At 37.8% G+C, this 50491-nt stretch carries 49 protein-coding genes, 1 tRNA gene and 2 pseudogenes; 24 read left to right on the top strand and 28 right to left on the bottom strand.

The genetic code is table 11. From position 1 onward, the window contains the following. Together BHECKSOX2_RS10300 and BHECKSOX2_RS07010 are read left to right on the top strand one after the other, a co-directional pair. On the top strand, positions 1-302 hold a 302-nt coding region (locus BHECKSOX2_RS10300; RefSeq protein ID WP_245391348.1), incomplete at its 5' end, for a transposase. Between the two features lie 218 nt (positions 303-520). Next, complete coding sequence (locus BHECKSOX2_RS07010; protein WP_139683018.1) at positions 521-829, top strand: hypothetical protein; 309 nt, start codon at positions 521-523, stop codon at positions 827-829. A gap of 25 nt (positions 830-854) precedes the next feature. On the opposite strand, the gene chrA is transcribed toward BHECKSOX2_RS07010, so the two are convergent. The 6 genes from chrA to dnaA all read right to left on the bottom strand — a co-directional run bounded on the left by chrA (position 855) and on the right by dnaA (position 9373). Then, positions 855-2165 carry a chromate efflux transporter gene (gene chrA, locus BHECKSOX2_RS07005; RefSeq protein WP_139683017.1) on the bottom strand — a complete coding sequence of 437 codons (1311 nt, stop codon included), beginning with the start codon at positions 2163-2165 and terminating at the stop codon, positions 855-857. A 69-nt stretch (positions 2166-2234) separates the two neighbouring features. Beyond that, on the bottom strand, positions 2235-3122 hold the full coding sequence (locus tag BHECKSOX2_RS07000) for a phosphoribulokinase (RefSeq protein ID WP_139683016.1): 888 nt from the start codon (positions 3120-3122) through the stop codon (positions 2235-2237). A gap of 12 nt (positions 3123-3134) precedes the next feature. Then, positions 3135-5543 carry a DNA topoisomerase (ATP-hydrolyzing) subunit B gene (gyrB, locus tag BHECKSOX2_RS06995; RefSeq protein ID WP_139683015.1) on the bottom strand — a complete coding sequence of 803 codons (2409 nt, stop codon included), beginning with the start codon at positions 5541-5543 and terminating at the stop codon, positions 3135-3137. A gap of 109 nt (positions 5544-5652) precedes the next feature. Next, on the bottom strand, positions 5653-6741 hold the full coding sequence (gene recF / locus BHECKSOX2_RS06990) for a DNA replication/repair protein RecF (RefSeq protein ID WP_139683014.1): 1089 nt from the start codon (positions 6739-6741) through the stop codon (positions 5653-5655). Positions 6742-6763: 22 nt separating this feature from the next. Further along, a complete protein-coding gene (gene dnaN, locus BHECKSOX2_RS06985; protein ID WP_139683013.1) occupies positions 6764-7867 on the bottom strand; it encodes a DNA polymerase III subunit beta in 1104 nt (367 codons plus the stop codon). 213 nt (positions 7868-8080) lie between these two features. After that, entirely contained in the window at positions 8081-9373 is a 1293-nt protein-coding gene (gene dnaA / locus BHECKSOX2_RS06980) for a chromosomal replication initiator protein DnaA (protein WP_090717412.1), read from the bottom strand. A 108-nt stretch (positions 9374-9481) separates the two neighbouring features. Here dnaA and BHECKSOX2_RS06975 point away from each other — a divergent pair, with 108 nt between their 5' ends. The 3 genes from BHECKSOX2_RS06975 to BHECKSOX2_RS06965 are packed head-to-tail and all read left to right on the top strand — an operon-like array spanning position 9482 to position 15951. Continuing rightward, positions 9482-9997 carry a YqhA family protein gene (locus tag BHECKSOX2_RS06975; RefSeq protein ID WP_180323706.1) on the top strand — a complete coding sequence of 172 codons (516 nt, stop codon included), beginning with the start codon at positions 9482-9484 and terminating at the stop codon, positions 9995-9997. Between the two features lie 57 nt (positions 9998-10054). Next, positions 10055-10591: a hypothetical protein gene (locus tag BHECKSOX2_RS06970; protein WP_180323705.1), complete on the top strand. Its 537-nt coding sequence runs from the start codon at positions 10055-10057 to the stop codon at positions 10589-10591. 20 nt (positions 10592-10611) lie between these two features. Further along, positions 10612-15951, top strand: coding sequence for a cadherin-like domain-containing protein (locus BHECKSOX2_RS06965; RefSeq protein WP_139683012.1), 5340 nt, complete (start codon positions 10612-10614; stop codon positions 15949-15951). Positions 15952-15958: 7 nt separating this feature from the next. On the opposite strand, the gene BHECKSOX2_RS10485 is transcribed toward BHECKSOX2_RS06965, so the two are convergent. Genes BHECKSOX2_RS10485 through lptB form a run of 4 tightly spaced genes read right to left on the bottom strand, consistent with a single transcriptional unit; the run spans position 15959 to position 19206 of the window. Then, positions 15959-16036 (bottom strand): hypothetical protein, encoded by a 78-nt coding sequence (locus BHECKSOX2_RS10485; protein ID WP_342589274.1) that lies wholly within the window; start codon positions 16034-16036, stop codon positions 15959-15961. Further along, complete coding sequence (locus tag BHECKSOX2_RS06960; protein ID WP_342589273.1) at positions 16024-17472, bottom strand: YifB family Mg chelatase-like AAA ATPase; 1449 nt, start codon at positions 17470-17472, stop codon at positions 16024-16026. The genes BHECKSOX2_RS10485 and BHECKSOX2_RS06960 overlap by 13 nt, the downstream gene beginning before the upstream one ends. Beyond that, entirely contained in the window at positions 17469-18485 is a 1017-nt protein-coding gene (gene tsaD, locus BHECKSOX2_RS06955) for a tRNA (adenosine(37)-N6)-threonylcarbamoyltransferase complex transferase subunit TsaD (protein ID WP_139683011.1), read from the bottom strand. The genes BHECKSOX2_RS06960 and tsaD overlap by 4 nt, the downstream gene beginning before the upstream one ends. Further along, on the bottom strand, positions 18478-19206 hold the full coding sequence (lptB, locus tag BHECKSOX2_RS06950) for an LPS export ABC transporter ATP-binding protein (protein WP_139683010.1): 729 nt from the start codon (positions 19204-19206) through the stop codon (positions 18478-18480). The genes tsaD and lptB overlap by 8 nt, the downstream gene beginning before the upstream one ends. A gap of 51 nt (positions 19207-19257) precedes the next feature. On the opposite strand from lptB, the gene BHECKSOX2_RS06945 reads away from it, so the two are divergent. Further along, the gene (locus BHECKSOX2_RS06945) at positions 19258-19755 is read left to right on the top strand and encodes a bactofilin family protein (RefSeq protein WP_139683009.1); all 498 of its coding nucleotides are present in this window, start codon (positions 19258-19260) and stop codon (positions 19753-19755) included. On the opposite strand, the gene BHECKSOX2_RS06940 is transcribed toward BHECKSOX2_RS06945, so the two are convergent. Beyond that, positions 19715-20464, bottom strand: a complete 750-nt coding sequence (locus BHECKSOX2_RS06940; protein WP_139683008.1) for a biotin--[acetyl-CoA-carboxylase] ligase — start codon at positions 20462-20464, stop codon at positions 19715-19717. The genes BHECKSOX2_RS06945 and BHECKSOX2_RS06940 overlap by 41 nt on opposite strands. Further along, positions 20443-20799: a diacylglycerol kinase gene (locus tag BHECKSOX2_RS06935; RefSeq protein WP_139683007.1), complete on the bottom strand. Its 357-nt coding sequence runs from the start codon at positions 20797-20799 to the stop codon at positions 20443-20445. The genes BHECKSOX2_RS06940 and BHECKSOX2_RS06935 overlap by 22 nt, the downstream gene beginning before the upstream one ends. Before the next feature lie 103 nt (positions 20800-20902). Between BHECKSOX2_RS06935 and truA the strand changes: the two genes are divergently transcribed. Next, on the top strand, positions 20903-21646 hold the full coding sequence (gene truA / locus BHECKSOX2_RS06930; protein ID WP_139683006.1) for a tRNA pseudouridine(38-40) synthase TruA: 744 nt from the start codon (positions 20903-20905) through the stop codon (positions 21644-21646). A 1-nt stretch (position 21647) separates the two neighbouring features. Here the strand turns inward: truA and BHECKSOX2_RS06925 are convergent. Continuing rightward, positions 21648-21854: pseudogene (locus BHECKSOX2_RS06925) on the bottom strand (hypothetical protein); the annotation flags it as partial. A gap of 250 nt (positions 21855-22104) precedes the next feature. On the opposite strand from BHECKSOX2_RS06925, the gene BHECKSOX2_RS06920 reads away from it, so the two are divergent. Both BHECKSOX2_RS06920 and BHECKSOX2_RS06915 read left to right on the top strand, forming a co-directional pair. Then, positions 22105-24048 (top strand): SLC13 family permease, encoded by a 1944-nt coding sequence (locus BHECKSOX2_RS06920; protein ID WP_139683005.1) that lies wholly within the window; start codon positions 22105-22107, stop codon positions 24046-24048. A gap of 3 nt (positions 24049-24051) precedes the next feature. Continuing rightward, positions 24052-24669 carry a carbonic anhydrase gene (locus BHECKSOX2_RS06915; RefSeq protein WP_090715045.1) on the top strand — a complete coding sequence of 206 codons (618 nt, stop codon included), beginning with the start codon at positions 24052-24054 and terminating at the stop codon, positions 24667-24669. Between the two features lie 22 nt (positions 24670-24691). Here BHECKSOX2_RS06915 and BHECKSOX2_RS06910 read toward each other — a convergent pair whose 3' ends face one another. From BHECKSOX2_RS06910 to purB, 4 genes and pseudogenes are all read right to left on the bottom strand, one after another. Further along, positions 24692-24976, bottom strand: a complete 285-nt coding sequence (locus BHECKSOX2_RS06910) for a hypothetical protein (RefSeq protein WP_090715048.1) — start codon at positions 24974-24976, stop codon at positions 24692-24694. A 136-nt stretch (positions 24977-25112) separates the two neighbouring features. After that, on the bottom strand, positions 25113-25595 hold the full coding sequence (gene rimM, locus BHECKSOX2_RS06905) for a ribosome maturation factor RimM (protein ID WP_280953241.1): 483 nt from the start codon (positions 25593-25595) through the stop codon (positions 25113-25115). Positions 25596-25839: 244 nt separating this feature from the next. After that, positions 25840-26076 (bottom strand): annotated as a pseudogene (rpsP, locus tag BHECKSOX2_RS10295) (30S ribosomal protein S16); the annotation flags it as partial. 59 nt (positions 26077-26135) lie between these two features. Then, complete coding sequence (gene purB, locus BHECKSOX2_RS06895; protein WP_139683002.1) at positions 26136-27512, bottom strand: adenylosuccinate lyase; 1377 nt, start codon at positions 27510-27512, stop codon at positions 26136-26138. A gap of 66 nt (positions 27513-27578) precedes the next feature. Here purB and BHECKSOX2_RS06890 point away from each other — a divergent pair, with 66 nt between their 5' ends. Then, positions 27579-30137 (top strand): bifunctional aconitate hydratase 2/2-methylisocitrate dehydratase, encoded by a 2559-nt coding sequence (locus tag BHECKSOX2_RS06890; protein WP_139683001.1) that lies wholly within the window; start codon positions 27579-27581, stop codon positions 30135-30137. A 66-nt stretch (positions 30138-30203) separates the two neighbouring features. On the opposite strand, the gene BHECKSOX2_RS06885 is transcribed toward BHECKSOX2_RS06890, so the two are convergent. From BHECKSOX2_RS06885 to rpmB, 4 genes are read right to left on the bottom strand one after another with little or no spacing between them, the layout of a single operon-like run. Beyond that, on the bottom strand, positions 30204-30374 hold the full coding sequence (locus tag BHECKSOX2_RS06885; RefSeq protein ID WP_180323704.1) for a hypothetical protein: 171 nt from the start codon (positions 30372-30374) through the stop codon (positions 30204-30206). An 11-nt stretch (positions 30375-30385) separates the two neighbouring features. After that, positions 30386-30820 carry a hypothetical protein gene (locus tag BHECKSOX2_RS06880; RefSeq protein WP_139683000.1) on the bottom strand — a complete coding sequence of 145 codons (435 nt, stop codon included), beginning with the start codon at positions 30818-30820 and terminating at the stop codon, positions 30386-30388. Further along, on the bottom strand, positions 30817-30972 hold the full coding sequence (rpmG, locus tag BHECKSOX2_RS06875) for a 50S ribosomal protein L33 (RefSeq protein ID WP_066045648.1): 156 nt from the start codon (positions 30970-30972) through the stop codon (positions 30817-30819). Before rpmG ends, BHECKSOX2_RS06880 begins: the two co-directional genes overlap by 4 nt. Before the next feature lie 22 nt (positions 30973-30994). Then, positions 30995-31231 (bottom strand): 50S ribosomal protein L28, encoded by a 237-nt coding sequence (rpmB, locus tag BHECKSOX2_RS06870; RefSeq protein WP_090714570.1) that lies wholly within the window; start codon positions 31229-31231, stop codon positions 30995-30997. 122 nt (positions 31232-31353) lie between these two features. On the opposite strand from rpmB, the gene BHECKSOX2_RS06865 reads away from it, so the two are divergent. After that, positions 31354-31443 (top strand) — tRNA-Ser (locus BHECKSOX2_RS06865). Positions 31444-31695: 252 nt separating this feature from the next. Here BHECKSOX2_RS06865 and pyrE read toward each other — a convergent pair. Beyond that, complete coding sequence (pyrE, locus tag BHECKSOX2_RS06860; RefSeq protein WP_139682999.1) at positions 31696-32334, bottom strand: orotate phosphoribosyltransferase; 639 nt, start codon at positions 32332-32334, stop codon at positions 31696-31698. A 23-nt stretch (positions 32335-32357) separates the two neighbouring features. On the opposite strand from pyrE, the gene BHECKSOX2_RS06855 reads away from it, so the two are divergent. From BHECKSOX2_RS06855 to fabB, 10 genes are read left to right on the top strand one after another with little or no spacing between them, the layout of a single operon-like run. Next, a complete protein-coding gene (locus tag BHECKSOX2_RS06855; protein WP_090716917.1) occupies positions 32358-33128 on the top strand; it encodes an exodeoxyribonuclease III in 771 nt (256 codons plus the stop codon). Continuing rightward, positions 33125-34381 (top strand): tetratricopeptide repeat protein, encoded by a 1257-nt coding sequence (locus BHECKSOX2_RS06850; protein ID WP_139682998.1) that lies wholly within the window; start codon positions 33125-33127, stop codon positions 34379-34381. The genes BHECKSOX2_RS06855 and BHECKSOX2_RS06850 overlap by 4 nt, the downstream gene beginning before the upstream one ends. Before the next feature lie 5 nt (positions 34382-34386). Further along, positions 34387-35052 carry a tRNA (guanosine(46)-N7)-methyltransferase TrmB gene (gene trmB, locus BHECKSOX2_RS06845; RefSeq protein ID WP_139682997.1) on the top strand — a complete coding sequence of 222 codons (666 nt, stop codon included), beginning with the start codon at positions 34387-34389 and terminating at the stop codon, positions 35050-35052. Positions 35053-35057: 5 nt separating this feature from the next. Beyond that, positions 35058-35498: an FxsA family protein gene (locus BHECKSOX2_RS06840; protein ID WP_090716912.1), complete on the top strand. Its 441-nt coding sequence runs from the start codon at positions 35058-35060 to the stop codon at positions 35496-35498. Next, a complete protein-coding gene (locus tag BHECKSOX2_RS06835) occupies positions 35486-36688 on the top strand; it encodes a bifunctional folylpolyglutamate synthase/dihydrofolate synthase (protein ID WP_139682996.1) in 1203 nt (400 codons plus the stop codon). The genes BHECKSOX2_RS06840 and BHECKSOX2_RS06835 overlap by 13 nt, the downstream gene beginning before the upstream one ends. A 50-nt stretch (positions 36689-36738) precedes the next feature. Next, complete coding sequence (locus BHECKSOX2_RS06830; protein WP_139682995.1) at positions 36739-37587, top strand: CvpA family protein; 849 nt, start codon at positions 36739-36741, stop codon at positions 37585-37587. 10 nt (positions 37588-37597) lie between these two features. Continuing rightward, positions 37598-39115, top strand: coding sequence for an amidophosphoribosyltransferase (gene purF, locus BHECKSOX2_RS06825; protein ID WP_139682994.1), 1518 nt, complete (start codon positions 37598-37600; stop codon positions 39113-39115). Positions 39116-39142: 27 nt separating this feature from the next. Next, entirely contained in the window at positions 39143-40300 is a 1158-nt protein-coding gene (locus tag BHECKSOX2_RS06820; RefSeq protein WP_090716902.1) for an O-succinylhomoserine sulfhydrylase, read from the top strand. 46 nt (positions 40301-40346) lie between these two features. Next, positions 40347-40856, top strand: coding sequence for a bifunctional 3-hydroxydecanoyl-ACP dehydratase/trans-2-decenoyl-ACP isomerase (gene fabA / locus BHECKSOX2_RS06815; RefSeq protein WP_139682993.1), 510 nt, complete (start codon positions 40347-40349; stop codon positions 40854-40856). Further along, positions 40856-42073, top strand: a complete 1218-nt coding sequence (fabB, locus tag BHECKSOX2_RS06810) for a beta-ketoacyl-ACP synthase I (protein ID WP_139682992.1) — start codon at positions 40856-40858, stop codon at positions 42071-42073. The genes fabA and fabB overlap by 1 nt, the downstream gene beginning before the upstream one ends. A gap of 4 nt (positions 42074-42077) precedes the next feature. On the opposite strand, the gene BHECKSOX2_RS06805 is transcribed toward fabB, so the two are convergent. The 5 genes from BHECKSOX2_RS06805 to serS are packed head-to-tail and all read right to left on the bottom strand — an operon-like array spanning position 42078 to position 47176. Continuing rightward, entirely contained in the window at positions 42078-42707 is a 630-nt protein-coding gene (locus tag BHECKSOX2_RS06805) for a DUF4389 domain-containing protein (protein ID WP_139682991.1), read from the bottom strand. 44 nt (positions 42708-42751) lie between these two features. Next, a complete protein-coding gene (gene secF / locus BHECKSOX2_RS06800; RefSeq protein WP_139682990.1) occupies positions 42752-43672 on the bottom strand; it encodes a protein translocase subunit SecF in 921 nt (306 codons plus the stop codon). Beyond that, complete coding sequence (gene secD, locus BHECKSOX2_RS06795) at positions 43669-45519, bottom strand: protein translocase subunit SecD (RefSeq protein ID WP_139682989.1); 1851 nt, start codon at positions 45517-45519, stop codon at positions 43669-43671. The genes secF and secD overlap by 4 nt, the downstream gene beginning before the upstream one ends. Positions 45520-45533: 14 nt before the next feature. After that, positions 45534-45869 (bottom strand): preprotein translocase subunit YajC, encoded by a 336-nt coding sequence (yajC, locus tag BHECKSOX2_RS06790; RefSeq protein ID WP_090717589.1) that lies wholly within the window; start codon positions 45867-45869, stop codon positions 45534-45536. A gap of 17 nt (positions 45870-45886) precedes the next feature. Next, positions 45887-47176, bottom strand: a complete 1290-nt coding sequence (serS, locus tag BHECKSOX2_RS06785; RefSeq protein ID WP_139682988.1) for a serine--tRNA ligase — start codon at positions 47174-47176, stop codon at positions 45887-45889. 80 nt (positions 47177-47256) lie between these two features. Between serS and BHECKSOX2_RS06780 the strand changes: the two genes are divergently transcribed. Both BHECKSOX2_RS06780 and BHECKSOX2_RS06775 read left to right on the top strand, forming a co-directional pair. Beyond that, on the top strand, positions 47257-47544 hold the full coding sequence (locus tag BHECKSOX2_RS06780; protein WP_090717581.1) for a rhodanese-like domain-containing protein: 288 nt from the start codon (positions 47257-47259) through the stop codon (positions 47542-47544). Between the two features lie 57 nt (positions 47545-47601). After that, the gene (locus BHECKSOX2_RS06775) at positions 47602-48267 is read left to right on the top strand and encodes a hypothetical protein (protein WP_090717578.1); all 666 of its coding nucleotides are present in this window, start codon (positions 47602-47604) and stop codon (positions 48265-48267) included. A 22-nt stretch (positions 48268-48289) separates the two neighbouring features. Here BHECKSOX2_RS06775 and BHECKSOX2_RS06770 read toward each other — a convergent pair whose 3' ends face one another. Further along, a complete protein-coding gene (locus BHECKSOX2_RS06770) occupies positions 48290-49516 on the bottom strand; it encodes an ISL3 family transposase (RefSeq protein WP_139682987.1) in 1227 nt (408 codons plus the stop codon). Between the two features lie 257 nt (positions 49517-49773). Between BHECKSOX2_RS06770 and BHECKSOX2_RS06765 the strand changes: the two genes are divergently transcribed. Then, positions 49774-50322, top strand: a complete 549-nt coding sequence (locus BHECKSOX2_RS06765) for a restriction endonuclease subunit S domain-containing protein (protein ID WP_139682608.1) — start codon at positions 49774-49776, stop codon at positions 50320-50322. Positions 50323-50491: the final 169 nt, after the last annotated feature.

The raw sequence follows: 50491 nt of genomic DNA, 5'->3' as shown, positions 1-50491 counted from the left end.
TGCCTAAAAAAGCCCTTAAGCGAGACAATCGTTATCAACGAGACAAAAAGCGCAAACTGTGTAAAAGACGCGCAGCGATTGAGCCGATTATCGGACATCTTAAATCAGATTTTAGACTCTCTAGAAACCTACTCAAAGGGCAAGTTGGTGATGAGATTAATGTTTTAATGGCTGCCTGTGCTTGGAATTTGAGAAAATGGCTGGTGATAGCCACTATTTTTTTGTTTTGGCAAAAACTGGGCTTATTTTTTGTAAAATACCTAAGGTTTTTTGTGGTGCTGGATAAAAAGCAGTTTTGTTGATTTAGATGGTTGGGAAAATGGGTGGTTTTGGTTTGGTTTGGGGTGGTTTTTAAGGGGCGACTAATTACCCTCATGCTATGGTCGTTGGGTTTAATCTCTCAGCCACATTTTTATATGAGCGCCTATTTGGAATAAAATAAAGACTTGTATGTTGATATTATGAGGGGGATTCTAAAAATAACGATTGAGATTCTTGGTGTGTTTTCTTTTTTACTGCGGTGGAACAACAAGTTCTCAGAAATCTAGATACTGCTGAAAAAATTACAGGGCTTTATGAGCAAATGAAGACTCCATTTACAGAAGTTTTATCCTCTAAATGGAGCGTCAAAGTGTTAGATTTTGTCTTTGCCAACCCTATTCTTAAGAATAACGGTTTGTCAAAAAAATGTGGATTTTCTACACAAAATGCTGCGCGTTTTAGTAAAGGTTTGTTAAGTGCAGGTCTAATAAAAGTCTCTATGGAGCTCTCTGGTAGACGGGGTGCAATGTATTCTTTTGAGCCATTGTTAGAATTAGTTCGAGTGTAGCACGCTAACAATCAGTTAATTTTGTTTAACCAAAATAAACAATACCCAACCCTATGACGCCACTCAGGAAAATCACACTCATAATTCCAACTTTAAAGCGAAATAATGCAATGAATGCAATGATAGTGATAGCGATGGCTATCCAGTCAATTTGGTTATTTTGATAGAGTGTAGCAAGGGCAAAAAATAGCGCTAAATTCACAATCACACCCACCACAGTCGCTGTTACTGCGGATAACGGTGCGCTGAATTTCAAATCTCCACGCGTGGCTTCAACCCCTGGTCCGCCTAAGAAAATAAACAAAAATGAGGGCAAGAAAGTAAAGAAAGTAGCCACCGATGCACCTGCAAAACCTGCCATTAGCATCGAATCTGCGCCAAAAACTTCTTTTACAGTTGCACCCACAAAGCCCACAAATGCCACTACCATAATCAGAGGACCTGGGGTGGTTTCCCCCAAAGCCAAGCCATCCATCATCTGTGTGCTACTCAGCCAACCATACTGCTCAACACCGCCTTGGTAGATATAAGGCAACACTGCGTAAGCACCGCCAAAAGTAACAAGTGCAGCTTTAGTAAAGAACTCACCCATATCATGCAAGACTTTATTATCCAAAAAACTCATCACTGCAATGCCAAGCACAACACCGACCACACAAAAACCAATTAAACGCGACAACTTAAATTTAGCATGTTCAGGAATAGGTGTATTGTCATCAATCAATGCTGGGCCGTAACTGTTTTTGCCGTTGCCGTGATGCTTGCCCGCCTTAAAAGTATCAGGTAAAAATTTTGCACCTATATAGCCAATTAAAGCAGCACTTAAAACAATATAAGGGAAAGGCACTTTCAATGCAAAAATCGCAACAAATGCAAGTACTGCAAGTACTTTTAGAATATTGTTTGATAAGGCTTTAGAGCCAATACGACAAGCAGCGAACAAAACAATAGCGGTCACCGCAGGCTTAATACCATACAAAACTCCTGCTACCGCACTCACATTACCATAACTCAGATATATCCATGTTAATGTGATCAAAATAAACAAAGAGGGTAAGACAAACAGTATGCCAGCTACAAGTCCGCCACGCACACCAAACATCAACCAGCCAATATAAGTGGCAAGTTGTTGTGCTTCTGGGCCTGGTAATATCATGGTGTAATTTAGCGCATGTAAAAAACGATGCTCAGAAATCCAGCGACGCTTCTCTACCAACTCTTGGTGCATCATTGAAATTTGCCCTGCAGGTCCGCCAAAACTGATAAAACCGAGCTTTAACCAATAGATGAAAAATTGAATAAAACTAGGTTTTAAAGGTGTTTGTGTTGTATTCATTTGTTACTTTCTTTTAAATAAAAAAAACCCCAGCTAAATGACTAGGGTCTTTAACCATTATGGATTTAATTACTTATTACCAATCAAATCATGAATAATTGGGTACAAAATAATTTCCATCGCTAAACCCATCTTATTACCTGGCACTACAATCGTATTGCGTCTAGACATAAATGAACCTTCAATCATACTTTTAACAGTAGGAAAATCAACCGGTGTTTTGTTTAAATCTTTAAAACGAATCACCACAAGAGACTCGTCTGGCGTAGGAATATCACGGGTAATAAAAGGATTGGAAGTATCTACAGTGGCAATGCGTTGAAAGTTGATATCTGTTTGAGAAAATTGCGGTGTGATGTAATTGATATAATCAGGCATTCTACGCAAAATTGTATCAACAGTGTCTTCTGCTGAATAGCCACGCTCAGCATTATCACGGCTAATCTTTTGAATCCATTCAAGATTAACGCTTGGGACAACACCAATTTTTAGGTCTCCGTATTGTGCCATATCAATGCCATCAGTAACAACTGCACCATGTAGACCTTCATAGAATAATAAATCTGTACCAGCACCAACTTTTTCCCAAGGAGTGAATTCACCAGGATTAAGATTTGAATTTAGTCTTGCATTATGCTCAACAGCCTCTTCATCAGAGTGAATATAATAGCGACGATCACATTGACCTGTTGTGCCATAATCTTTAAAGGTTTTCTCAATCTTATCAAACTCATTTGCATCTGGACCGAAGTGCGATAAGTTCTTATTACCTTCTGCTTCTGCTACTGCTACTGCTTTTTTCATTGCAACGCGGTCATACTTATGGTAACTGTCGCCTTCAACGATTAATGGCGTAATACCTTCTTTGTTAAAAATGTGCTCAAATGCACGCTTTACAAAAGTTGTACCAGCACCTGATGAGCCAGTTACTACTATTACAGGATTTTTTTTTGACATATATTTCTCCGTTTAAAAATCTAAATTATCAACAGAAAGTGCATTGTCTTCAATGAAGTTTCTGCGTGGCTCTACCTCGTCACCCATTAAAGTAGAGAACACCTCATCTGCTACAATAGCATCTTCAATCTTAACCTTTAATAAAATTCTATTTTCTGGGTTCATTGTAGTTTCCCATAACTGCTCTGGATTCATCTCACCTAAACCCTTATAACGCTGAAAACTTTGACCTTTCTTAGCATCATTCATTAAAAAAGTAATCACTTCTGTGAAGTTTTTTACCTTGATGGTTTTTTCTTTTTTCTCAACGAAAGATTCGTCGGTAATTATACTTTCAATCTCTTGTGCAAACTTTTTAATACTTGTGTAATCTGTTGAAGCAAAGAATGATTCACCAAGATTATCAACATCCGTATCTACGCCATACGCTGATAAGGTATGTTCAATTTCATTAGTGGCTGAATTAAAAACAACCGTGTGTTTTTGTGCTGGAGATAAGTCTTGCGATAAAATTTGCTCTAATTGCTCGATCCAAGCACTTACTTTCTTCGTATCTTTTAAATCTTTTAATGGACTTATCTTAGCAATGGCTCGCAATAGTGCAGTATTAATTTTCTTTGATAGACGCTCAATAATGCTGTCTATTTCATAGTAATCTTTTACTGCAGTTTCTAAGGCAATACCAGAAATTGCTGGTGCTTGTGCATTGGTAAATAAGTTTGCATCATTCACCGCTTCTTGTAATAAATAACTATTGAGCTCTTGGTCATCTTTTAAATATTGTTCTTGTTTGCCTTTTTTTATTTTGTATAAAGGTGGTTGTGCAATATACAAATAGCCATTTTCAATCAATTCAGGTAAATAACGATAAAAGAAAGTTAACAGCAAAGTTCGAATATGCGCACCATCAACATCAGCATCTGTCATAATCACGATCTTGTGGTAGCGTAATTTTCCAATATCATATTCTTCTTTACCAATACCGCAACCAAGTGCGGTAATTAAAGTACCAACTTCAGCAGAGCCTAACATTTTTTCAAAACGCGCTTTTTCAACATTGAGGATTTTACCCTTGAGCGGTAAAATCGCCTGAGTGCGACGGTCACGACCTTGTTTGGCAGAACCACCCGCTGAATCACCTTCCACTAGAAAAATTTCACTCTCAGCTGGGTCTTTGGTTTGACAATCGCTCAATTTTCCCGGTAAACCGGCGATATCAAGTGCACCCTTACGACGAGTCATCTCTCTAGCTTTTCGCGCTGCATCACGAGCACGCGAAGCCTCTAAAATCTTACCAACAATGATTTTTGCTTCACTTGGATTTTCTAAAAGGTATTCACCCAATTTTTCGTTAAGTGCTGATTCAACGGGGGCACGCACTTCACTTGATACTAATTTATCTTTGGTTTGCGATGAGAATTTAGGGTCTGGTACTTTCACTGAAACAATGGCAGTTAAACCTTCTCGTGTATCTTCACCAGTAATTGCGGCTTTTTCTTTTTTTGCCATGCCTGAATTATCAATATAATTATTCAGTGTTCGTGTCAGTGCACCCCTAAAACCTGCTAAGTGAGCACCGCCATCACGCTGAGGAATATTATTGGTAAAACAGTAAATACTTTCTTGATAAGCATCACTCCACTGCAAGGCAACATCAATTTCAATATTGTCGCGTTCAGCTGAGATGGTGATAATATCATTATGAATTGGATTTTTAGCTTTGTTAAGATGTGCAACGAAAGCAGTAATACCGCCTTCATATTTAAATATATCTTTACGACCTGTTGCAATCTCTTCAATTTCAATATGAACACCTGAATTTAAAAACGATAACTCGCGCACACGATTGGCTAAAATGTCGTACTTAAATTCAGTAATCGCAAAAACTTCAGGACTTGGTTTAAAGTGAATAGTTGACCCAGTAGCGTCTGTTTTACCTGTGACTGCCATTGGCGCATTTGGCACACCTAAAGTATAATGTTGTTCGTGAATTTCACCTGCGCGATATACGGTTAAGTGTACAGTTTCAGATAGGGCGTTTACAACAGAAACACCCACACCATGTAAACCACCAGATACCTTATATGAATTATCATCAAACTTACCGCCTGCATGCAATATTGTCATAATAACCTCAGCTGCACTTATACCTTCTTCAGGGTGAATATCAGTTGGAATACCACGACCATTATCAGAGACTGATACCGATTGGTCTTCATGAATAATAATATTAATTTTTGAACAATGCCCAGCTAACGCCTCATCGATAGCATTATCAACTACCTCAAATACCATATGGTGCAAACCTGTCCCATCATCAGTATCACCAATGTACATTCCTGGACGCTTTCTAACCGCATCAAGACCTTTTAAAACTTTAATATTAGAGGCTTGATATTCTTGTGTTTGTTCTTCAGACATAGACGCTCGAAAAAAATAATTAATTATACCATGAGAAACCTAAAAATAAGGTTTTTGGCTGTGTTTTTATTTCAACCATTGTGTGGATTTAAAAGGAATATACTAAAAATCAATCGCTTTGTTTAATCTCACCATTTTTAATTTGAAATATCATAGGATTGATTTGATTAATTGTAGATAAATTATGACTAATATCGGTTATAAAAGTTTGCATTTTTAAGGATTTTAAATAATGCAAAATACTGTTAATTTTTTCTTCATCTAATTCAGATGATAAATCATCAATTAGGACGATAGGTTTTATCTTAAGGTTGGATAATAAAACAACTTGGGTTAGCCAAAAAATAATAGACAAAGTTTTTTGTTCGCCCCTTGAAAGAAAGCATTCACTTTTATCATTAAATGAAAAATCAATATTAGCTTTATGGGGGCCATAATTTAAATGCTTAACACGCAATAAAAAAGATTTGTTTTTATTTAAATATTGATAAATACTTTGTTCATCAGTTTCATTAACTTCTTTTGGCCAACCAGAAGAAAACTGATAATCAAATTCACCTAATGAATCCATTAACGACTCTAGTTCTTTAGTTTGGTTAGATAATGAAATTTGTTTAAGTTGTTGTAAATAATCCAAACGATTCTTACTGATAACAGCAGCAGTTTTTGCCAGTTCTAAAAACCAGAAATCCAACTCATTGATTTGATTGTTAGCCAATAAAATATTAATATTTTTTAGTATCTTATGATAGTTTTTAAAGACTTTAGAGATTTCTGGTTTCACGTGAAACACTCCCCAATCTAAATAAGAGCGCTTGTTTTTAGGCGTACCATTTACAATAAATCCTTTATCTGGAGTGATAATTTGAATGGGTAATATTTGACTTAATTGTGAAGTGTTAGTAATCCTTTGTTGATTAATACTAATGGTATTTTTGATTTTTGATTTTTCAAGTTTTATTCTATTGTCATCAATTTCTACATCCAATTGAAACTTATCAGTATTAAAACTAATAACCTCTTTAATGGTTTTTGTTTTAAAAGAACGATTGTGACCTAAATAATAGATTGCTTCTATTAGATTGGTTTTTCCTTGCGCATTACCCCCGATAAACAAATTAATATTTTCACAAGGTGTAATATATTGAGTAGTTAGATTACGAAATTGATGGATAGATAATTTATTGATAATAGCCACAATAAAGACTTAAATCAATAAATTAGATTTTCATTGGCATAACAACATATTGATAACTTTCATCATCAATACTGCTTAATAGGCAAGATTGAGAGTTTTCACTAGGTAAAACCATATTAATTTCGTCAGTGGTTAAAATTTCTAGAACACTCATTAAATAATTAATATTAAAAGCAATATCTGTTTCTTTGTTGAAATTTTTAACATCAACTTTGGCTTTAGCTTGACCTCGTTCTGAATGAGAAAATATATTAATTTGATTGTCTTTAAATGCTAATTTAACTCCTTTGGTTCGTTCCTCAACAAAAATTGAAGTTTGTTGTAGATTATCTAAAAATTCTTGACGATTAATAATCGCTGTATTTTCATGGTTGGTTGGAATTACTTGTGCATAATTAGGAAAATTACCATCAATTAAACGACTCACCACAGTTGCACCATCAGTTTTTAAATGGAAGTAATTTTCTGAAAGATGTATATCAATATTTTCATCGCCATCATGTTCTAAAATTTTGTTTAGTTCTGATACTGCTTTTCTTGGTAGGATAACGGTTTTTTGACTGGTTAGATTGTTATTTTGTTTAATTTCACCAATTGATAGACGATGGCCATCTGTTGCCACTACGATAATATTGTCTTTATTTACTTCAAAATATAAACCATTTAGATAAGCACGAATATCTTGGTTACCCATTGAGAAGGATGTCTTTTTAATAAGATCTTTTAAAACAGTACGATTGATATTAACTGTTTCACTATCAATGATTTTTGGTGATTCTGGAAAATCTTGTGTATTGAAAGTATTAAGTTCAAATGAATTACTATTGGTTTTCATGTAAATTTTAGATTTTTCAATAATAAATTCAATAACTGTGTCTTCTTTTAATTTACGAATAATATCAATCAAATCTTTTGCGTAAATTGTAAAACTAACTTCTTCTTGGGACTGAATTTTTTTTGATGCGTGGAGCTCAATTTCCATATCAGTGGTGGTTAAAGTTAGTTCGCCATTTTTTAATTGAATTAGCACATGTGAGAGAATAGGTAATGTTGGTTTATTTTCAACAACACCAATGACTGTTTGTAAAGGCTCTAGTAATTCGTCTACTGTAAGTTGTATATTCATGAGTAATTTTCTTAATTAAATAGTATTATTATTATTAGGGGTGTATTTCTTTGTTGAAAACATGGTAATTTCTTTTAAAAACAATAAATTAAGTTGTTGATAATTTAGTAGTTATTTTATGTAAAAACTCAGAGTTATGTTTACAATATGTAATATTTTATTAAGTTGTTAAAATTATCAACAGTTAGTTGGAAAAGTTATTGTGGATAATGTTTATAAGTTGGCTAATTTTAATTTAATTACTTCATAATTACTTTTTGTTTCAGTCTCTTCAGCCTTTAATTTAATTTTTTTAATAGCATGTAAAACTGTGGAATGGTCTCGATTTCCAAAATGTTTTCCAATGTTTGCTAATGATAAATTTGTAAGCTCGTGTGCTATAAAAATTGCCACTTGTCGCGCTAAAACAGTATGTTGTTTTCGACTTTTTGAGCTTAGATCTGATATAGTAATGCCGTAGTGTTTGGCAACCTCTTTTTGTATATCGTTAATATCAACATCCACAGCTTGTGGTTTAATTAAATCCCCTAGCGCGGTATCGATAATCTCTTTGGTAATGATAAGATTGGGTAGTTTAGAAAAATCAATGAATGCTTTAAGCTTTAATAATGCACCTTCTAAATCTCGTACATTTGAATCTATATTACCTGCAATATAAAGCGCCATATCTTCGGTAAGTTCAATATTGATTTTTTCGTTATGTGCCTTTTTGAGTAAAATAGCAGCACGCATTTCTAATTCTGGTGGTTTTAAAAGTAGGTTTAAACCTTGGGAAAACCTTGTTTTTAAGCGCTCCTCTAAAGACTTAATATTTTTTGGTGGCTGGTCACAAGTGAATATAATTTGTTTTTTTGTATTAAATAAAAAATTAAAAATATGAAAAAATTCTTCTTGAGATTTTTCCTTGCCAGCAATTAAGTGAATATCATCTACCAACAATAAGTCAGCAGATTGGTAATAAGACTTAATATCTTCAATGGTATTGTGGCGAAGACTGGTGGTAATGTTTCTAACAAAATCCATCAACGGCATATAAATAATTTTGGCTTTAGGTTTTTTTTCTTTTACTAGATGTCCTGCAGCTTGCATTAAATGTGTTTTTCCTAACCCTGAGCTACCATAAACAATACAAGGGTTGTAAGGAGAATTTTTAAGGTTTTCCGCGATTTGTTGAATGGCGCCGTAGGCTATTTGATTGGCATTACCTAAAACCAAATTTTCAAAAGTATAGTCATCTAGAAGGGGTGTTGTATGTTGCTTTTTTGCCTGTGGCTGAGCCACAACTCCAATCAAAATCTTCAGACTTTTATCGTGCTGCGCAATAGCAGTTTTAATTTTTTGTTTTAGGTTTTTTTTAAGATACATTACCGCTGAATCGTTAGGTGCCAATATTGTTAAAGTGCCGTTTTTTTCTTGTGTTTTTAATGGTTTAATCCAGACACTGAATTGCCCGACTGGCACAGTATCTTTTAAGGTTTCTAAACATTTTTTCCAAGTTTTTGACATAAGGCTTCTGAGTGAGCACAATTAAAAGATTATTTTAGCCGTGTTTTTGTTTTATTAAAACAAATAATGATATACTAAACTTTTGTCTTTTGAATTAAGGGTTGATAAATGAAATTGGTTGAAAAATATTTTGAAAAGTTTTTGTGGAATTCGCGTTTTATGGTGCTTGCAGCAGTGCTTTCCTCATTGTTGTTATCGCTGGTGTTGTTTGTGATTACTGCTATTGATGTTGGTTCATTGTTTATGCATGCAGGTGAGTATTTAGGCGCAACGGCTGAGGCTAGAAAAATATTAAAAATTGAAATGGTTGCACACACGGTGGGTTCTATTGATGGATTTTTGTTGGCAACTATTTTGTTAATATTTGCGTTAGGTTTGTATGAGCTGTTTATTAGTGATATTGATGAGGCTAAAAACAGTGACTGCTCGAAAGTATTGGAGATTAATTCGCTTGATGATTTGAAAGCGAAGCTTTCCAAAGTCATTTTAATGATTTTAGTGGTTACTTTTTTTGAGGTTTCTTTGTCAATGACTTTTACAGGTGCGCTAGATTTAGTGTATTTTTCACTTGGTATTTTAATGGTTTCCTTGGCGCTTTATTTTGGTTCAAAATCTAAGCACTGATTGATTTTTGTGTCTAATTAGAGTAACATTGCTCAATTTCTATATTAGATAAGTATTATGCGTCAAACAATCGTAGTAGGTAACTGGAAAATGAACGCCTCAAAAGAGACAGTTAACACATTGGTGTTGGGTGTTCTTGAAGGTATGCCAGATGTTAAATCCATTAGCGTTCTTATTCCTCAAGATATAAATGATGAGCCGGGTTGGGGGGGGCGTGCCATTAAACGCGGTCAGGAATATAAGTTGGGATTGGATGTGGTTTATGTTTCTGGCAGTAAAATACCGCTAAATAATTATCATCTTTTAGAATATGATAGGGATATCTACAAAAATCTAGATTACATATCAGGCTCTATGACTTGTGATAGTTTTGGCAAAAGTAGAGACATTAAGATAGAAATTGATAAGCCTGCATTGCGCAAAAGTGGTTCTATTAAATATAATTATGGCAGCCTTGCACACTCAATCACTGTTCCTAATTCTTTTATGGAGCGTATAGAGACTTATGATAAAGCCCAATACGAACCCAACAGTCTATTTAAAGCATTAAGGGGTCGTCTTAGCACTACCACAAAATCAAATCAATCAAAATAAATAACAACAAAGGGAATACTATGCCACAAAATAACAATAACTCAACTACTCTCCTTGAATTAGCCCTATTAGCTAAGGATGTTTATACGAAAAATGCGAAAGATAGAGGGGTCAATGGCTGGGAAGTAGCTGATGACCAAAGAACAAGTAATTTCGACTCAGGTCTGCAAATCCAAAACTACCGAAACGACAACCACCCCAACCACACCGTGATTGCTATTGCTGGCACCAATGGACTCAATGACTGGGATGATAACCTCTCTTTTGTGACAGGCGGTTTTTCCGAGCAGTTTCAACAAGCAATGACCCATGCGGCAAAAACCATTGATGCTGCAGCTAAGAACTCAGATGGCTTTAGCCAAAATAAAACTTTCTCAGTCACAGGACACTCCCTAGGCGGCGGTATCGCCCAAATCATCGCTTATACTTTTGGCTTAAATGGCGTTACTCTTGATGCCCCAGGTGCGAATGCTATTATCTCAAGTAAGAAGTACCAAGCCCATCTTGCCTTACTTCAGCAAAAGTATCCTAATGCTTTTAATGATGTTGGAGGCACACCAGATACAGGCGAAAATTTTACTAATATTGTTGAGCAAGGTTCAATTGTAAGTAGTATTGGCACACATATAGGTACTAAGATGGAAATTGATGCCGTGGGTGATACAGATACTGTTATTGGTGCAATAATGATGGCTGTCAATCCTTTAATAGGATTGGCAATAATGGCTGCTAGTTTATTCGGTAACCACGACATACAACCGATAATTGATTATGTGCAAGACGATCCAAATCTTAATAAATTACAATTAACAGGCGAAAAAATAGAACAACTGCACTGCGAACTAGGGGCTATTGCCCGTGAATCAAAAATTGGCAATCCAATTGATGCCTTTACCTTTGAAACTACCACCCAAGCCCTTGACCCATGGCAAGGCAACGACATCGTTGAACTTAACGACCAAGGTAAGTGGGTTGTTAACGCCCCAACCATTGCTTTTAATGACATAGGGGATTTATTCAACGCTGAACAAGCCATGTTCCAAGAACTGCAAGAGGGCTGGATAACCCACGAGGAATTCAATGCCTTCCAAGATTATGTGTTGAATCATGCAAAGGGTGATTATAATTACAACTATGATGATTCTCAAACTGACCGGCATGATTCTGACCTAATCGGGGCTTTTTATGATTCTCAAAGTGCACAGTATGATAATGCCCAGAGTATTGCGCGATATACAGGGGTGCTTATTAATAGCAACAACCAAGCACTAAGCGTAGCACAACTCCAAGCCCTAGATACTAACAACGATGGACAACTAACAGGATCTGAAACTAACATCCTGCGTCTATGGCAAGATATTAACGAAGATGGGCATTTAGATACGGGGGAGTTAGTTAATCTCAACACACTTAATCACCCTATTCAACAAAGTGAATATGTTTTCTATGTTAGTGGCAATGCTCATGTTGCTAACAAACAGCCTATTCAAACGAGTCAAACAAACGAGTTAGACACGCCAAACAGCGACTACCGTACCCTAAGAGACACAGACCACCTTTATTATTATTTGTCAAATGGAAGGACGCACTTCGTTTATTGGGATCCTGCCATGATTAAAATCCATAATAACAAAAGTCACATTATTGGCACCGATGGTGATGACACCTTTGATGTGGACTATTACAATAATGACTTCTTTGACCTTAGCTTAATCACTCACTTTTTAGCAGGCGATGGTGATGACTTAATGGGTGGCAGTGAGAGAAGTGATAACCTTTGGGGTGGTCTGGGAAATGATGAAATACTTGGTTACGCTGGTAACGATAAAATCTATGGCGAACAAGGTAACGATAAAATATTTGGTGCCGTTGGAAATGACACCATCCTTGGTGGTTCAGGCGATGATATTATTGTCGGCTTTACTGCCAGTAATAATGTCAAACAAACCCTAAGTACAGGAGAAACTGATAACGACCGCTTGTATGGTGGTAGTGGCAACGATGAATTATACGGTGGTTTGGGTAATGATTACCTAGACGGTGGCGCCAACAATGATATTTTATTAGGTGAAAAAGGTAATGATAAACTCTGGGGTGGTAGTGGCAATGATGAAGTTCAAGGTAATGAAGGTAACGATGAACTCATGGGCGGAGATGGTGAAGATAGGCTGTTTGGACAAACAGGAAACGACAAACTTTGGGGTGGAGAAGGCAAAGATCTTTTACTTGGATTCACTGCGGCAAATGAAGTTAAGCAAAGTCTAAATACAGGTGAAACTGATAACGACTATCTGAATGGTGGTGGTGATGATGATATCCTAATGGGTGGCTTAGGGCATGATAGACTCTATGGTGGCACTGGGAATGACGAACTGCAAGGCAATGAGGGTGATGACAAACTCTATGGCGAGGCAGGCAACGATAATTTATTTGGTCAAAGTGGTGATGATATTCTCTACGGTGGCGATGGTGATGATTATTTAACAGGCTTCACCGCTAGTAACGAAGCCAAACAGAAACTCAATGGCGAAGAAAGTGATAACGATCATCTATATGGTGGCGCAGGGCAAGATGTTCTCATCGGTGGACCAGGAAACGATTATTTAGATGGTGGTATAGATGCCGATGTCATGGTCGGTGGACTGGGTAACGATATCTACATTATTAATAGCGTTAACGACAGTATTTACGAACAAGATAATCAAGGTTATGACACCGTTATTTCTAGCGCCAGTTATTTGCTAAACGCCAATATTGAAGAATTGCGCTTACTGGAAGGCTTTAATATTCATGGCACAGGCAATGCCTCTGATAACAAAATCATTGGCAATAGCGCTAACAACATCATTGATGGAGTAACGGGTGCTGATGAAATGATTGGTGGATTGGGGAATGATACTTATTATGTCGATAACATTAATGATAGTGTTGTAGAGTATGCCAATCAAGGTACGGACACTATTCAAAGTAGCATTACTTACACCCTAAGTGACAATATAGAAAACCTAACCTTGCTTGACTTCTCTAAGGCGGAAAAAGGTCAGGTTGATGGTGAAGCCGTTTTGGTTTATGGCTTTCCAAAACGCAATGAACTGGATTATATGCAAGGCGATGCTATTGAAAACTACCAAGGTACCTGTGCATTAACCTCTATTGCCAACCTTATCACCCAAACAGGCACCCCTACATCTGAAAGTGAGGTGGTTAATACTGCTATTGCCAACAACTGGGCGGTAAATGACCCCAGTTTACCTGCTAGTCAATTAGGTGGTTCCAATTACCTACAACAACAAGCTATTTTAAACAACTATGGCATCGCTAATGATGTCATCCAAGGTTACAATGAAACTGGCATTGCCAACTTACTTCAAGGTGGTCGCGGTGTTATGTTGTCCGTTAATGCTGGCATATTATGGAATGACTCAAACTACAATGGCAATGGCAGTGTCAATCACGCCGTCACCTTGACAGGAGCTGTACACAATGCTAACACTGGTGATTTAATGGGATTCTACATTAGCGACTCAGGACGAGGCAAGGTTAATGACATGAATCGCTTTGTTGATATTGACACTTTCCGAAAAGCAGCTGATGTTAATAGTGCCTACAGTATTCATACAAGGGAGGCGGTTAAGCTTTGGGATGAAAATATAGATGCAACAGGCAATAATAACGATAATAACATTATTGGCAACCGTGGAGACAATGTTCTACAAGGTTTGGCAGGTAATGACACCATACATGCTGAGGCTGGTAATGATATTATCATAGGTGGCTTAGGTGCTGATACTTTAAATGGTGGTACAGGTAATGACACTTACAACTTTAACCTAGGTGATGGCAACGATATTATTATTGATACTCAGGGTGTTGATGCTATTGTATTTGGAGATGGTATAGGAATCTCCGATGTTAGTATCACTAAAAATGGTAATGATTTATTACTCACTATAAACACTCAGGATAGTATTTTGTTAAAAGATACAACAGAAAATAGAGTGATTGAACGCATTATGTTTGCTGATGGTGCGATGTGGCACATCAACGAAGCACACGATAATTTTAATGCCAACACTAAAGGGCGTGTTTATTTGCAAGGTGAGACCTTAGAAGGGCAAACTTTAACCTTAGTAAATACTTTATCTGATGCTGATGGTATGGGTGAACTAAGTTACCAATGGCAATATTCAACTGATAAGGAAGTTTGGGTAAATATTGTTAGTGCTACAACTGATGAATTAACTTTAACACAGACACACACTGGTAAGTATATAAAGGTTATTACCAGTTATACTGATGGTCGTGGCAATTTGGAAACCACCACAACATTGACCAAAACAACAGTTTCTGATGCAACGATTAATCTTTCAAGTGTTGAAGACCAAGATTTAACGATTACCACAGCACAACTACTAACCAATGTAGTTGGTAGTAAATTGAGTATTATCAATTTGTCTGTGGTGGGCAATAATGCAACGCTTATTGATAACAATAACAGCACTTGGACGCTTACGCCAAAAAATGACTTTAGTGGTAAAATTGAGTTAAGTTATCAAATTAGTGATGGTGGTTCAACAACTGACGATGCTACAGCAGATGTTAATATTACTGCCGTGGCGGATGCGCCAAGCATTATCAATAGAACGAATGACAATATTGTTATTCACAGCAACTCTACATTAGTACTACCAATATCAGTTACCTTAAAAGATAACGATGGTTCTGAGAGTTTGAATGTTACTATTAAAAACTTACCTAACGAGGTAAGTTTAAATCATGGCAACAAACAAGGTGATGGCTCTTGGTCATTGTCAGAAAGTGATTTAACAGGACTTAAGTTAATTGCAGGTGATTATTCTGGACACCTTGATGTTGAGGTTGAAGCACGCACTACTGAAATCTCTAACAATAATTATGCAACTGAGACACGCATTTTGAGTATTGATGTGATAATGCGAGGCGATGTTAATGACAATCAACTAATTGGCGATGAAGGTGATAATATTATTCAGTCTCTAGCAGGTGATGATACTTTAGTCGGTAATGCTGGAAGTGACACCTTGACTGGCGGCTTAGGAAGTGATACTTTTGACTACAACAGTAATAACGATGGTCATGACATTATTACCGACTTTAATTTATCTGAAGGCGATAAGTTAGATATATCAGATTTGATTGATTACCAAGTAAACAACAATTTAGCTGATTTTGTTAGCGTTGAGAATATAGGCAATGATAGTATTGTTCATATAGATTCTGATGGTACTGGCATTGGTGAGAGTTATGTTAGCATTACACTGTCTAATACAACTTTATCATTTGAAGATTTGTCTAATGCCAATGCTCTGGTTGTACTGTAAGTTTTTATCAAGACTCGCGCCGATAACCAATCGCTTCGCTGAGATGCTGAATGTTGACGGTTTCTGAGTTGTCTAAATCAGCAATGGTTCTGGCAATTTTGAGAATGCGGTGATAGGCTCTTGGGCTCTTGCTGACAAGTGAAATTTGTCAATAGCCTCAGACAGTAGTTGTTTATCATCTTTATTTAGAGGTATGGATTTTTCTATTTCATCAGGTGTAAGTTTGTCGTTAAATTTACCTTGGCGCTTGAATTGAATGTTCTGGGCTTTTAGCACTCTTTCTCGTATAACTTCACTTGACTCTGCGCTACTATTGGTTTGCTCAAGTAGTGCTTCTTTTGGTAAGGGTGGTACGGTAAGCACCATATCAATTCTATCTAGTAGTGGGCCTGAGATTTTATTTTTATATCTATCAATTTGATCCTCTGTGCAGTGGCACTTGCTGGTGCCATCACCATAATATCCACAGGGGCAGGGGTTCATTGCACCAATAAGTTGAAAATTGGCAGGAAAAGTGGTTTGTTGGGCAGCACGGGACAAATGAATAACGCCATTTTCTAAGGGTTGACGCAAGACTTCTAAAACACTTCTTGGGAATTCTGGCAATTCATCTAGAAACAATACACCTTCATGAGCGAGCGAGATTTCACCCGGTTTGGGAATTGAACCACCACCAACCAATGCAACTGCTGAAGACGAATGATGCGGAGAGCGAAATGGGCGAACTTTTAACTGAGTTAAATCCAATGGTTTGTTGGCGACCGAATAAATTGAAGCGCGTTCTAGGGCTTTGTCATCACTAAGTGGTGGCATAATTGAAGGTAATCGCTCTGCTAACATGGTCTTACCTGAACCAGGTGTGCCGACTAGAAGTAGATTATGCCCACCACTAGCGACAACTTCCAGCGCGCGTTTGGCATGGTGTTGTCCTTTAACCTGAGAAAAATCATTGTTATAAATTGTCTGCTTATTAGTTAACTTACGAACCAATTGATTAACATTGCTAGCACCTTGTAAAAAATCACAGACTTGCAATAAATGCTCACAGGGGTAGATTTTTGCTTGATTAACCAATGTATATTGAGCGGATTCTTGTGTTGGCAAGATAATATTATGCGCGTCTTGACTACTGGCAATAATAGCGGGCAATAAGCCTTCGATAGCACGCAATGAGCCATTTAATCCTAGCTCACCATACAATTCAAAACCATCTAAATTTATTTTTTCTTTAATTTGTCCACTTGCTAACAACAAGCCAATCGCAATTGGCAGGTCATATCTACCGCCACTTTTAGGTAGATTAGCTGGCGCTAGGCTGACGGTAATACGCCCTTTGGGAAATTTAAATTGTGAGTTTATTAGGGCGCTACGCACACGCTCTTTACTCTCACGCACGGCACCTTCAGGCAATCCGACGATAGAAAACCCTGGTAAGCCACTCGAAATATGCACTTCAATGGTGACTAATGGTGCATCTAATCCTGTTGATGCACGCGTAAATACTTGGCTTAATTGACTCATACTGCTTGCAATTCCTCCAAACTCCACCGAGGTTTAACGACAATTTCATTGCCTTTTGATACTTGTCCTTTAATAAGTCTTAGATGCCCAGTAAGGGCAATCATTGCACCGTTATCAGTACAAAAATCCTGGCGTGGGTAAAATACTTGTGCATCTACTTTTTTACCCATTGTATCTAATTCGTCTCTGAGTGCTTTATTTGCGCTAACACCGCCTGCCACAACCAAAGTTTTACGCCCTGTTTGCTCTAAGGCTCGACGGCATTTAATCATCAATGTTTGCGTTGTGGCCACTTCAAAGGCTTTGGCAATATCAGCTTTTTGCTCTGGGTGTTTAGCAAAGGTATTGCGTGCAAAAGTCTTGAGACCGCTAAAACTAAAGTCCAGTCCTGGTCTGTCTATCATAGGTCTTGGGAATTTAAAAACACCCTCTTTGCCTTGTTCAGCAAGTGCAGCAAGTGCTGGTCCGCCCGGATAACCCAAACCTAGAATCTTAGCCGTTTTGTCAAAGGCTTCGCCCACTGCATCATCTAAAGATTCACCCAAAATTTTGTATTGCCCTATCGCTTCAACATCAACTAGCATTGTATGCCCACCAGAGACTAGTAACGCCACAAAGGGGAATTCAGGTTGCTTGTCTTCTAAGAATACTGCGAGCAAATGTCCTTCCATATGGTGCACGCCTAATGTGGGGATTTTCAAACTCCAAGCCAAAGATTTTGCCACAGCGCTACCCACTAACAATGCCCCTGCCAAACCCGGTCCAGCCGTATAGGCAACAGCACTGATATCGGTGAGCTTTATTTTAGCGTCTTCAAGCACAGCTTTAATAAGTGGCAAGACACGCTGTATATGGTCACGGGATGCTAATTCTGGCACAACACCGCCGTATTCTTGATGAATCTCAACTTGGGAAAATAATTGGTGTGCAATCAGTCCATCTTGCTGTGAATACAGCCCAATACCCGTTTCATCGCATGAGCTTTCTATGCCTAATGTGATGAAGTTAGTCACGCTGACCTAAATAAACTTCGCGCACTTTAGTGTTATTTAGGATTTGCTCCTTATCGCCCTCGGTAATCATCACGCCATCATGTAATACATAAGAATGATCACAAGTATCTAGCACTTCACGGTAATTATGGTCGGTAATCAATACACCAATACCTTTATTTTTTAGATGGAAAATAATTTGTTGTATATCACCCACAGAAATTGGGTCAACACCTGCAAATGGCTCATCTAATAAGATAAATTTTGGCTCCATTGCCACTGCTCTGGCGATTTCCACGCGTCGTCTTTCACCACCAGACAAGCTTAATCCATTAAGGGCGCGAATATGTCTGATATTAAATTCTTCTAATAATTCTTCTAAACGATTCTTTTGGGTGTCTTTGTCTAAGGCTTTATTAAGCTCTAAAACTGCCATAATATTATCTTCAACAGATAATTTCCTAAAAACAGATGGCTCTTGAGGCAAATAACCCAGCCCTAATTTGGCGCGTTTATGCATTGGTAAATGGTCAATTTTATGGTTATTTAAAATAACTTGCCCAGAATCTGTCTTAACCAACCCACAAGCAATATAAAAACAAGTGGTTTTTCCTGCACCATTTGGCCCTAATAAACCGACTATTTCACCACTTTGCACAAAAAATGAAACACCTGAAACCACATTTCTACCTGAATAGGATTTACTAATATTGGTAACCTCAAGTGAATGCTGTGTGGACATAAAGTGTAAAATTATTTATAATGTTTAATTTTATCATTAATATATAGTCTTATGTTTAACACTAAAAATCCTAAAACTGCAACTCTGCCTGAGGCATCTATTACATCTCCCAGACCTAAACCTAGGGTGACGACAAACAATACTCAGCGCCTTAGTGCTACTAGTAGTCAAGAAAAAACCACCATTTCTCAAGGTTGTTTTATTAAAGGGGAGATATCAGGCACTGATGATATCAGTGTTTTTGGCAAAGTTGATGGCACTATATTACTCAAAGAGAACATCCTTACCATTGAAAAACTGAGTGATGTTAAAGCCAGTATTGAGGCTAAGGTCGTTAATATCATTGGCCGTGTCGTTGGCAATATTAACGCAAATGAAAAAATCATCATCCATGAGGGAGGTTCTGTTACTGGTGATATGGATGCTCCAAAAGTCATCCTTAAAGATGGCTCTTACTTTAAAGGCAGTGTTTCAATGGCCGAGAATAAGAAAATAGAGCCAACAACAACTAAAGAAGAGTCAAAAACTCAGACGAATAAACTTGTTTAGTTGACGCCTTAGTTTCAACCAACAATACACCTTCGTCATTCACACCACAGCACACACCTAAAAAGGTTTGTTTTTTATCGTCATAGCGCACCCGCTTACCTTGCAGGTAGTCTACACTTGCCCACTGCTTGGAAAAAGTTGTAAAACCATTCGCTTCAAAAACTTGGCAGAACTCTAAAATCTTATTGATTAAATCTTTAGTTAAATCAAACTGATTAATGGATTTTTGTGTGCTGATTGAATGTAAATCAGTCCACGGTGTTTGACAATCTATATTCACACCAATATTCACACCAATACCTATCACGACAGATTGAGTTTGGTTTCGAGTGGTATTCTTAATCAAAATTCCAGCCAGTTTCTTATCTTGATAATAAATATCATTGGGCCATTTAAGCTCTAAACCAATAGCACCGTAACCTCTCAACACTTCAAGTAGCGCCAAACCCACCACCAAACTCAAACCACTTAAATTAACCTTAGTTGAAAACACGCAACGAATAGACAGTAAAACACTATTGTCTTTATTGCTTAACCATGTTCGATTGTATTGCCCTTTGCCCTGCGTTTGTTCGCTAGCGATACACACCTGTGTTCTTGGTGAGAATTCCAACGATGAAAGATAATCATTGGTACTTGGTATTGAGTCAAAAATATGGCAATCAATATCGCCATTTAAGTGAGCGCTTATATTAGAATAATTATCCATGTTATAAGCACCAAAACCAAAGAAAGCCATACTGCCGCTGAGCCCATATCTTTTGCCACACCAGATAGTGCGTGATACTCATCACCAATCCTGTCAACCACTGACTCAATGGCAGAATTTAACACTTCAACAATCAGCACCAAGAATACTGGTGCAATCAGTAGTACGCGTTCAATGGCTGATTCTTTCAGCCAAAATGCGAGTGATATTAACACAACACCAAACCACAACTCTTGCCTAAAGGCGGCTTCTGATTGATAGCAAATTTTTAATCCTTGCATTGAAAATCCGAAAGCGTTACTAATTCGTTTTAATCCTGTGGCTTCGTTTTTCATAGTAATTTTATTTTACATCATAGTGAGACCTTTATATAATTATGGATGATGAGTAAGATGACAAAATTTAGCTACTGAGTTAATATATAAAGGATTTACAAAAATGAAGATAGCATTAGGTGTTGAGTATATGGGCAGTGACTTCCACGGATGGCAGTTGCAAAAATCTGGCATTCGCACTGTCCAACAAGTGGTCGAAAAAGCACTCTCAAGTGTTGCTGACCACCCCGTACGGGTATTTTGCTCAGGTAGAACAGATGCGGGTGTACACGCTATTGAACAGGTTATTCACTTTGAAACAAGTGCAAACAGAGAAGACAAAGCGTGGCTTCTTGGTGGCAATGTTAACCTGCCTCATGATGTCAATTTTGTTTGGGTAAAACGCGCTAATGAGGATTTCCATGCGCGCTTTAATGCTCACGCAAGGCGCTACCATTACAAGATTCACAATACGCCAGTGCGCTCTGCTCTAGTGGCTAAACACACCTTATGGGAGTCAAGAGCATTAGAAGTAGAAGCAATGAGCAAGTCCGCTGAATATTTACTCGGTGAGCATGATTTTTCAGCTTTTCGTAGTAGTCTATGCCAAGCAAAATCACCCATCAAAACCATTGAGTTTATAAAGCTCACTCAACACGGCAATGAAATCTTGTTGGATATTAAAGCCAATGCCTTCTTGCACCATATGGTGCGCAATATCGTCGGCACACTACTCAAAGTAGGCAGGGGCGAAAAACCTGTTGGATGGGTTAAGGAAGTATTAATCTCTAAAGATAGAAAAAAGGCGGGTGCAACTGCCCCGCCTCAAGGTTTATATTTTATTAAAGCCTTTTACTCTAACTTATAAATCAATTTTTTCGAAGTTGCTTACTAGCCAATATCATATTAGTCAATGCAGACATTGCCTCGTCCCAATGTCTGGTTTTTAAACCACAATCAGGATTAACCCACAGCCTTGTAGCGGGAATACGTTGGACTGCCTTTTCCATTAGCTCAACCATGGATGCCACTGAAGGGGTGTTAGGAGAATGAATGTCATAAACCCCTGGACCTAAAACAATTCAAATAGGTGTAAAGGAGCTTAATCAAAAATTATTTGCAATTTTGCGCAAACAAGACAAAAAAATTAATTATATTCAACGCTTTGTCAAAATTAGCAAGAAAGTGGTTGATGTGCTTTAGGGTCATTAAAATTCAAAAATAGATATTTTTTCAACCAGTAAGACCTTGTTAGCAGTGATTAGTAATGTTGTGATTATGGTATAATTTTGCCTACTGTTTTTTACCCTTAATAAAATCAAAATCATGCTCAATAAAAAAAATATTTCAGCCATTATTTTTGCTATTTTTGCTGTGTGGCTTTCAACAATTGCGCCAACCACCTCTATTTCTTGGATGCTGGGGATTCTTGTATTAACAATTTACTTGTTTGCTTTTGAGGTGGTAGAAGTTGACGAAGCTGCCATTACCATTATGATCATCTTAGGGCTAAGCTCTTTGCCATGGATTCATACTTTAATGGGGCTAGAAGAGGGACTAGTTGACAACCAAAGATTGTTTGATGGGTTCTCCTCTAATGCGGTTATGTCAATTATTGCAGTAATGATTATTGGAGCAGGCTTGGACAAAACTGGGTTGATGGGCAGAGTTGCCACTTTCATTCTTAAAGTAGGTGGCACCTCCGAGCCAAGAGTAATCCCAATTATCTCTTCTACTGTTGGATTTATCTCATCTTTCATGCAAAATGTGGGTGCAGCCGCACTATTTATTCCTGTTGTGAGTCGCATTTCATCACGCTCAGGTATCCCAATGTCGCGACTATTGATGCCAATGGGATTTACAGCGATTTTAGGTGGCACAATAACCATGGTGGGCTCTAGCCCTTTAATCTTGCTAAATGATTTAATTTTAACCACCAACCAAGGATTAGAAGTTGGACAGCAGATGGACACTTGGGGATTATTCTCCGTAACACCAATAGGTATTGCACTGGTCATAACGGGTATTGTATATTTCGTCATTGCTGGCAAGTTTGTCTTACCTGCAACCAAAAAAGATCAGTCAGAATCTATATCAGCCATTGAGCACTTTCATCAAGTTTATGATATAGATTATGATTTATTTGAGGTTAATATTCCTAAGGATTCTAACTTAGTTGGCATGACACTTGACGATATTGAAACAGCGGCTAAAATTAGAATTATCGCCATCCAAACCATCGAAGGCGAGACATTTATTGGGCACCATTCAGTTGAACGAGGCACCACTATTCAACCACAAATGACCCTAGGCGTATTGACAACAAAAGAACATTTAGATGCTTTTGTTGAAGGCTTTCATCTTGAGCTCTCAGACACCATTGAAAAATTCTCTAATTTGTTGTCTACACAAGAATGTGGCACAGCAGAAATTGTTATCCCACCTAACTCTTCACTTATCAACCAAAGCGCTAGAGATATATGGTTGCGCAAGACCTATGGTATTGCCATGGTGGCGCTACATCGTGGTGGTAAAACCATGCAAGAAGGTGAGGGTATTCGCAATATTCCTTTCCAATCAGGCGATACATTAATTGTCCATACACGCTGGGTTGACCTTGATAGACTGCAATCTAATACTGACTTTATTGTCATTACTTCTGAGTATCCAAGGCAAGAAGAGTATCGACCTGAGAAAATCAAATGGGCAAGTATTTTCTTTGCGATTGCACTTTTCTTAGTATTATTTACGGATATTAAACTCTCCATCGCACTCATGACTGGCGCCTTGGGTATGATTTTATCTGGTGTTATTAAAATAGAAGAGGCTTATCGTGCGGTTTCTTGGAAAACAGTATTTTTATTAGCCAGCCTTATTCCGCTAGGTATGGCCGTATCAAAAACTGGCACCGCCTTATGGATTGCACAAGAAACAGTTAAAGTAGTTGGCGATATGGCACCTTGGGTAATACTAAGCTCAATTGTAGTGCTAGCAACCTTCTTTACCCTAGTCATGTCTAATGTAGGCGCAACTATTCTCTTAGTGCCTATTGCTGTTAATATTGCCATTCAAGTAGGGGAAGACCCTGCGGTTTATGCGCTAGCAGTTGCCATTGCCACTTCAAACTCATTTTTAATTCCCACACATCAGGTGAATGCTTTAATTATGGGACCTGGTGGCTACAAGGTGGCAGATTTCATTAAAGCAGGTGGGTTTATGACAATACTATTTATCATTGTTATGATGTCAATGATGAGCATCCTCTTTTAAAGGATGAGTATCATTTCTGACAAAATAAACTCAACGCAAGCAAGAAGAAGATTGGTTGATGGTAATCAGCGTTTTGTTAATGGCACTACATTTCACCATAGATTCCATGCGCATGGATGCGCAAAAGATGTAAAAGAACAAAGTCCATTTGCGGTTGTATTAGGATGTTCTGACTCACGAGTACCCATTGAGACTATCTTTGACCAGAGTTTTGGTGATTTGTTTATTATTCGCATTGCAGGAAATATAGTTGCCCCCTCACAAATGGGGAGTATTGAATTTGCAATCTCTAAATTCAAAACAGCTTTAATTGTAGTGTTAGGCCATTCTAATTGCGGAGCTATTAATGCAACTATTGACGAATGCATTAATAAAACAAATCTATCGGACGGCCTTTACTCTATAACTAACAGAATAAAGCCTTCCATTCTACCTTTGCTTAAATTAAATTTAACAAATAATGAACTGGTTGACAAGGCTGTTGAAGTTAACATTATTAACTCCGTCAAACAATTACAAAGCCAATCGCCAATTATTAAAGAAGCTATCAAAAATAATAAACTAGAAGTTATAGCTGCTAATTATTCTTTAAAATCAGGTGCAGTTGATTTTCTAACTTAGTTTGTCTGGGGTTTTTTTACAACTATTTACTTGTGTTCTCTTGAGTTTGTTTTATGATTTTATCTAAAATTTCACGAATTTCAGCCAAACCAGTTACTGGCAAAACTAAACGGTGGGAAATCTTGCGAAATTCTCTTTTCTCATCAGCGCCATCTTTACTCATGATTGGTGAAGCTTGATAAAAATCAATCTTTGCAACATTCTGACGAATACTAATACTTGCTGTACCGTCAACATACATTTCATCAATTAAGTTTGCTTGTGGTTGAGTCACTTCAGGTGTTGAATTTTCTTCTTTCTTTTCCATTTTTCTTTTCCATAGTTTAAAAAAATTATTATACCAAGCCTAGCAAGACTAAAAGTGTTTTAAAAAGTTTTCAAATTGATAAAAGATGGTGTTTTGGTGGTTATTCATAATGACGCAAAGGTCTTATATAAGACCATTAAAAATCCTCGTCCCAATCAACCAAAATTTGTTGTTTTTCGATATTGACTTCACACAAAAACGGCTCAATATACGGCACCCAATGCTCTTTTTTCCCTTGCACAATGAGTACATGGTTGGCACCTGTCTCCATCAAATTTTGCACTTTTCCAAGTACAAAATTTGATCGATTAATCACTTCCAAACCAATTAAATCTTCCCAATAATGCTCGCCTTTTTTGAGTTTGGATAATTGGGATTTCTCAATATAAACATCAATACCAATCATTGCTCTGGCTTGCTCTCTGTTATCAATATCTTTAATTTTTGCAACAATGGTTTTCGACTGCTCTCGACCATTGACAATTTCTAATGTTTGCCATTGTTCGTCAATCTGTATATGCCAAGGCTTGTAAGATAAAATATTTTTTCTAGGCTGTGTATGTGAAAAGATTTTCACCCAACCCTGAACGCCAAAAAGGCCATTAATCGTACCGACCAACAGCCTTTTTGAACTTGGAACAATGTTCGTTGAGTTACTCAGCAGATTTTTCCTCTTCTTCTGGCACCTCTTCAGTAGGTGCTTTTACTTCAGCAACAGCCGTCGCTGCTACTTTTGCCTCTGCCTCTACTTTCGCTTCTTCTTCTGCCTTTGCTTTTGCTGCTAGTTTAGTTGCAATGGCTGTTGCCACTTTTTCTGCTTTTGCTTCTTGCACTGCAACACGCTTTTCACGAATTGAAGGGTCTTTAAATTCTTTGATAAGTTGCTTAACGCGTTCAGAAATTTGTGCACCTTTTGATGTCCAATATTCTATTTTATCTTCTTCGATGGTAAGCCTAACTTCTTGTCCACGAGCAACTGGATTAAAGTATCCAAGTCTCTCAATATAACCACTGTCTCTACGCTTTCTAGAGTCTGTTGCTACAATTGAATAAAAAGGTTTTTTCTTGGCTCCACCTCTAGCTAATCTAATTTTAACCATGGTTTTTTGCTCCTAAAAAAATATTAAAAACTTATGTCAAAGCGACATAAGACGAAGGATTATATCAGTTTTTCAATATCGCGTGCTAATTTTTGCGCATCACCCATATAAGTCATCGGTGTTAATTGTGCCAAAGCTTGTTTTGCTTCCTCCGGCATATCTAAATCTCTAACAAAATCTGCCAGTACTTTTGCATCAATAGTATTACCACGGGTTAAACTCTTAAGTTTTTCATACGGGTTATCAATGCCGTAACGGCGCATCACAGTTTGAATTGGCTCTGCTAATACTTCCCACGAACTGTCTAAATCTTCTAACAATTTTGCTTCGTTAATTTTTAACTTGCCGATACCTTTGGCAATAGAAGTATATGCTACCAACGAGTGAGCGCAACTCACGCCAAGATTTCTAAGCACCGTTGAATCAGAGAGGTCTCTTTGCCAGCGAGAGATTGCTAGCTTATCTGCCAAATGCGTATTCAATGCATTAGCAACACCTAAGTTACCTTCGCCATTTTCAAAATCAATCGGGTTAACTTTATGCGGCATGGTCGATGAACCCACTTCTCCTGCAATGGTTTTTTGCTTGAAATAACCCAGTGAAATATAACCCCAAATATCACGACAAAAATCAATCAGAATCGTATTGAAGCGATTCATTGAATGAAAATACTCTGCCATATAATCGTGCGTTTCAATCTGAGATGTATAGGGTGCATAATTCACGCCTAAATCTTGAATAAACGCTTGTGAAATATTTTGCCAATCTAAATCTGGGTAAGCGCAAATATGTGCATTAAAATTACCCACAGCGCCATTAAATTTACCCATCACCTTGACACTTTCTAAGTGCTTAATTTGTCGTTTTAAGCGATAAGCAAAGTTTGCCATTTCCTTGCCAACCGTAGTTGGCGATGCTGTTTGGCCATGTGTTCTAGATAGCATCGGAATTGCAGCGTTGTCTTTTGCTAAATCCGTGATTAAAGACAAGATATTTTGCATTTGTTTAAGCAACACCTTGCGTCCATCAATCAGCATTAGAGCGTGTGACAGATTATTAATATCTTCTGAAGTACAAGCAAAATGGAAGAATTCACTCACCGCATTGAGTTCTGCATTGTCTTTGACTTTGTCTTTTAAGAAATATTCAACTGCCTTAACATCATGATTAGTAGTGCGCTCAATTTCTTTAACCGCTTGTGCATCTGCTAATGAAAAATTACTCGCAATATTGGTTAAAAAATCAGCAGCCTCTTGGCTGAATGCGCCCACTTCAGTAATGCCATCATTGTCCGCCATAGCTTGCAACCATTTAACTTCAATTAATACACGGTATTTAATCAACCCAAATTCACTAAAAATCTCACTTAAGGCGTTGGTTTTATCAAAATAGCGCCCATCAACAGGGGATATAGCAGTTAAAGCATTTAGTTCCATAATTTAGTTAGTTAGGTCAAATGTGCTAAAATTATACACTTTATAAAATCACTTTATAGGACACAGATGAAAACAGCTTATTTAACTCACATTAATGAACGCGCTAAAGACAATTTACCGCCACTAGCACTAACTGCACAGCAAACAAAATCTGTTGTTGAAAGCCTAATTAATGGCAATGACGATGATTTTTACCTAGATTTATTGACACATTGCGTACCCCCTGGTGTGGACGAGGCTGCTTATGTAAAGGCAGGTTTTTTAGCCAGCGTTGCCAAAGATGAGCAAACTTGCAATGCTATTAGTCAAGAACAAGCTACTTTTTTACTCGGTACGATGATGGGTGGTTACAATATTGCACCGTTAATTGAGTTATTAGACATTGACACAACTGCGCAAATCGCCTGTGATGCACTATCTAAAACGCTACTTATTTATGAAGCGTACCAAGAAATAGTAGAAAAATCAACCAATAATACCTTCGCCAAGCAGGTAGTTGATTCTTGGGCGAATGCCGACTGGTTTACCAGCAAGAACGAATTGTCAAAAGAAATTAAACTCACAGTTTTCCGTGTTGATGGTGAAATCAACACTGATGATTTATCACCAGCAACGCAGGCGTGGTCACGCCCTGATATTCCCCTACACGCCCAATCAATGCTGGTCAAAAAAATGGACAACCCACTTGAAACCATTGCACAACTTAAAGAAAAAGGCTTGCCACTTACCTTTGTTGGCGATGTCGTTGGCACAGGCTCTTCACGCAAATCTGCAATTAACTCAGTATTGTGGCATATGGGAGATAATATTGACTATGTACCAAACAAACACAATGGTGGCGTGATACTTGGTGGCAATATTGCACCAATTTTCTTTAACACCGCACAAGACTCAGGTGCATTACCGATTGAATGCGATGTGTCAAAAATGCAAATGGGTGATGAAATTACCCTCTATCCTTACGAGGGGAAAATTGTCAATACCAATGGCGAAACCATTTCTACTTTTAAACTTACCCCAAATACCATACCTGATGAAGTCCGTGCAGGCGGTCGTATCCCGCTTATTATTGGACGAGGCTTAACCGACAAAACACGCTTTGATTTAGACTTGAGTGTTAGCGATATTTTCTTACGCCCAGAAGATGTAACAAGCAGCGATGCAGGCTATACTTTGGCACAAAAGATTGTTGGCAAGGCTTGTGGTGTTGAAGGAGTGCGCCCTGATACTTATTGTGAACCCCGCATGACAACGGTTGGCTCACAGGATACCACGGGTGCAATGACGCGTGACGAACTTAAAGAATTAGCCTGCCTAGGCTTCTCTGCTGATCTGGTCATGCAAAGTTTTTGCCATACTGCTGCCTATCCAAAACCTGTTGATTTAGAATTACAACATAGCCTACCTGACTTTATGCGCTCTCGTGGTGGCGTCACGCTTAAACCAGGCGATGGTATTATTCATTCGTGGCTAAATCGCATGCTTTTACCTGACACGGTAGGCACAGGTGGTGATTCACATACGCGCTTCCCAATTGGTATTAGCTTCCCAGCAGGCTCGGGTTTAGTAGCATTCGGTGCATCAATTGGCGTATTGCCACTTGATATGCCTGAATCGGTTTTGGTGCGTTTTAGTGGCACGATGCAAAAGGGTATCACGCTTAGAGATTTGGTCAATGCCATTCCGTATGTCGCTATTCAACAAGGTTTATTGACCGTTGAAAAAACCAATAAAAAGAATATTTTCTCAGGTCGAATTTTAGAGATTGAAGGGTTGGGCGATTTAAAAATTGAACAAGCTTTTGAACTTACTGATGCTTCTGCGGAGCGCTCGTCAAATGGTTGCACCATCAAACTCAATAAAGCCCCTGTGGCAGAATATTTGCAATCTAACATTGCCCTATTGTCATCAATGATTGAGATGGGTTATGAAGATAAGAAGACCATTGCGCGTCGTATTCAAGCGATGCAGAAGTGGCTGGATGCACCTGAATTATTAGCAGCTGACGATAACGCCGAATACGCCACAATCATTGAAATCAATCTTGATGATATCAAAGAACCCATCCTTGCTTGCCCAAATGACCCCGATGATGTGAAATTACTTTCAGAGGTGGCCAATACCAAAATTGACGAAGTCTTTATTGGCTCGTGTATGACCAATATCGGTCACTTTAGAGCAGCAGCTCAATTATTAAAAGACCAATCAGAACTACCAACTGAACTTTGGGTTGCGCCACCAACACGCATGGATGAAGCGCAACTTAAAAAAGAAGGCATATACCAAACTTTTGAGTCTATTACCCAGCACACAGAAACCCCAGGTTGTTCACTGTGCATGGGCAATCAAGCACGCGTCAAAGACAATGCCACCGTAGTTTCTACTTCAACACGCAATTTTCCTAACCGCCTAGGGGATGATGCCGATGTGTATTTATCATCCGCCGAAGTCGCCGCCATAACTGCAAAACTTGGGCGCATTCCAACCGTAGAAGAATACCTATCAGCGATGCAAGCCATAGAATCAACCTCCGATGATATTTACCAATATCTTAACTTTGACCAAATATCGCAGTATCAAAAGTCGGTTAGGCACATTGCGCTTAATACAATCTTAAAAGAGTAATTAGAAATTACTAGACAATAAAAAAGCCGCTGTTAAAAGCGGCTTTTTTATTGGTAATTCATAAAATTACGCAGATTTTTTATTAGTCTTTTCTAATTTTTTCCAAAAATCACCTGTATAAAATTTACAATATTTAAATATTTCATTATCCGTAAGGTGACCTTTTTTACCGTTCCAATCTTCTTTTAACATTGTTATTAACTTGTTTTTTAATTTTTTTTCATTTATCATTTTCATGAAACTACTCCCTAATGCATATGGATTTCTATCCACTTACTATAATTTTCGACTTTCATTATATCTTGATTGTCTGCCTGATGTGTGGCAATTACCATAAATATGCTATGTATTAATAAATTATCAATATATAACTTCAGTTTTTTAATCTTTTTCTCATCACAAATATCTAGCATAGATTTATATATAAACAAGATAATCCCAACTATATCGCTTTCGTCCTCCTTAAAATCAGGATGAAATATAATTTTTAAATTCTTAGAGTATTGGTCTAATACATTGATAATCTGGAAAACAGCAATCACCTTGTTATTTTCTACTACTGAATACCACGCATAATCACTTAATTCACTTTCAAATATTGCTTTTTCTGTTGGATCTAAGTAGCGTTTCCAATCTTTTAAAACTAAATCAGTGGTGTTAACTTTTTGAAAAGCAAAAGTCACTTAATTTTTGCTTCCTTATACATCACATGCTGTCTAACAACAGGATCAAACTTTTTAACTTCTACCTTCTCTGGGTGAAGACGCTTGTTCTTAGTTGTTGTGTAAAAGTGACCCGTCTTTGCTGATGATACTAATCTAATTTTTTCTCTCATACCTTACTCCTTAAACCCCACATTAAACTTTCTCACCACGAGCACGAATTTCTGATAATACGGTATCGATACCCTTCTTATCAACGATACGCAAACCTTTTGCAGTCAACTTTAATTTCACAAAACGGTTCTCACTCTCCACCCAAAAACGATGCGTGTGCAGATTTGGATAAAAACGCCTACGCGTCTTATTGTGCGCATGAGAAACATTGTTTCCACTAATTGGGCGCTTACCCGTTACTTGACATACCTTTGCCATAGTTCACCTATTCTCGAAAATCTAAAAAGAGAGCATTATACTTAAAATCACTTGACTTTCATAGTTAAATTTAATCAAATCTATTTACTATTGACAAAACTCTCGGTATCATATGCGCCTTCGGAGGGATGGCAGAGCGGCTGAATGCACTGGTCTTGAAAACCAGCAAGGGTTAATACCCTTCTAGGGTTCAAATCCCTATCCCTCCACCATATTTAAATAGCGCTTTATGGCGCTATTTTTTTATCTTGAGACCTTTTCACAAATAGGAATAATCATCAAAAACCCACTTTTCACCCACTTGGCGATTTTTTAAACCCAGCCTCAGCCCTGCTAGGACAAGGTTTAAAGAAATCGCCAATTGGGCAAAAATTGGATTTTACCAATCATCCCTATTTATGCAAAGGCCTCATCTTATTAAATTTGATTGTTCTTTGGTTTGCCACACAAAACTTTGTTTTGAATTAAACCCCGTACTGACCACGATAAGTTTCAATGCGTTTGATGAGTGCTTGGTCACTGCCTTGCTTTAAGTAGTCAACAAGGTGTGATAAATTAATAATGCTTAATACTTGAATGCCAAAATTTTGTTCAACTTCTTGAATGGCTGAAGTCTCGCCCTTGCCTTTTTCTTGACGGTCAACGGCAACAATCACACCTTTGGCTTTAGCGCCATTTGCATCAATAATATCCATCGCCTCACGGATCGCAGTGCCAGCGGTAATGACATCATCAATAATTAGAATATCACCTGCTAGCGGATGTCCGACAATATCACCACCTTCACCGTGTGTTTTGGCTTCTTTGCGATTAAAACTATAGGGCACATTTTTATTAAAATTGTCGTTGAGTGCCATAGCGACTGCGGTGGCCAATGGGATACCCTTGTAAGCAGGTCCAAACAATACATCAAATTCTAGTCCGCTTGCTTGGATCGCTTGTGCATAAAAATTGCCTAATTTTGAAAGATGTTCACCCGTGTTAAACGCACCTGCATTGAAAAAATAGGGGCTAATGCGTCCAGATTTTAATGTAAATTCTCCAAATTTTAATGCGCCAATTTCTAACATAAAATCTACAAAGTCTTTTTGGTATTGCTCCATGATTTTCCTATAAAATTATTTTAATGAAGAGAATTATAACGGCTAATGTTAATGGCATTCGCGCAGCTGAGAAAAAAGGGTTTTTTAACTGGGTAAAAACTCAAGATGCAGATGTGGTTTGCCTGCAAGAAATTAAAGCGCAAGAAGACCAGTTGGATGAGCGATTTTATCCAAAAGAATACCATTGCTATTACCAAAGCGCCGAGAAAAAAGGCTATTCTGGCACGGCAATTTTCAGCAAACAAGCGCCCACTCAAATCATTAAAGAAAGCCCGTGGGATGATATTAACTTTGAAGGGCGATTTATTCAAGCTGACTTTAAAGATTTTTCGGTTATTTCAATTTATATACACTCAGGCAGCGCCAAACAAGAACGCCAAGATTTAAAAATGGCATTTTTGACTGAGCGATTCATGCCTTACTTACAAGAACTTAAGGCAAGCGGTCGCAAGGTAATTATTTGTGGTGATGTAAATATCGTACATCAGGAAAGAGACATTAAAAACTGGAAAGCCAACCAAAAAAACTCAGGTTGCTTGCCACAGGAGCGCGCTTGGTTAGATGACTTATTCTTTGAAGTCGGTTTTATCGATGGCTTTCGTGAAGTTAATCAAGAATCACACCAATACACTTGGTGGAGTAATCGTGGACAAGCATGGGCAAATAATGTCGGTTGGCGCATTGATTACCAAATCCTCACACCAAATCTCAAAGGCACGGTTAAAAGCGCCGATATTTATAAAGATGAACGATTTTCAGACCATGCACCACTTATTATGGAGTATCAATTATGAAAAAAATTATAGTCATATTGTTAATTTTCTCACATGGTGCTTTATCCTTACCAGGGGATGGGGAACTTGTGGCTACGCCTTATATAAAAGGCACTACTTACAATCAGATGGGAGCATACCAAGAGGCTGTTAGTGTTTTTAAAGAAGTTTTAAATACTGAGCCCAATAACGACAAGGCATACTATCAAATGGGTGTCTCTTATTTGGCACTTAAACAACAAGATAAGGCAATGAATGCTTTTGAAAAATCTATTGAAATTAATCCTAAAAATCCCAGCTCTTATCTCAATATTGGTCTAATTTATTTCAAGAAAAAACAATACAAAAAAGCCTTAAAACTCTATCAACGCGCCAACAAAATCATGCCTAATAATCAGGATTTTTATTATAACATGGGTGTAATTCAAGAAATACTTGGCAAAAATACCAAGGCGATTGAAATGCACAAAAAATCTATTGAAATTAAACCAAAATTTTCCTCGTATTACCATATGGGTATTATTTACGGTAAATTAAAACAACATCAAAAAGCACTTGATGCCTATCAGAAAGCCACCGATATCAACAATTTAATTGCTGAAATTTATTTTAGAATAGGGCGTACTTACGAAATCATGGCGCAACACCAAAAAGCTATTGACTCTTATCAAATAGCAGCAAGTCTTGATCAAAAAAATCCTATTAATTATGAAGAAATAGGATTTAACAACATGGCATTAGGTCAATACCAAGAAGCTATTGAAGCCTATCAAAAAGTTGTTAAAATCAAGCCTGATGATTACATATCGTATTACAGTATCGCAAATTCTTACTATGAACTACACTACAATAAAGATAATGCTTATGGCACTAAAAGCTACAACAACCTATACGAGTCCATCAAGGCTTACAAACAAGCAATTAAGATTAAGCCTAGTTTTAAAATTGCTTACATTAATTTATTTGAACTGTCATTGGTTCAAAATCAAGCCTTTGAGCAAGATTTATTAGTTAAATTTCAACATAACTTTGCTAACAATCGACAAGCGATGATGGAATTCGACATGTTGAGCACACTCAAAAAAATTGACACAACAAAGCAATTGCTTAATGAGAAGCAGAAGCAGAACTTTAAGGATAAATACAAAGGCATACACTTTAACAATTGGTCGTGGCGTGAAATTGAGCAATGGATTAACACTAAAACTAGCAGTAAAGCGACACTAGAATCTGCACTTACATTTTTCAAAACTTTTGATAAGCCTAACAATTAAACTCCATGAGAAAAATCCAAAGTTTTGTTAAACGCTCTGGCAGACTGACTGCTTCGCAAGAAAAAGGATTGACTGAGTTGTGGGATGATTATGCGATTGAACCACAAGGTGTATTGGACTTTGCTAAGATTTTTGGCAATAATAATGATGTGGCATTAGAGATTGGTTTTGGCAATGGCGATACACTGGTGGCAATGGCACAGGAAAACCCAGAGTTGAATTATGTGGGCATTGAAGTTTATGAAGCGGGGATTGGGCGCTTGATTAATAGTGCGTATATCAAGCAGCTAAGTAATTTGAAAGTGATGAGGGGTGACGCAGTTGAGTTCTTAAATGATAATATTGCCGATAATTCTTTGGCTAGATTTCAGTTATTTTTTCCCGACCCTTGGCACAAGAAAAAACACCATAAACGCCGAATTGTACAACAAGATTTTCTAAGTTTATTAACTAAAAAATTAAAAATTGGTAGTATTTGCCACATGGCAACGGATTGGCAAGATTATGCGCAGCAGATGATGGAAATGTTAGAGGCAAATAAAAACTTTAAAAACACTCAAAGCGCCCATACATACACCCCGAGACCTGAGTTTCGCCCTTTGAGCAAGTTTGAAAAACGCGGTAATAAATTAGGACACGGCGTTTGGGATTTAATTTTTACTAATAGGTAACTAATATGCTATTTCCAATTTTTGTTATTGCAACACTTATAGAATTATATGTACTGATGACAGTCGGTAGCTCGATTGGTGCAGGCAATACGGTTTTGCTGGTTATTATCACGGCATTTATCGGTTCTTACTTATTAAAACAACAAGGGCTTTCTACACTAAAAAAAGTACAAATAGCGGCTGCTCAGGGAAACAATCCATCCTTTGAAATGTTGGAGGGTGTGGTGATTATGGTATCAGGTATATTGCTTTTAACGCCTGGATTTATCACAGATACTATTGGTTTGTTGGGGCTGGCGCCTTGGAGTCGAGCATTTTTTCTGACGCATTTTTTAGAGAAAAATGCCAACCGAGTTTTCACCACAACGCAAACACAAAAGCCAAGAGAGAGGCAAAAGACAATGAAAAACGATGACACCATTGAAGGTGAATTTTGGGAAGACTAGAAGACGCTCTTGAAACACTGGATGATTGGCTAAATTACCAAGAAAACTTGCATACAAAAGAAATTGATTTAGGGCTGGAACGCATCCAAAAAATTTATCAAAAACTCTTCCCGCAAGGTGTGCTTTTTAAAGTCATCACAGTTGCAGGAACAAACGGCAAAGGCTCAACCATTGCTTTTATTGATAACATCTATCAACAAGCAAATATCAAAGTTGCTAAGTTTACCTCGCCACATATTCTTAAATACAATGAGCGCTTTGTAATTAATGGTGTGCAAATTAGCGATAAGGCAATATGCACAGCATTTGAGGCAATTGAACAAGCGAGGGGCAATACTTCTTTAACTTATTTTGAGTTTTCTACTTTGGCAGCACTCATTATTTTTACCAAGGAAAAGGTGGATATTGCCGTGTTAGAAATCGGGCTAGGAGGGCGACTTGATTCTGTCAATGTGGTGGATAGCGATGTGGCTGTGATTACTAACATTGAGCTTGACCATATCGATTATTTGGGTGACACGCGTGAAAAAATCGGTTTGGAAAAATCTGGCATTATGCGTAAAAATATCCCATGCATCTGCGGTGATTTGAACCCACCAAGCACAATTACCCAATATGCCAAGCATTGTGGCGCATTGCTAAGCTTTGTTGATACGCCTTATCTTGGTAATATTGGCTTGTCAGGCAAGCATCAACAAACCAACGCTGCACTTGCTATTGAAGCGGTTAATAGATTACAACCTGTATTCTCTGTCAATCAAAATCAACGCGCTCAAGGCATTGAAAAAACCAAATTATCGGCTCGCCTCCAAGTCAAAACCATTAATGACAAAACTGTTGTATTGGATGTTGCACACAATGCAGCGGCAGTCCAAACCTTGGCTGATGAACTTAAGAAAAACAAACAGCCGACTATCGCTATTTTTTCTGCACTACAGGATAAAGACATCAAATCAATGATTGATATTATGACGCCACTTGTTGATAAATGGTTGTTACCTCCTTTGCAAGTTAGTCGAGCAATCGCTATGCAAGATTTAACAAAAAAATTTAGTTTATCAAGCAAAATCAAAGTTTGCGACGATATGCCATCGGCAATTCATCATGCGTTTAACACCAAACAAGTTGGGCGTATTGTTATCTTTGGCTCTTTTCACATTGTTGCCGATGCACTCAAAGTGCTTAGATAATGCATGATAAAATCTTGTAAAATCGCCCATAAACAACTACAAAAACAATAATGGAAGAAATTAGCGCAAATATTAACGAAACAATTGGATTGTTAGTTTGGTCCGATTGGCTAACAATGATAATTTTGCTTGTCTTTATTGGGCTTGGTATTAAGCGTGGATTGGTCGTAGAAGCAGTCAACTTATTATTTTTAATAGTTGCTGTCTTTGGTGCTTGGTTGTTCTATGAAAAACTCTCCCATCTGGCAATCATTAGATGGTCACTAGACTCTCACCAATCGCAACTTGCTGTTGCTTTTGGCATTATTTTTGTTGCTGTTTTAGCAATCAAAATAGGAATGTATAAGTTAATAGCCATTTCATCAGAGGGTAAAAGCCCTTGCACACTCAACAAACTTTTTGCTTTATCAGTGCTTCTCACACTCAACTTATTTGCCAGCTGGCATTGCACCAGCTCTTTTACTAATTCTGAGGTGATGGCATATTTTGTTAGTGATATTGCACTGCGAATTGAACTGTCATTTATTCTCATATTCACCGCTATTACTGGCACTGCTTTACTGCTAAAACATATATTTAATATTTCAATCAGTTCACATGAGCCTTGCTTTTTGACGTCATTTTTTAGAATTATTTTAAATGGCTTACATAGCGTTGGCGTTACACTCAATGCGCGTGAGACTAGTACCCCGATGCGCAAAATATGGGGTGCTATTGTTGGATTGATCAAGGGCTTTGTGCTTATTGTTGCGCTCATCTTAATATTGCAAAATATTGACTTTATATCCAAACAAGTTTTTTGGATTGAGTCTCAAAGCCTGTTTAAAGCCTTTCAAAATATGGCTACAAGCATTAGACCTGAATTAGCAGACTATCTATTATTTATCAAAAAAAATTAGGAAATAACTTATGTGTGGCATTGTTGGAATTTTATCTACTACTAAAAAAGACACAGCAATTTATATTTATGATGCGCTAACCATTCTTCAACACCGTGGACAAGATGCTGCGGGTATTGTTACCTCTCACAAAGGTCGTTTTTATATGCGCAAATCAAATGGCTTGGTTAGAAACGCTTTTAGGTCTAAGCATATGGCTGGACTGTTGGGTGATATGGGTATTGGACATGTGCGTTACCCAACTGCAGGCAGTTCTTCTGGCGCAGAAGCACAACCTTTTTATGTAAATTCACCTTACGGCATTGCATTTGCACATAACGGCAATCTTACCAATACTAAAGAATTAGAACAAGAATTATTTGAACAAGACTTGCGCCATATCAACACCAATTCTGATTCTGAAATTCTACTAAATGTGTTTGCTAGCGAATTAGGAAAATTAGAAAAACAACGCATTAATGAAAAGGATATTTTTACCTCAATTACTCAAGTGCACAAACGGGTGCGTGGTGCTTATGTGGCAGTTGGTATGATTCCAGGTTATGGTATCTTTGGCTTTCGTGACCCAAATGGCATTCGCCCACTTATTTTAGGAAAACGCACCACGAATGGGGGTACTAAATATATGCTTGCTTCAGAAAGTGTCGCACTCACCGCATTAGGCTATAAAATTACTCGAGATATTGCACCTGGTGAAGCAATTGTTATTAATAGACAAGGCAATATTTTTACACAACAATGCTCAAGCGTAAGCAAATATTCACCGTGTATATTTGAGTTTGTGTACTTTGCTCGCCCAGATTCGGTGATTGACAATATTTCAGTCTATAAATCACGCCTTAGAATGGGTGAAAAATTAGCAACAAAAATTCAACAAGATTGGTCTAGTGAAAAAATTGATGTGGTTATCCCAATTCCAGACACTTCGAGAGTATCAGCACTACAGCTAGCGCAAAAACTCAAGGTGAAATACTCCGAAGGCTTGATCAAAAATCGCTACATCACGCGCACTTTTATTATGCCTGGGCAAAAACAGAGAAAAAAATCTGTGCGCCAAAAACTCAGTGCTATTGAACTTGAATTTAAAGGTAAAAATGTTCTATTAGTTGATGACTCTATCGTGCGTGGCACTACCAGTAAGCAAATTGTGCAAATGGCGCGTGATGCTGGCGCTAAAAATGTATTTTTTGCCTCAGCATCTCCTGCGGTACGCTATCCCAATGTTTACGGCATTGATATGGCAAGTAATAAAGAATTTATTGCACACAATAAGAACACTGATGAAGTTTGCAAAGCCATTGGTGCTGACAAACTTATTTATCAAAATTTAGACGACTTAATCTGGTGTGTTCAACAAGGTAATACAGACATCACAGAATTTGACTGCTCTTGCTTTAACGGCAAATATGTCACCGGTGATGTTGATAAAAACTACTTACAAGGTATTGAAGATTTACGCTCTGATGATGCTAAGCAACAAAATGATACCAATGCAAATTCAGAATTAATCTGTAATGATGTAGAATAGGCATTATTTTGGCGATTACTACATAACATGAAAGACCTACAATTTGACACTAAAGCGATACGCGAAGGCTATCAAACCACTAACGAGCAAGAGCATTCTGAGGCTATTTTTCTAACTTCCAGTTTTAAGTTTGACTCCGCAGAACAAGCGGCGGCTCGCTTTGCCAAAAAAGAGCCTGGTAACATCTATGCGCGTTTTACCAATCCTACAGTTGATGCTTTTGAGAGAAAATTAGCCGCACTTGAGGGTGCACAAGCCTGCGTAGCAACTGCATCTGGTATGGCGGCGATTTTTGCCACTATTATGGCATTGGTTAAATCGGGTGAACATATTGTGGCTTCGCGTAATATGTTTGGCACCTCAATCGTGTTACTCAATACCATTGTTAGCAAGTTTGATATTGCCATTAGTTATGTTGATTTAAGTGATGTATCGCAGTGGGAAAACGCTGTTCAGGATAATACAAAATTATTTTTATTGGAAACACCTTCTAATCCATTAGGTCAAGTGGTAGATATTACTGCGTTGAGTAAAATTAGCCGAGTCACAGATATTTTATTGGCGGTGGATAATGCACTTTTATCACCAGCGCTACAAACACCCATCAAATTAGGGGTAGATATCGTTATCCACTCAGCCACTAAATATATTGATGGGCAGGGGCGCTGTCTAGCAGGTGCGGTATTAGGCAGTGAAGAAATTATTGAAAAAGTAGCTGGTTTTACTCGTGCAACAGGTCCTAGTCTAAGTGCCTTCAATGCATGGATTGTGTTAAAAGGTTTAGACACGCTTAGCCTTAGAATGAAAGCACATTGTGAAAATGCACTTAAAGTTGCAACTTGGCTAGAAAACCAACCACAAGTAACAAAAGTGCACTATTTAGGTTTGGACTCTCATCCACATCACCAGCTTGCAAAAACACAACAATCAGGGTTTGGTGGTATTGTATCATTTGAGGTTAAGGGCGGGAAAGTGGCGGCGTTTAAACTAATTAACGCCACTAAAATATTCTCTATTACTGCTAATTTAGGTGATACAAAATCTACCATTACCCACCCAGCAACCACCACACACGGTCGTCTAAGCGATGAAGAAAAAACCAATGCCAATATTACTGATGGACTCATCCGCCTTTCAATAGGACTAGAAGACACCGATGATTTAACAGCAGATATAAAAATCTAGTCTAAATCGGGTATAATTCTCAAAAAATATTTAACAAACAAAAACTATGCAAAACTCTTTTTCTTACGAAGAACTCATGAAATGTGGCAACGGTGAATTATTCGGCCTCGGCAATGCACAATTACCTCAGCCACCAATGCTGATGTTTGACCGCATCACTCATATCTCAAGCGAAGGTGGTGAATACGGCAAAGGTGAAATTATTGCAGAATTAGACATTCATCCTGATTTATGGTTTTTTCAGTGTCATTTTAATGACGACCCTGTGATGCCAGGTTGTTTAGGCGTTGATGCTATGTGGCAACTGGTCGGTTTTTATTTAGGCTGGCTAGGTGGCCCTGGTCGTGGTCGTGCACTAGGATCAGGTAATATTAAATTTACAGGTCAAGTACTGCCAAGTGCTAAAAAAATAACTTACAGAATTAACTTATCTCGCGTGATTGCGCGAAAATTGTATATGGGCGTTGCTGATGCAACGATGGAAGTTGATGGTGAGGTTATCTACGAAGCCACCAATTTAAAAGTGGGTTTATTCACTGATACTAGTAAAATGTAATGAACAGAGTTGTTGTCACAGGAATGGGGATTGTTTCTAGTTTAGGCGCAAACTGTGCAGAAGTTTTAACTTCCTTAAAAACTGCTAAATCAGGCATTAAATTTGATGAAACTCAGGCAGATATGGGGCTTCGTTCACATGTATCTGGTGCTATCGCTGAAATAGATTCTGGCGAAATTATTGATAGAAAAATGAAACGCTTCATGGCAGATGCTGCTATCTATAATGCTGTTGCATTAGATGAGGCTATTAAACAATCTGGGCTAACTGAAGCACAAGTCTCTAACCCACGCACAGGACTGATTATGGGTTCTGGTGGCGCCAGTAATCAAAATGTAGTGGAAGCTGCAGACATTTTAAGAGAGAAAGGCATTAAGCGTGTTGGCCCTTATCGTGTGCCGCGTACCATGGGTTCAACGACTTCTGCTTGCCTCTCTACCCTATTCAAAATCAAGGGTATTAATTACTCAATCAGTTCTGCCTGCTCAACCAGTGCACATTGCATTGGCAATGCTATGGAACAAATTCAGCTGGGTAAGCAAGATGTGGTGTTTGCTGGTGGTGGTGAAGAGCTAGATTGGTCACTGACCATGCTATTTGATGCCATGGGTGCACTATCTTCCAAATACAACGAAAACCCAAAGCAAGCCTCTCGTGCCTTTGATGCAGACCGCGATGGTTTTGTAATTTCTGGTGGTGGCGGTGCATTGGTTTTGGAATCTTTAGAACATGCTCAGAATCGTGGGGCAACGATTCTTGCCGAATTAACAGGTTATGGTGCAACTTCAGATGGTCATGACATGGTTGCACCATCGGGCGAAGGAGCTAAACGCTGTATGGAGCTCGCTATTTCAACCGTTGATGGTCCAATTGACTATATCAATGCACATGGTACTTCAACGCCTGTAGGCGACGCCAAAGAGCTTAGTGCTATTAAAGAAGTGTTTGGTGATAATATTCCAAATATTGGTTCAACTAAGTCACTTTCAGGTCATGCATTAGGTGCTGCTGGTGTTAACGAATCAATCTATTCACTACTTATGCTACAAAATGATTTTATGGCAGAATCTGTCAATATCAATACTTTGGATGAAGCAGCAGAAGGCATGCCAATTGTTCAAACAACTACCAAACAATCACTCAATCGAGTGATGTCAAACAGTTTTGGCTTTGGTGGTACAAATGCTTGTCTGGTGTTTGAAAAGTTCAAGAAATAAAGCGCTATTCTTTCCAACTGAATGATGGGTATTTGTCGGTAATCAATAATACCGAATAGGCACTTACTCTTAAGCTATATCGCATCAACCCAACCAAAAAATTAAATAGTTTTTTTGGCATTCTTCCTATCATCAAAATAATTAGCCAAACTATAGGCAATAACAAGAGTACCGCCACCCCAAGAACCGACAGTATTAAAAAATGTGGTATTGCCAACAACCATTTGATTAATGGCAAATAACGATTTAAATCTTCTTTAACATTGGGGTATTTAAGACTTATTTTAACATCTTGCTCTTTGTCAGTTGATGGATACTTGTCTGTTAACATCATCATGTACGCTGCAATCCTACAGGAAAATTTAACCAATTCACAAATCCAATCAAACCACCACTTTGGGTATTTTTGCCTGAAAACAATCATTAACATTATTGGAAAAAATAGAAAACCACCACCTATCTGCATAACATTAGTATTAGCATTATTACTCTGAGCTAAATGCGCTTCTAAAAGTAAAATAAGGATTGTTAAAATTGGTAGCGCTAAGAGCAAACGGAGAAATACGGTTGCTCGATTGGATTTATTATTGTATTTAATGCTTAATTGTGCTGGACAGCCTTTATCTTCTAACATTTATTCATACTCCTTAATAATGACTTAGAAGGATTATAATTCTTCTAAGGTCTAGCGTCAATTTCTTTACTTTCCTTCTCTGAAGGCAACAAATCTTGCTTGCTAATACCAAGCGCTAAAATCATAGAACTTGCCACATAAATTGATGAGTAAGTGCCAATCACCACACCGATTAACAATGCTAGAGCAAAATTGTGAATAATCTCACCACCTAAGAAGAACAATGCTAACAATACCAATAGCGTTGTCACTGAAGTCATCAGTGTTCTAGAAAGTGTTTGATTAAGTGCAGCATTGATAATTTTTATAGGATCTGTATGTCGAGTTGATAAAAAGTTCTCACGAATACGGTCAAACACGACAATGGTATCATTCAACGAATAGCCGATCACCGCCAAAATCGCAGCCAACACTGTTAAATTAAATTCTATTTGCAAAAATGAGAAAATACCCAAGGTAATAATGACATCGTGAATAAGCGCTGAAATTGAGCCCAGAGCAAAACGATATTCAAAACGAAACGCAACATAAATCAGAATACCGATAAGCGCATACAACATTGCCAAACCTCCATCATTGGTTAACTCTTCACCAACTTTAGGTCCAACAAATTCCACACGACGGATATCCACATCATTGCCTAACAAATGAATAATCTTAGAGCTTAGCTTTGCACTGGAAATAGCTTGTGGCTCAAGACGAATTAGAATTTCTTTGGTTGAACCAAAATATTGTACACTAGCACCTTTAAACTTGGCTTCGCTAAGTGTGGTCCTCACATCAGCCAAATCAATATCTTGCTGGTAACCTACTTCAAGCAAAGTGCCACCAGTAAAATCAATGCCAAGCTTTAAACCATTGATTGACAGTGAAAATATTGAAACAAAAACCAATAATAACGAAAAAATAATCGCATAAGTTTGCTTGCCAATAAAGTCTATTTTAGGAATATTTAAGGCTTTCATATTGACAACTCCTGGTGTGTTTTACCACCGTAAATTTTATTAATAATGGCTCTAGAAACAATAATCGCTGTGAACATAGAAGTAATGATGCCAATTGATAAAGTAATGGCAAAACCCTTGATTGGACCAGTGCCGAAACTGAACAATACTAACGCTGCAATCAGCGTGGTAATATTTGCATCTGCAATTGTTAAGAGAGCTTTATCGTAACCACTTGAAATGGCTTTTTGAATATCACTATTTGAGCCTAATTCCTCCTTGATACGCTCAAAAATGAGTACATTAGCATCCACTGCCATACCCACAGTAAGCACGATGCCCGCAATACCCGGCAAAGTCAATGTGGCCTGCAATAAAGAAAGCACCGCAACAATCATCGCCAAATTAAGCGTCAAGGCAATATTTGCCACCAATCCAAATACACGATAACGCATAGCCATAAATATTAGCACCAACATAAACCCAATAATAACACTCAATACGCCTTTTTCAATATTGTCTGCGCCCAAACTTGGACCAATTGTGCGTTCTTCAATAATCTCAATGGGTGTTGAAAGCGAACCTGCTCTGAGCAATAGTGCCAAATTACGCGCCTCTCTACCGCTGTCAATACCCGTAATTTGGAAGCGTGATGAGAATACACCCTCAATAGTGGCAGCGTTAATAATATCTTTGGTAGTCGTGCGTTTTTTAGTGGTCTTGCCATTTTTAATGATAGTTTCTACCTTGTTCTCAATAAACACCACCGCCATACGATGTTTTAAATATTTTTTAGTGGTATCTAGCATTGCACGACCACCAATACTATCCAAAGTAATATTCACCATTGGTGCACTACGATCGTCAACACCTGAAGCTGCACCCGTAATATTTTCACCTGTGGCAATCACTCTGTTTTTTAACAATAAAGGCCTACCATCTTTAAAATAATAAAGTTTTGAACCAATGGGCATTCTGCCAGATTGAATGGCTGTTTGTGGGTCGTTCCTCTCATCCACTAATCTAAATTCTAAAGTTGCCACTGCGCCCAAAATCTCTTTGGCTCTTGCTGTATCTTGTACGCCTGGCAACTGCACCACAATACGCTCTAAACCCTGTTGTTGAATAATAGGCTCTGCCACACCTAACTCATCAACACGATTTCTCAGCGTCGTAATATTTTGCTTTAGCGCATTTTTTTTGGCGTTTTTTTGTGCATTATTGCTAATAGCAAGATGAATCATCAACTTATCTTGATTGTTGGTTTCTAAAACAACTAAATCGCTCAATTCTGACTTAATAATCTTTAATGCCTTCGCTCTTGCATCAACAGTTTTAAGGCGAATAACGATACGCTCGCCTTCTTTTTTAATACTCTTATATAGACGCTCAGCACGCAAGAGTGTACGCAACTCGTTATAGTGCTTATCAATCGACACCGCCATTACCGCATACATATCGACTTCCAATAGAAAATGCACACCACCGCGTAAATCCAAACCAAGCGACATGGCCTTACCGCCTAAATTAGACAGCCATAATGGTACTGAAGGCGCAAGATTAAGTGCCACTACATAGTTACGGCCTAACGATGTTTTTAAAATGTCTTTGGCAGACAACTGACTGGCATTGTTGTCAAAACGCACCAAGATATGACGGTTTGATAAAGCGACTGATTTATAATTAACATCTTTACTTTTTAGCGTGTCGGTGATTTTATCTAAATCAGATTCAGTAACAAGCTTACCGCCAGCACTTGACACTTGCACTGCCAAATCTGAGCCAAAAATATTTGGCAAGGCGTATAAAATAGAAAGTAGTAAGCAAAAGGCAATTAATGCATTCTTCAAGCCAGAGTATTGATTCATGTTAGAAAGTACCTTTAAGCTTTAGTGCTGCCTTTAGGCATTTTTTGATTAATGCCTTGTTTTTGCACCTTAACCACCACACCACTAGCAATTTCAACCGTAGCAAAAGATTCATCAACCGACTTCACTGTGCCAACTATACCGCCATTAGTTACAATTTCGTCACCAGCCTTTAATGCACCTAATAATGCCTTATGGGCTTTTGCGCGTTTTTGTTGTGGTCTAATAAGTAAAAAATACATAACTACAAACAAAAGCACTAGTGGTATTAATTGGTTCAAAGCAGATGGGTCTGAATTAATACCTTCGGCAGCATGTGCGGGTGATATGATTAAATCTAATAAGTTCATTTTTCTCCTAAAGTAAGTTATTTAATAATGGTGATGCCACCCATATATTTGTGCAGCACACCGGGTATTTTAATACTTTTATCAGCCTGTTGGTGATTTTCTAACACTGCAACCAAAGTTCTACCTACTGCCAAACCTGAACCATTCAAAGTATGTAGTAGTTCCGGCTTATTAGTTTCTGGATTTTTCCATCTTAGCTGTAAACGACGCGCCTGAAAAGCTTCAAAACAAGAACATGAAGAAATCTCTCTATAAGCGTTTTGCCCCGGCAACCATACTTCTAAATCATAAGTTTTAGCAGCTGAAAAACCTAAGTCACCTGCACACAAATTAACCTTACGATAGGGTAGTTCTAATGCCTGTAAAATACCTTCAGCATGACCGGTAAGCTCTTCTAATACCTGATAAGAATCCTGTGCTTTAACAACTTGCACCATTTCTACTTTTTCAAACTGATGCTGACGAATCAAACCACGCGTATCACGACCATAGGCGCCTGCTTCAGAGCGGAAACTTGGTGTGTGACCGACAAATTTAATCGGCAAATCACTCTCTTTCACTATTTTGCCACGCATTATGTTGGTGATTGGCACCTCACCTGTTGGTATCAAATACAAAGATTTTGCCTCTCCTTCTTCGCCATGCAAACTGGTTTTAAACAAATCTGCTTCAAACTTAGGCAACTGCCCTGTGCCAGTTAATGACTGCGCATTAACTAAATAAGGCACATAAGCCTCAGTATAGCCATTGTTCTCAGTGTGGTGGTCCAACATAAACTGGGTTAAAGCCCTGTGCAATTTTGCAATTTTTCCCGTCATTACGCAAAATCTACTGCCAGCAATCTTAGCAGCCGTTTCAAAATCTAAGCCGTACAATCCACCCAAATCAACATGGTCTTTTACTTCGAAATTATACTGACCTGGATCACCCCATTTTGACACTTCAATATTATCATCTTCAGAGTTGCCTTCTGGCACTGATTCATGTGGAATATTCGGCAACCCCATAACAATCGTGTCAATCTCTGCTTGAATGCTTTGTAATTCGGTTTTTGCTGCATCAAGCTTATCACCCAAGCCAGCAACTGCCTTTAATAATGGATTGATATCTTCACCCGCTGCTTTCGCTTTACCAATCGATTTTGATTGTGTGTTGCGACAATTTTGTATTTCTTGTGTCTCAATCTGATTCTTTTTACGCCTATCTTCTAAATCAGACAATGCGCTAGCATCAAAAGAGAAATTGCGCTTCTTCAGCGCTACTTCAATTGCTTTAATATCGTTTCTTAATTGCTTTTTACTTAACATTAGTATATAATGGTTATCTTATATAGATTGAATACTCTGCGTAAGGCGTGTTCACTTACAAACATTTAAGGAATTATACTATGTTCAACTCATTTTCAGGCAAAGATGCTTGTAAACTCTTGGCTGATGGCGCTCAATTAGTTGATGTGCGTTCAAGCACTGAATTTTCTCAAGGCGCGCTACCAAACGCAATCAATTTGCCTTTACAATCTATCATGAATGCAAAGAACATTCTTAATCAAGACAAGGCTATTGTTTTGTATTGTGTGTCAGGCGCTCGCTCATCAACTGCTAAAAATTATCTAGTGCAAATGGGCTTTGACAATGTCAACGACCTAGGCTCTTTCCGCAATTACAACTGCGAATAAATCACTAAACTCTATTGTTCATCTAAAGCCATAAACCTTATACTGTAAACTATTTATATGCGTGTAAAAAGTAAATGGCACAAAACCCAAGTCAAAACCATTGAAGATATCGGTGGCGCAATGGCATTTATTTGTTGGCGTATTACCAAAAACCATCTTGAGGATTTAATCAACGAAGGTTTTGTCATTGAAAAAGAACAAGTCTTTGATGTTATTGCTGAATATTTATGCTTTCTTATTCAATCCATTGACCGCCTTGTATTTAATACACTCAGCAACGAGCAACGACAAGAACTCATCCACAAATTGGCTAAGCAATCCGCCTTTTATTATCAAGAAAACAAAACCGAGCGCATCGGTGAAGGTAACCATTGGAAAATATTTATCAATACTTACAATCAGCGCTCGCAAGATTATTCAAACTACGACTTTATCGGCAATGAACCCGATTACCGCTTTTTAAGATACTTCGGTGAAAAAATCAAACTAGCCATGACCGATGTTGATGAAAAATGGATTGTGCAACAAATGGTTGAAATCCAAGCACCAAAAGCCTTTAAAAAAATTGCTCAAAGTGTTGATGACTTAGTGTCAGTTGATAAAATCATCTCTAAAGAAGAAAAAACCAAGCAAAAAAAAGAAAAAATCCCTCGCTCTAAACGCGAATCAACACGCAAAGATTTGCAATACAAGAATAAATCCTCAAGCAATCATATTGTTTAAAAACAATAAATAGAGGCTCTTGTTAAAAACAAGTGGGTAAAAACCCATTAATTCGATGTAAATCCAACTTCCCACTAAGCAAATAAGCCATTGTTTTAAAATGCTTCTTTCCATACCCTCTTGCCTTTCTCTTTGCCGCTTGAATCACTGAATTTAAACCTTCTAAAATACCGTTATTAATACTGCTTAATTTCCACTCTAAAATACCTTGCCAATGGCGTTTAACCATGTTTGCTGTTTTAACCATTGGCAACAAACTACACTGACTAACCCAGTGATACCATTTTTGTAGCAGGTGCCTAAAGGTTTGCATATCAGGGGCTTGATAAATTTGCTGGAAGGTCTCACGCATACGCATCGCCTCAAACGATTTAAGGTTGTAGTTTTCTAACACCAATTCAGCTTTTTTATCTTGTTGTTTTTTAGTGAGGTTTTGTGCGTTTTTTAAAAACAAATACCGCGTGCCCTTAAGGATTGGATTGTCTTTTACTTCAGCCTTTCTGACTTTGTCCACTCCAGCGTTGATAATCTTTAAAATATGGAATTTGTCAAAGGTAATTCTGGCATTAGGCAGCGCCTTACATACGCCCTTAATAAAAGCAGGGGACATATCGCAACTAATAGCTTTAACTTGCTCTTTGTTGCCATTTTGTTGTTCTAATGTTGCCACAAAATCATGCACAGTTTTGGCGCTCTTACCATCACTAATATGCACCACGGCCTTTTTGTATAAATCAACAAATAGGGTGATATAGTCGTGCCCTTTGGCAACACTGGTTTCATCCAAGCCAAAGGTATCAATACCGCTTAAATCTTGGTTGAGTCTTGCCTCATCGACATAGATGTCTAAAAGTTTCCAGACTTTGTAATCTGATAAGTTCATCAGTTGGCAAACATTATGCACTGGCATATATTTGCAAAATTTGATAACAAAGGCTTCAAACAATAAAGTAAAGCCATTTAACTCACCTGCAAAGGGCGGCAGCATTATACGGACCTTGCCATCATCATTTTTAATGCGTGGCACTCTCACATGTAAGTAGCATTCATGCTCAAAGAAGTTCATATGGCGGTATGTCTTCATCTTAGTGTCGTAGGCACTATAAGCCTTTGTATGTTTGTCACTATTGATCCATTTACTACCTTTTTTGAAGTCAATGTGAATGTTAAGTTGTTTGTTGTTAAATTCAACATTTTTGATAAACCATGGGGAGTTGATTCCGAGCGCTTGGGTGAATATATTTTGCATTTTAGATGTCTTTTTGAGTATGAAATTATGGGTATATTTTAATAGGGTTACCCACTCAGTTTTCAAAAGAACCATATTTTTGCATGTTTCACTCCTTTTTCTTGTCGGATTAAAGAGTGGTTAATATACCCTTTGGCCGACTAATTGAGTGTTGCACTTATGGGTTGAATTCGCCTTCGTCATTTGTTGCAAATCAAATAATTATAAGTTATACTACACAAATCACAAATCTTATGTTTCACACACAACATTAATAAATGACCCAAACACAACAAAAATCTTTAATTTCCATTGTTTTTATTTTGTTAATAGCAGGTCTTATTGTTTCTTTAAATGTAGACAATCAAGATACCCAATCTAGTGTTTCAGTTATCACCCCATCTAATACAAATACCTCAGTTGATAACCACGCACAAGTAACACCCAGTAACAACACTAACAACACTAACACCAATACACAAGCCAATACCAACCAAACCCAAGACCCATTTAACCCAAGCAACAATTCAAATAACAATTCAAACCAAGTAAGTAACGAGGCTACTAATAATGACCCGCGCCTACCACCAGGCTTCCCTAAGCCACTGCCACCCTTAGATAAAGAGGAAATCAAACAAACGGATGCACTCATTACTGAGGCAGACGGCATTATTGCTAAGATGGACAGTCTTATTGCTGGGCTAAATCTGCCAGTGGTGCCATTGAGCGAACAACAGCAAAAAGAACTAGACAAACGACGAGCTACCCAGCAACAAAAGATTAAAGACATTAAAGCGCAACTAGAAGCTTTAAAACAAAACCCGTAATAACAATACACATGACAAAGGATAAAGAATGATAAGACTTAAAACGCTGAACAAACTATTTACAATAAACACACTAGCATTGTTGAAACGCATCAAAACACTACTTGCCACCAGCCTTACAACGCTGTTCTTGGGCTTATCAAGTCTATTCCCTTATCAAGCTTTTAGT

The sequence above is a fragment of the thiotrophic endosymbiont of Bathymodiolus puteoserpentis (Logatchev) genome (assembly GCF_900127505.1).
GTDB lineage: Bacteria > Pseudomonadota > Gammaproteobacteria > PS1 > Pseudothioglobaceae > Thiodubiliella.
This window is presented reverse-complemented; position numbering and strand designations above follow the sequence as displayed.

Excerpts from the sequence above, each read along its gene's own strand:
- BHECKSOX2_RS06840 (WP_090716912.1), top strand. The coding sequence starts at position 35,058 with ATGCTATTTCCAATTTTTGTTATTGCAACACTTATAGAATTATATGTA.
- BHECKSOX2_RS06960 (WP_342589273.1), bottom strand. The coding sequence starts at position 17,472 with ATGAGTCAATTAAGCCAAGTATTTACGCGTGCATCAACAGGATTAGAT.
- lptB (WP_139683010.1), bottom strand. The coding sequence starts at position 19,206 with ATGTCCACACAGCATTCACTTGAGGTTACCAATATTAGTAAATCCTAT.
- chrA (WP_139683017.1), bottom strand. The coding sequence starts at position 2,165 with ATGAATACAACACAAACACCTTTAAAACCTAGTTTTATTCAATTTTTC.
- BHECKSOX2_RS06915 (WP_090715045.1), top strand. The coding sequence starts at position 24,052 with ATGAGTATCATTTCTGACAAAATAAACTCAACGCAAGCAAGAAGAAGA.
- BHECKSOX2_RS06970 (WP_180323705.1), top strand. The coding sequence starts at position 10,055 with ATGCGTCAAACAATCGTAGTAGGTAACTGGAAAATGAACGCCTCAAAA.
- rpmB (WP_090714570.1), bottom strand. The coding sequence starts at position 31,231 with ATGGCAAAGGTATGTCAAGTAACGGGTAAGCGCCCAATTAGTGGAAAC.
- BHECKSOX2_RS06910 (WP_090715048.1), bottom strand. The coding sequence starts at position 24,976 with ATGGAAAAGAAAGAAGAAAATTCAACACCTGAAGTGACTCAACCACAA.
- trmB (WP_139682997.1), top strand. The coding sequence starts at position 34,387 with ATGAGAAAAATCCAAAGTTTTGTTAAACGCTCTGGCAGACTGACTGCT.
- BHECKSOX2_RS06855 (WP_090716917.1), top strand. The coding sequence starts at position 32,358 with ATGAAGAGAATTATAACGGCTAATGTTAATGGCATTCGCGCAGCTGAG.
- BHECKSOX2_RS06830 (WP_139682995.1), top strand. The coding sequence starts at position 36,739 with ATGGAAGAAATTAGCGCAAATATTAACGAAACAATTGGATTGTTAGTT.
- serS (WP_139682988.1), bottom strand. The coding sequence starts at position 47,176 with ATGTTAAGTAAAAAGCAATTAAGAAACGATATTAAAGCAATTGAAGTA.
- fabA (WP_139682993.1), top strand. The coding sequence starts at position 40,347 with ATGCAAAACTCTTTTTCTTACGAAGAACTCATGAAATGTGGCAACGGT.
- rpmG (WP_066045648.1), bottom strand. The coding sequence starts at position 30,972 with ATGAGAGAAAAAATTAGATTAGTATCATCAGCAAAGACGGGTCACTTT.
- BHECKSOX2_RS06780 (WP_090717581.1), top strand. The coding sequence starts at position 47,257 with ATGTTCAACTCATTTTCAGGCAAAGATGCTTGTAAACTCTTGGCTGAT.
- BHECKSOX2_RS06820 (WP_090716902.1), top strand. The coding sequence starts at position 39,143 with ATGAAAGACCTACAATTTGACACTAAAGCGATACGCGAAGGCTATCAA.
- BHECKSOX2_RS07000 (WP_139683016.1), bottom strand. The coding sequence starts at position 3,122 with ATGTCAAAAAAAAATCCTGTAATAGTAGTAACTGGCTCATCAGGTGCT.
- BHECKSOX2_RS06975 (WP_180323706.1), top strand. The coding sequence starts at position 9,482 with ATGAAATTGGTTGAAAAATATTTTGAAAAGTTTTTGTGGAATTCGCGT.
- yajC (WP_090717589.1), bottom strand. The coding sequence starts at position 45,869 with ATGAACTTATTAGATTTAATCATATCACCCGCACATGCTGCCGAAGGT.
- BHECKSOX2_RS06935 (WP_139683007.1), bottom strand. The coding sequence starts at position 20,799 with ATGAAAAACGAAGCCACAGGATTAAAACGAATTAGTAACGCTTTCGGA.
- BHECKSOX2_RS06945 (WP_139683009.1), top strand. The coding sequence starts at position 19,258 with ATGTTTAACACTAAAAATCCTAAAACTGCAACTCTGCCTGAGGCATCT.
- secD (WP_139682989.1), bottom strand. The coding sequence starts at position 45,519 with ATGAATCAATACTCTGGCTTGAAGAATGCATTAATTGCCTTTTGCTTA.
- BHECKSOX2_RS06890 (WP_139683001.1), top strand. The coding sequence starts at position 27,579 with ATGAAAACAGCTTATTTAACTCACATTAATGAACGCGCTAAAGACAAT.
- purB (WP_139683002.1), bottom strand. The coding sequence starts at position 27,512 with ATGGAACTAAATGCTTTAACTGCTATATCCCCTGTTGATGGGCGCTAT.
- BHECKSOX2_RS06965 (WP_139683012.1), top strand. The coding sequence starts at position 10,612 with ATGCCACAAAATAACAATAACTCAACTACTCTCCTTGAATTAGCCCTA.
- pyrE (WP_139682999.1), bottom strand. The coding sequence starts at position 32,334 with ATGGAGCAATACCAAAAAGACTTTGTAGATTTTATGTTAGAAATTGGC.
- BHECKSOX2_RS06775 (WP_090717578.1), top strand. The coding sequence starts at position 47,602 with ATGCGTGTAAAAAGTAAATGGCACAAAACCCAAGTCAAAACCATTGAA.
- BHECKSOX2_RS06805 (WP_139682991.1), bottom strand. The coding sequence starts at position 42,707 with ATGTTAGAAGATAAAGGCTGTCCAGCACAATTAAGCATTAAATACAAT.
- truA (WP_139683006.1), top strand. The coding sequence starts at position 20,903 with ATGAAGATAGCATTAGGTGTTGAGTATATGGGCAGTGACTTCCACGGA.
- secF (WP_139682990.1), bottom strand. The coding sequence starts at position 43,672 with ATGAAAGCCTTAAATATTCCTAAAATAGACTTTATTGGCAAGCAAACT.
- purF (WP_139682994.1), top strand. The coding sequence starts at position 37,598 with ATGTGTGGCATTGTTGGAATTTTATCTACTACTAAAAAAGACACAGCA.
- BHECKSOX2_RS06850 (WP_139682998.1), top strand. The coding sequence starts at position 33,125 with ATGAAAAAAATTATAGTCATATTGTTAATTTTCTCACATGGTGCTTTA.
- BHECKSOX2_RS06920 (WP_139683005.1), top strand. The coding sequence starts at position 22,105 with ATGCTCAATAAAAAAAATATTTCAGCCATTATTTTTGCTATTTTTGCT.
- fabB (WP_139682992.1), top strand. The coding sequence starts at position 40,856 with ATGAACAGAGTTGTTGTCACAGGAATGGGGATTGTTTCTAGTTTAGGC.
- dnaN (WP_139683013.1), bottom strand. The coding sequence starts at position 7,867 with ATGAATATACAACTTACAGTAGACGAATTACTAGAGCCTTTACAAACA.
- dnaA (WP_090717412.1), bottom strand. The coding sequence starts at position 9,373 with ATGTCAAAAACTTGGAAAAAATGTTTAGAAACCTTAAAAGATACTGTG.
- BHECKSOX2_RS06770 (WP_139682987.1), bottom strand. The coding sequence starts at position 49,516 with ATGCAAAATATATTCACCCAAGCGCTCGGAATCAACTCCCCATGGTTT.
- BHECKSOX2_RS06885 (WP_180323704.1), bottom strand. The coding sequence starts at position 30,374 with ATGAAAATGATAAATGAAAAAAAATTAAAAAACAAGTTAATAACAATG.
- BHECKSOX2_RS06940 (WP_139683008.1), bottom strand. The coding sequence starts at position 20,464 with ATGGATAATTATTCTAATATAAGCGCTCACTTAAATGGCGATATTGAT.
- BHECKSOX2_RS06765 (WP_139682608.1), top strand. The coding sequence starts at position 49,774 with ATGACCCAAACACAACAAAAATCTTTAATTTCCATTGTTTTTATTTTG.
- gyrB (WP_139683015.1), bottom strand. The coding sequence starts at position 5,543 with ATGTCTGAAGAACAAACACAAGAATATCAAGCCTCTAATATTAAAGTT.